This window comes from Halorarum halophilum (assembly GCF_013401515.1).
In the GTDB taxonomy this organism is placed as follows: Archaea; Halobacteriota; Halobacteria; order Halobacteriales; family Haloferacaceae; genus Halorarum; species Halorarum halophilum.
The window spans coordinates 114,308-171,978 of the sequence record NZ_CP058531.1; the positions used below are offsets into that span (position 1 = coordinate 114,308).

51 protein-coding genes and 4 pseudogenes (1 of these 55 cut by a window edge) are annotated in these 57,671 nt (G+C 57.1%); 38 read left to right on the forward strand and 17 right to left on the reverse strand.

All coding sequences use genetic code 11. The features are described 5' to 3' along the window. Positions 1-228: the 5' portion of a carbohydrate ABC transporter permease gene (locus HUG10_RS20085; RefSeq protein ID WP_179171484.1), read on the reverse strand. It extends 756 nt beyond the left edge of the window; only the first 228 of its 984 coding nucleotides appear in the window; it begins with the start codon at positions 226-228; its stop codon lies beyond the left edge, outside the window. Positions 229-562: 334 nt separating this feature from the next. Here HUG10_RS20085 and HUG10_RS20090 point away from each other — a divergent pair, with 334 nt between their 5' ends. Then, complete coding sequence (locus HUG10_RS20090) at positions 563-1,741, forward strand: enolase C-terminal domain-like protein (RefSeq protein ID WP_179171485.1); 1,179 nt, start codon at positions 563-565, stop codon at positions 1,739-1,741. A 383-nt stretch (positions 1,742-2,124) separates the two neighbouring features. Then, the gene (locus HUG10_RS20095; RefSeq protein WP_179171486.1) at positions 2,125-3,507 is read left to right on the forward strand and encodes an ABC transporter substrate-binding protein; all 1,383 of its coding nucleotides are present in this window, start codon (positions 2,125-2,127) and stop codon (positions 3,505-3,507) included. Between the two features lie 21 nt (positions 3,508-3,528). Here the strand turns inward: HUG10_RS20095 and HUG10_RS20100 are convergent, their stop codons facing one another. The 5 genes from HUG10_RS20100 to HUG10_RS22240 all read right to left on the reverse strand — a co-directional run bounded on the left by HUG10_RS20100 (position 3,529) and on the right by HUG10_RS22240 (position 8,188). After that, on the reverse strand, positions 3,529-4,668 hold the full coding sequence (locus HUG10_RS20100) for an MFS transporter (RefSeq protein WP_179171487.1): 1,140 nt from the start codon (positions 4,666-4,668) through the stop codon (positions 3,529-3,531). A 339-nt stretch (positions 4,669-5,007) separates the two neighbouring features. Beyond that, a complete protein-coding gene (locus tag HUG10_RS20105) occupies positions 5,008-5,541 on the reverse strand; it encodes a Rieske (2Fe-2S) protein (RefSeq protein WP_179171488.1) in 534 nt (177 codons plus the stop codon). 4 nt (positions 5,542-5,545) lie between these two features. Further along, entirely contained in the window at positions 5,546-6,640 is a 1,095-nt protein-coding gene (locus tag HUG10_RS20110) for an amidohydrolase family protein (protein ID WP_179171489.1), read from the reverse strand. 132 nt (positions 6,641-6,772) lie between these two features. Continuing rightward, the gene (locus tag HUG10_RS20115) at positions 6,773-7,579 is read right to left on the reverse strand and encodes an IclR family transcriptional regulator (RefSeq protein WP_179171490.1); all 807 of its coding nucleotides are present in this window, start codon (positions 7,577-7,579) and stop codon (positions 6,773-6,775) included. Between the two features lie 357 nt (positions 7,580-7,936). Continuing rightward, the gene (locus tag HUG10_RS22240) at positions 7,937-8,188 is read right to left on the reverse strand and encodes a hypothetical protein (protein ID WP_394355009.1); all 252 of its coding nucleotides are present in this window, start codon (positions 8,186-8,188) and stop codon (positions 7,937-7,939) included. A gap of 166 nt (positions 8,189-8,354) precedes the next feature. Between HUG10_RS22240 and HUG10_RS21920 the strand changes: the two are divergent. Then, positions 8,355-8,501: pseudogene (locus tag HUG10_RS21920) on the forward strand (IS6 family transposase); the annotation flags it as partial. An 84-nt stretch (positions 8,502-8,585) separates the two neighbouring features. Here HUG10_RS21920 and HUG10_RS20125 read toward each other — a convergent pair. Beyond that, positions 8,586-8,897, reverse strand: a complete 312-nt coding sequence (locus tag HUG10_RS20125) for an IclR family transcriptional regulator domain-containing protein (RefSeq protein WP_246310443.1) — start codon at positions 8,895-8,897, stop codon at positions 8,586-8,588. A gap of 3 nt (positions 8,898-8,900) precedes the next feature. On the opposite strand from HUG10_RS20125, the gene HUG10_RS20130 reads away from it, so the two are divergent. Next, complete coding sequence (locus HUG10_RS20130) at positions 8,901-9,341, forward strand: amidohydrolase family protein (protein ID WP_246310445.1); 441 nt, start codon at positions 8,901-8,903, stop codon at positions 9,339-9,341. A gap of 9 nt (positions 9,342-9,350) precedes the next feature. Beyond that, positions 9,351-9,728 (forward strand): Rieske (2Fe-2S) protein, encoded by a 378-nt coding sequence (locus HUG10_RS20135; protein WP_179171494.1) that lies wholly within the window; start codon positions 9,351-9,353, stop codon positions 9,726-9,728. Between the two features lie 285 nt (positions 9,729-10,013). Here HUG10_RS20135 and HUG10_RS20140 read toward each other — a convergent pair. The 4 genes and pseudogenes from HUG10_RS20140 to HUG10_RS22125 all read right to left on the reverse strand — a co-directional run bounded on the left by HUG10_RS20140 (position 10,014) and on the right by HUG10_RS22125 (position 14,088). After that, positions 10,014-10,990, reverse strand: a pseudogene (locus HUG10_RS20140) (Gfo/Idh/MocA family protein). A gap of 217 nt (positions 10,991-11,207) precedes the next feature. Continuing rightward, a complete protein-coding gene (locus HUG10_RS20145) occupies positions 11,208-12,128 on the reverse strand; it encodes a transcription initiation factor IIB (protein WP_179171495.1) in 921 nt (306 codons plus the stop codon). Positions 12,129-13,212: 1,084 nt separating this feature from the next. Next, the gene (locus HUG10_RS20150) at positions 13,213-13,428 is read right to left on the reverse strand and encodes a HalOD1 output domain-containing protein (protein ID WP_246310449.1); all 216 of its coding nucleotides are present in this window, start codon (positions 13,426-13,428) and stop codon (positions 13,213-13,215) included. Positions 13,429-13,815: 387 nt separating this feature from the next. After that, positions 13,816-14,088 carry an SWIM zinc finger family protein gene (locus HUG10_RS22125; RefSeq protein ID WP_321169547.1) on the reverse strand — a complete coding sequence of 91 codons (273 nt, stop codon included), beginning with the start codon at positions 14,086-14,088 and terminating at the stop codon, positions 13,816-13,818. A gap of 585 nt (positions 14,089-14,673) precedes the next feature. On the opposite strand from HUG10_RS22125, the gene HUG10_RS20160 reads away from it, so the two are divergent. Together HUG10_RS20160 and HUG10_RS20165 are read left to right on the forward strand one after the other, a co-directional pair. Continuing rightward, positions 14,674-14,943 (forward strand): hypothetical protein, encoded by a 270-nt coding sequence (locus tag HUG10_RS20160; RefSeq protein ID WP_179171496.1) that lies wholly within the window; start codon positions 14,674-14,676, stop codon positions 14,941-14,943. Between the two features lie 254 nt (positions 14,944-15,197). Continuing rightward, on the forward strand, positions 15,198-15,737 hold the full coding sequence (locus tag HUG10_RS20165; RefSeq protein ID WP_179171497.1) for a DoxX family protein: 540 nt from the start codon (positions 15,198-15,200) through the stop codon (positions 15,735-15,737). 320 nt (positions 15,738-16,057) lie between these two features. Here HUG10_RS20165 and HUG10_RS20170 read toward each other — a convergent pair whose 3' ends face one another. Next, entirely contained in the window at positions 16,058-17,035 is a 978-nt protein-coding gene (locus HUG10_RS20170; RefSeq protein ID WP_179171498.1) for a sensor histidine kinase, read from the reverse strand. 742 nt (positions 17,036-17,777) lie between these two features. On the opposite strand from HUG10_RS20170, the gene HUG10_RS20175 reads away from it, so the two are divergent. Continuing rightward, on the forward strand, positions 17,778-18,077 hold the full coding sequence (locus HUG10_RS20175; protein WP_179171499.1) for a HalOD1 output domain-containing protein: 300 nt from the start codon (positions 17,778-17,780) through the stop codon (positions 18,075-18,077). A 119-nt stretch (positions 18,078-18,196) separates the two neighbouring features. Here the strand turns inward: HUG10_RS20175 and HUG10_RS20180 are convergent, their stop codons facing one another. Then, positions 18,197-18,535, reverse strand: a complete 339-nt coding sequence (locus tag HUG10_RS20180; protein WP_179171500.1) for a DUF7344 domain-containing protein — start codon at positions 18,533-18,535, stop codon at positions 18,197-18,199. A 406-nt stretch (positions 18,536-18,941) separates the two neighbouring features. Between HUG10_RS20180 and HUG10_RS20185 the strand changes: the two genes are divergently transcribed. From HUG10_RS20185 to HUG10_RS20215, 7 genes are all read left to right on the forward strand, one after another. Continuing rightward, positions 18,942-21,668, forward strand: a complete 2,727-nt coding sequence (locus HUG10_RS20185; protein ID WP_179171501.1) for a GAF domain-containing protein — start codon at positions 18,942-18,944, stop codon at positions 21,666-21,668. A gap of 89 nt (positions 21,669-21,757) precedes the next feature. Beyond that, complete coding sequence (locus tag HUG10_RS20190) at positions 21,758-22,381, forward strand: response regulator transcription factor (RefSeq protein WP_179171502.1); 624 nt, start codon at positions 21,758-21,760, stop codon at positions 22,379-22,381. Between the two features lie 6 nt (positions 22,382-22,387). Next, complete coding sequence (locus HUG10_RS20195) at positions 22,388-23,041, forward strand: RAD55 family ATPase (protein ID WP_179171503.1); 654 nt, start codon at positions 22,388-22,390, stop codon at positions 23,039-23,041. A gap of 814 nt (positions 23,042-23,855) precedes the next feature. Continuing rightward, positions 23,856-24,209 (forward strand): hypothetical protein, encoded by a 354-nt coding sequence (locus HUG10_RS20200; protein WP_321169548.1) that lies wholly within the window; start codon positions 23,856-23,858, stop codon positions 24,207-24,209. Positions 24,210-24,305: 96 nt separating this feature from the next. Continuing rightward, complete coding sequence (locus HUG10_RS20205; RefSeq protein ID WP_246310451.1) at positions 24,306-24,479, forward strand: hypothetical protein; 174 nt, start codon at positions 24,306-24,308, stop codon at positions 24,477-24,479. Positions 24,480-25,002: 523 nt separating this feature from the next. Next, the gene (locus tag HUG10_RS20210) at positions 25,003-25,317 is read left to right on the forward strand and encodes a DUF7344 domain-containing protein (RefSeq protein ID WP_179171504.1); all 315 of its coding nucleotides are present in this window, start codon (positions 25,003-25,005) and stop codon (positions 25,315-25,317) included. A gap of 229 nt (positions 25,318-25,546) precedes the next feature. Then, a complete protein-coding gene (locus HUG10_RS20215; RefSeq protein ID WP_179171505.1) occupies positions 25,547-25,750 on the forward strand; it encodes a hypothetical protein in 204 nt (67 codons plus the stop codon). A 593-nt stretch (positions 25,751-26,343) separates the two neighbouring features. Here HUG10_RS20215 and HUG10_RS22320 read toward each other — a convergent pair. Further along, positions 26,344-26,820 carry a helix-turn-helix transcriptional regulator gene (locus tag HUG10_RS22320; RefSeq protein ID WP_449272365.1) on the reverse strand — a complete coding sequence of 159 codons (477 nt, stop codon included), beginning with the start codon at positions 26,818-26,820 and terminating at the stop codon, positions 26,344-26,346. A 521-nt stretch (positions 26,821-27,341) separates the two neighbouring features. On the opposite strand from HUG10_RS22320, the gene HUG10_RS20220 reads away from it, so the two are divergent. After that, positions 27,342-28,163 carry an IS5 family transposase gene (locus HUG10_RS20220; RefSeq protein WP_179171506.1) on the forward strand — a complete coding sequence of 274 codons (822 nt, stop codon included), beginning with the start codon at positions 27,342-27,344 and terminating at the stop codon, positions 28,161-28,163. A 1,147-nt stretch (positions 28,164-29,310) separates the two neighbouring features. On the opposite strand, the pseudogene HUG10_RS20225 reads toward HUG10_RS20220, so the two are convergent. Then, positions 29,311-29,863 (reverse strand): annotated as a pseudogene (locus HUG10_RS20225) (IS6 family transposase); the annotation flags it as partial. 333 nt (positions 29,864-30,196) lie between these two features. Between HUG10_RS20225 and HUG10_RS20230 the strand changes: the two are divergent. The 4 genes from HUG10_RS20230 to HUG10_RS20245 all read left to right on the forward strand — a co-directional run bounded on the left by HUG10_RS20230 (position 30,197) and on the right by HUG10_RS20245 (position 33,528). Further along, on the forward strand, positions 30,197-30,442 hold the full coding sequence (locus tag HUG10_RS20230; protein ID WP_179171507.1) for a hypothetical protein: 246 nt from the start codon (positions 30,197-30,199) through the stop codon (positions 30,440-30,442). Between the two features lie 161 nt (positions 30,443-30,603). Further along, positions 30,604-31,236: a rod-determining factor RdfA gene (rdfA, locus tag HUG10_RS20235; RefSeq protein WP_179171508.1), complete on the forward strand. Its 633-nt coding sequence runs from the start codon at positions 30,604-30,606 to the stop codon at positions 31,234-31,236. 142 nt (positions 31,237-31,378) lie between these two features. Then, entirely contained in the window at positions 31,379-33,319 is a 1,941-nt protein-coding gene (locus tag HUG10_RS20240; protein ID WP_179171509.1) for an archaea-specific SMC-related protein, read from the forward strand. Between the two features lie 80 nt (positions 33,320-33,399). Beyond that, a complete protein-coding gene (locus HUG10_RS20245; RefSeq protein WP_246310524.1) occupies positions 33,400-33,528 on the forward strand; it encodes a hypothetical protein in 129 nt (42 codons plus the stop codon). Positions 33,529-33,716: 188 nt separating this feature from the next. Here the strand turns inward: HUG10_RS20245 and HUG10_RS20250 are convergent, their stop codons facing one another. Next, positions 33,717-33,890, reverse strand: coding sequence for a hypothetical protein (locus tag HUG10_RS20250; RefSeq protein WP_179171510.1), 174 nt, complete (start codon positions 33,888-33,890; stop codon positions 33,717-33,719). An 811-nt stretch (positions 33,891-34,701) separates the two neighbouring features. On the opposite strand from HUG10_RS20250, the pseudogene HUG10_RS21930 reads away from it, so the two are divergent. The 8 genes and pseudogenes from HUG10_RS21930 to HUG10_RS20285 all read left to right on the forward strand — a co-directional run. Next, positions 34,702-34,916 (forward strand): annotated as a pseudogene (locus tag HUG10_RS21930) (IS6 family transposase); the annotation flags it as partial. Positions 34,917-35,481: 565 nt separating this feature from the next. Next, positions 35,482-36,243: an IclR family transcriptional regulator gene (locus HUG10_RS20255; protein WP_179171511.1), complete on the forward strand. Its 762-nt coding sequence runs from the start codon at positions 35,482-35,484 to the stop codon at positions 36,241-36,243. A 144-nt stretch (positions 36,244-36,387) separates the two neighbouring features. Continuing rightward, on the forward strand, positions 36,388-37,209 hold the full coding sequence (locus HUG10_RS20260) for a sugar phosphate isomerase/epimerase family protein (RefSeq protein ID WP_246310458.1): 822 nt from the start codon (positions 36,388-36,390) through the stop codon (positions 37,207-37,209). Between the two features lie 307 nt (positions 37,210-37,516). After that, a complete protein-coding gene (locus HUG10_RS20265) occupies positions 37,517-38,440 on the forward strand; it encodes a dihydrodipicolinate synthase family protein (RefSeq protein ID WP_179171512.1) in 924 nt (307 codons plus the stop codon). A gap of 440 nt (positions 38,441-38,880) precedes the next feature. Next, entirely contained in the window at positions 38,881-39,906 is a 1,026-nt protein-coding gene (locus HUG10_RS20270; protein ID WP_179171513.1) for a hydroxyacid dehydrogenase, read from the forward strand. Between the two features lie 83 nt (positions 39,907-39,989). Further along, positions 39,990-41,804 (forward strand): BNR-4 repeat-containing protein, encoded by a 1,815-nt coding sequence (locus HUG10_RS20275; protein WP_179171514.1) that lies wholly within the window; start codon positions 39,990-39,992, stop codon positions 41,802-41,804. 304 nt (positions 41,805-42,108) lie between these two features. Further along, positions 42,109-43,041, forward strand: a complete 933-nt coding sequence (locus HUG10_RS20280) for a hypothetical protein (RefSeq protein WP_179171515.1) — start codon at positions 42,109-42,111, stop codon at positions 43,039-43,041. 154 nt (positions 43,042-43,195) lie between these two features. Further along, positions 43,196-44,065 (forward strand): NAD-dependent epimerase/dehydratase family protein, encoded by an 870-nt coding sequence (locus HUG10_RS20285; protein ID WP_179171547.1) that lies wholly within the window; start codon positions 43,196-43,198, stop codon positions 44,063-44,065. A 348-nt stretch (positions 44,066-44,413) separates the two neighbouring features. Here the strand turns inward: HUG10_RS20285 and HUG10_RS20290 are convergent, their stop codons facing one another. Next, positions 44,414-44,749, reverse strand: coding sequence for a cupin domain-containing protein (locus tag HUG10_RS20290; protein ID WP_179171516.1), 336 nt, complete (start codon positions 44,747-44,749; stop codon positions 44,414-44,416). 188 nt (positions 44,750-44,937) lie between these two features. On the opposite strand from HUG10_RS20290, the gene HUG10_RS20295 reads away from it, so the two are divergent. The 10 genes from HUG10_RS20295 (at position 44,938) to HUG10_RS20340 (ending at position 57,480) form a co-directional block, all read left to right on the forward strand. After that, positions 44,938-45,777 carry an aldo/keto reductase gene (locus HUG10_RS20295; protein WP_179171517.1) on the forward strand — a complete coding sequence of 280 codons (840 nt, stop codon included), beginning with the start codon at positions 44,938-44,940 and terminating at the stop codon, positions 45,775-45,777. 417 nt (positions 45,778-46,194) lie between these two features. Next, complete coding sequence (locus tag HUG10_RS20300) at positions 46,195-48,123, forward strand: ABC transporter substrate-binding protein (RefSeq protein WP_179171518.1); 1,929 nt, start codon at positions 46,195-46,197, stop codon at positions 48,121-48,123. A 627-nt stretch (positions 48,124-48,750) separates the two neighbouring features. Next, entirely contained in the window at positions 48,751-49,596 is an 846-nt protein-coding gene (locus HUG10_RS20305) for an ABC transporter permease (protein ID WP_321169549.1), read from the forward strand. Further along, a complete protein-coding gene (locus tag HUG10_RS20310) occupies positions 49,583-50,602 on the forward strand; it encodes an ABC transporter permease (RefSeq protein WP_179171520.1) in 1,020 nt (339 codons plus the stop codon). The genes HUG10_RS20305 and HUG10_RS20310 overlap by 14 nt, the downstream gene beginning before the upstream one ends. 924 nt (positions 50,603-51,526) lie before the next feature. Further along, on the forward strand, positions 51,527-53,716 hold the full coding sequence (locus HUG10_RS20315; protein ID WP_179171548.1) for an ABC transporter ATP-binding protein: 2,190 nt from the start codon (positions 51,527-51,529) through the stop codon (positions 53,714-53,716). Between the two features lie 185 nt (positions 53,717-53,901). Then, positions 53,902-54,252: a hypothetical protein gene (locus tag HUG10_RS20320; protein ID WP_179171521.1), complete on the forward strand. Its 351-nt coding sequence runs from the start codon at positions 53,902-53,904 to the stop codon at positions 54,250-54,252. A 312-nt stretch (positions 54,253-54,564) separates the two neighbouring features. Beyond that, on the forward strand, positions 54,565-55,029 hold the full coding sequence (locus HUG10_RS20325; RefSeq protein WP_179171522.1) for a universal stress protein: 465 nt from the start codon (positions 54,565-54,567) through the stop codon (positions 55,027-55,029). Between the two features lie 484 nt (positions 55,030-55,513). Then, positions 55,514-56,734 carry an enolase C-terminal domain-like protein gene (locus tag HUG10_RS20330; protein WP_179171523.1) on the forward strand — a complete coding sequence of 407 codons (1,221 nt, stop codon included), beginning with the start codon at positions 55,514-55,516 and terminating at the stop codon, positions 56,732-56,734. 202 nt (positions 56,735-56,936) lie between these two features. After that, complete coding sequence (locus HUG10_RS20335) at positions 56,937-57,224, forward strand: NAD(P)-dependent oxidoreductase (RefSeq protein ID WP_179171524.1); 288 nt, start codon at positions 56,937-56,939, stop codon at positions 57,222-57,224. After that, entirely contained in the window at positions 57,184-57,480 is a 297-nt protein-coding gene (locus tag HUG10_RS20340) for an aldehyde dehydrogenase family protein (protein WP_246310477.1), read from the forward strand. The genes HUG10_RS20335 and HUG10_RS20340 overlap by 41 nt, the downstream gene beginning before the upstream one ends. The last annotated feature ends 191 nt before the right edge of the window (positions 57,481-57,671 follow it).

Below are 57,671 nucleotides of genomic sequence, written 5' to 3' on the forward strand. Positions count from 1 at the left end.
CGAGAACGCCGAAATGGCGAAGAATGACCCCGAGACGGCCCAGAGGATCGGGAGGACGTTGATGAGCGTGAACAGGATCAATGCCGGGAGGATCGTCAGGAGGGCCAGGTTCCGCTCCTTCGAGAGTATCTCGAAGAGCCAGTCTCGGTACCGTCGGATGGCCGTCTGCTTGCGGTCTTGTCCGAAGGGGAACTCGTCGTCCCCAGAGATGGGGTTATCTGTCGCCATGCAACCCTTTCATCCGCTCTGTCTCGGGAGCGATGTCCGACGCTTGTGGACTCATCCTGGGCGAGGGACGGTAACCTGTTCCGGCCACGCCATGTGTCTTCGACATATGATAACGAACCTCAGTACTGGTATCAGAATATGGGGTGTTAAAGGTTTCTCAAGCAACCGTAGCCTCGGCGGCGGCAGGCGGCCATGAGTCGAGGCACCATCGTCGGGATGACCGTCGACGACGACGTGCCGGCTCGTGTGCGGACCTCTCTGACCAGTTCGCGCACTGTCGTCCCCGTCCGGTTCGCGAGAGGGTTTATGACCTCCGAGAGGAATCACTCCAGCGATGACACCGTCGATTACGGCCATCGAGTGCGTCAAGTTCAGCTACCCGATCGAGAACATGCGGTCGATTGGGAGCAGCGGCGGAGCGGTTTACGACCCTGGACACGTCACAGAGCGACCGGTGTTCGCCATCCGGATCGAATCCGACCTCGGTGTGACCGGCGAGTACATCGCCTCGAACACGCCGCCGGACCACCTCCTCGCCCAGGTCGGGATGGTGGCGGGCGACCTCCTTGGAGAGAACCCGCTACGGATCGAGCGAATATGGGGAACGTTGAACCAATCGCTCAGGAAGTACGACAAGATGGGCCACGGGCCAATTGACATCGCGCTGTGGGACCTCGCCGGCAAGTACCGCGACGCGCCCGTCCACGAGCTGCTCGGGTCCTACCGGACCAGACTTCCCACATACGCCTCGACGCACCACGGTGACACCAACGGTGGCCTCGATTCTCCGGAGGCGTATGCCGACTTCGCCGAGGAGTGTCTGGACATGGGCTATCCGGCGTTCAAGATCCACGGCTGGTCGGGCGACGACGTGGACATCGATCGCGAGATCGAGACCGTCCTCACGGTGGACAAGCGCGTGGGCGATGAGATGGACTTGATGCTCGACCCCGGATGTTCCTACCGGACGTTCGCAGACGCGATCAAGGTCGGACGTGCGTGCGATAAGGCGGAGTTCTTCTGGTATGAAGACCCCTACAGCGACGGTGGACTCTCCCAGCACTCCCACCACAAGCTCCGCGAATTGATCGACACGCCGCTGTTGCAGTGTGAGCACGTGCGCGGATTGCAGATACACACGGACTTCATCGCGAACGGGGCGACCGACTTCGTTCGCGCGGACCCCGAGTACGACGGCGGCATCACGGGCGCAATGAAAATCGCGCGGATCGCCGAGGGATTCGGGCTTGACGTTGAGTACCACGCGCCCTGTCCGGCGCGGCGCCACTGCATGGCCGCCACCAGGAACACGAATTACTATGAGATGGCACTGGTGCACCCGGACACGCCGTGCACCCGTCACGTCCCGGCGTACAAGGGAGATTACGCCGACCTCCTCGACTCCATCGACAACGACGGGACGGTCCCCGTTCCCGACGGTCCCGGCCTCGGCGTCGAGATCGACTGGTCGTACGTCGAATCGAACGAGGTCGACCGGTGGGTTTACCGGTGATATACCCGCGCCCGCTTCTCGTCTCGTAGGGGGACAACGCGTCGAAATCGACATCCGGGAGGGTTGACGGATCCGGACTGTCAGGGTGGCGGCCTCGAGCCAACTGCGTGTAGCGCCCCGACGAGACGGCCTCGGAGCGACCGTTTTAAGTCCGGATGTGCGCGCGAACATCCCAACCCATGCGTTGGGAGTCCTCAGCAGTTTGCCGTTTGCCGGCGACCCGACTGGGGCGGCGTCACGTTGCAGGGTGCCCCAGGCCGGTTCTCCTCCGGGGGGAACAGTCAGGTTGGAATCAGGTAACCAAAAATACAAAACTATAAATATGTACATTGAGAGCATTTGGCATGGTTCGAGAGAGTCGTAACCATTCCACTAGGAGAGGTATGATTAAGGTCGTCGGAGCGGGTTCATTTGTTGGACTCGCCGGGTGTACGAGTAGCAGAGCCGGAGACGGCGGCTCCGGCGGAACGGTGGGCGGCGGCGGCGACAGCAAGTGGGGCGACTTCAGCGGGGAGACGCTCCACTTCGTCACCGGCGAGTCCGACGACGCCTCCCAGGAGTTCTGGGACAGGGTGACCCAGGACTTCGCGGCGGAAACGGGCGCCGACATCAAGGTGGAGTACACGGGATTTGGCTCCGCCCAGATCCAGCGCATCGCGCAGCTGGTCCAAGCCGGTGAGGCGCCTACCGTCAACCAAACCGCCTTCCATCAGGTGGCGACGTTCGTCGAAAACGACATCCTCGTTCCGCTGACGGACGTGATGGACGACCAGGTCGCCCCGGCGATCGGCAATCCGAACGACGCGAGCCGGTTCGAGTTTGAGGGGGACCTGTACCAGATTCCGTTCTGGAACAACGTCGGGGATTTCTTCTACCGGGAAGACCTGGCCGATGAGGTCGGGATGGGCGCGCCCGACACGTGGGACAAGGTGCTCGAGTACGCAGAGAAGGTCGACGGGATTCGGCCGGGGCTCAACGGCTCGTACGTCGCCGCCGGGCAAGGTGCCCACGCCGTGGCCCAGCTCGCGAGTTGGCTGTACAACAACGATGGTCGGATCGTCGAGCGCGATTCGAGCGGAGACCTCAGGATCGCCATCCAGGACGGGAAAATGCGCGACCGCTTCGTAGAGACCCTCGAGTTCCAGCGCGACCTGCATGAGTTCTCGCCGGAGGCGAGCGACTCCACTTGGGACACGCTCGCCAGTTCCATGGCGCAGAATACCGCGGCATGCCAGTGGTACGTCGGGTTCCGCCCGCCGGTCCGGTCGTTCCGGGCCGAACAGGACTTCGCGGAGCACGTGCGGTGCCTACAGCATCCGACGTCGCCGGCGGGCTCGAGAACTGGGCGCGGCGGCGCCGACGGGCTCTCCGTGTTCAGAAACTCCAACGAGGAGATGGGCAAGCAGTTCATAGCGTTCATGATGCGGCCGAAGTACTTGCTCGACCTGTACATGTCCATCGCACCGGTGCACAACATCCCGGCGTACCCCGACTTCCAGCAAAGCGACGACTATCAGGAGGCGCTCAAGGATCTGCCATACAACCAGGAGGACATCGCCGAGTACCAAGAGCGGGTCGCGAACGATTGGATATCGTACCCCGCGGAGACGGAACCGCCGAACCCCTACATCGGGGCGGTCTTCGAACGCTCTCCCCTGTGGGACATGCAGACCGAGGTGCTCGTCAACGACACCGACATCGACGTGGCCATCGACCAGTACGCCCCGAAGATGCAGGCAAACCTGGACGAGACCGCCGGCCAGTAATTCGGCGAGCGCTTCCCCCTTTTACGACGGTCGCCGGGTTCCCTGCGAGTCGGCAGGGAGTAACACGTAACAGCCAGTTGCGACGACGATGACGACCGCCAGGAAGACGAAGGCAGCGTCGAAGTAGTCCGCATCGGCGAACGCGCCGACGACGACGGACCCCGTCGCGCTTACCGCCATAATGATGCTCCGCAATAGCCCGTAGCCGGCCCCCTGGATGTCGTCCGGAAGGCTACCCACGAGGAACGCATTGTTAACGGGGCCGGCACCGGCCCGGGTGCCCAGGACAATCACGAGAACCGCGAGCCACTCGACCGTGTTAACGAACGGGAGCGCGGTGAGGGCCAGCACGTGGACGGTTGTGAGCGCGACGAGGAGCCCGCGCTCGCCGAACGAGTCGGAGAGGTACCCGGCGAACGGTTGCACGACCGCTCCCGTCGCGAAAAACGCCCCGAACAACAACGCTGCGGTCGGCGGATCGAGACCTTTTATCGATACTAGATAAAGCGGAAAGAACGCCGTGAACCCTTGGTAGGTGAACGCCATCAACGCGCTCGCGAGACTGAGCAGCGCGATCGTCCGGTCGCGCAGTATTCGGGCGAGTCGCGAGGCGGTTTGACGCGGCGATAGACCGATCGCGGCTGTCGACGCCGCGGAGGCATGCGGGACCGTTCGCCAGATCGCATAGCACACGAGGAGGAACATGGGCAGGACGAACGAGACGCCGGAGCGCCAGCCGAACCGGACGGCGAGGATCCCGGCAACGAACGGGAGGACAGCGGCCCCGACGTTCCCCGCGGCGAAGGTGATCCCCATCACCGTACCGTCTTTGGTCGGGAAGGTCCTGGAGATGATCGTCACGCGTGGCGGAGCGAACAGCCCGGTGCCAAGGCCGAACGCGGCGCATGCGACGAAGAAGGCCGTTAGCGTCGGCGCGACCGCGAAGAGAGCGACGCCGACCGCGGCGATTCCCATACTCGCGAGGAGGATTCGTCGCTCGCCCGCCCGGTCGACCAGCACACCGGCCGGAAACTGCATGCCTGCGTACGTGAGCCACATTATCGTGACGGCGGCGCCGGCCGTGGTGTTCGAAATATCAAATTCGGCGGTGATCTGTGGCAGGAGGGTCGGGATCACGAGCCGCGTGCCGAGCGCGACCATCCACCCGGCGGCGACCGTGACGGCGATCCATGCGCGACCGTCCGCCGAGACGAAGGGCACAGCGACGGCGTCCCGCCAGGCGAGGGGTCGTGGTCGTGACATCAATGGGAGGATGGTACGCGTCGGTGGTGAATGCTCGATAGTGCGTCGGGGCGGAGGACATCGTACCCGTCCCGGCCGGTGGGAACGACGACCGCGAGTCGAACTTCCGGCCGGCGGTCGGCAGTCCCATGGTCCCCGGATCGGTCGGCCGAGGTCGACGGTGGCGGGGCGCGACGGTCAGCGGAGCGCTGTCGGTCGCCGACGGGCGTGCGCACCCAGGTCTGCCCGCTCGTACGCCTACACGTAGAGAACGACGACCTCCGCTTCGACTTCGACCTCGTACGTGTCGATGGGCGGTTGGTCGCCCATGAGTTCCGTCCCGTACTCGGCCTGCTGATCCGAGCCCTCCACGTCGGTCCCATCTTCATTGGCGGTCTCGTCCTCGCCGTCGTCGTCCGTCGGGGGCGTCTCGACTGCCACGTCGAACGTCGGCGTGGAGAGTTTATGTGGGTTGAAGACGGAATTTCCGGTCGCGATGTCGAACTTCCAGCCGTGCCACGGGCACTGGATGATCTCGCCTTCGCGGATGAGCTCGTACTCGCCGACCTCCGGCGCAATCGTTTCACAGGTGACTCGACCCTCGCACAGCGGCGCGAGTTGGTGCGGACACACGTTCGCGAGCGCGTAGAACTCGCCCTTGACGTTGAAGACGCCGATGGTGAGGTTCCCGACCTGGACGATCTTCTTCTTCCCCGGCGGGAGCTCCGACACCGGACACACCTCGTGTCGCGTCTTCCCCCCCGATCCAGCCGAATTGGTGTTCGTCGTCATGTGATTACAGCCCGTACAATTCCTGGGCGTTCTCGTGGTAGATGGCGTTCGAGAGACCCTCCGGAAGGGGCGGGAGACCGTGCGCGGGCGAGTCCCCGTCCCAGTGGGGGTAGTCGCTCGCGAACATCACCGTCTCCTCCGCGTGCATCATTTCGAAGATCTGGAGCAGGTGTTCGGACTTCTCCGGTTCCTCGATGGGCTGGGTCGTGAACCGGACGTTCCGCCGGACGTACTCACTCGGCGGGCGCTCGAGCCAGGGAGCTTGCTCCTTCAGCCCCTTCCAGTTCTTGTCCATGCGCCACAGGACGTGCGGCACCCAGCCGAACCCGCCCTCAATCATCACGAAGTTGAGATCTGGGAACTCGACGAAGACGCCCTCCAGAACCATGCTCACAAGCTGGCCCATGAAGTTGGCCGGGAGGACGGTGTGGCGCTCGAAGTATGAGTTCGGATACCCGGCACCAGACGGCGGGTTCGTGAACGCGCGCCCCTCCGGGCCGACGTGGATGGCGAAGGGGAGCCCCTCCTCCTCGGCGGCCTCGTAGATGGGCCAGTAGTTTCGCTGACCGAGCGGGATCCGGGTGGCACTGCCGGCGATGACCTGGGCCATCTGCGGGTGGTCGGCGAGGCGGTGGATCTCCTTGGCGGAGTGCTCGGGGTTCTGGGTGGCCACGGATATGGACCCGAGGAATCGGTCGTCGGCCGACAGCCAGTCGTCGATGAGCCAGTCGTTGTAGGCGCTCGTCAGTGCGCCGGCGTAGTACGTGTTCGGCAGGGTGGATGCGGCGAGGCTTGGGCCGCCGCCGGTGAGGATGGCGTAATCAATGTCGAACGGATCGAGCAACTGGTCCGCAACCTTCGCCGGATCTGAGCCCGGAGGGCCGCCGTCGTCCGGGTGGGCATCCTCCCGTGGGACGCCGATCGGACTCGACCAGTATCCCTTCGGGTAGAAGACGCCCTGGGACTGGAAGTTCTTCGGCAGGTACGGAATCAGGTCGTCTTCGTCGCGCAGGTATGGGTGAACGTCACAGTCGACGAGAGAAAGATTTCCATCGTCAGGATCCCTGGCTCGAGACCCAGATCGTGGTTGCTGGGACATCAACGAGAAGTCGGACGGTAGCGGTTATAAGTGTTTCCTGTGTCGCGATAGTTCACGTTCGTCGATATGATCGCCGAGCGTACCGGTGTGTTCGAGAGGGCGTCCAACGGTCCGAACCGCACCGCACGCCCGCTAGAGAACGCTCGAGTTCCCCATGTCTGTTCTCGAATCCCCCATGTCGGTTATCGACATCTCGATCTCGTTGACGGTGCGGAGCAATTGCTCCGAGAGCGTCGATTCGATCCGTTCGTCGGACATGGCGTGCTTCGAACCGGTCAGGGTCGCGGCCGCCACGACTCGGTCATTGACGATGATCGAGCGCCCGATCGACCGGACGCCGCTGACCGACTCGCCGTCGTTCAGCGAGTAGCCGTTCTCTCGAACCCGCTTCAACTCCGCGAAGAACTCCTCCCGATCGGTGATCGTGTTCTCAGTCAGCTTCGGAAGCCCGTGTCGGTCGAGAATCGCCGCAACCCGGTCGTCCGAGTACGACGCGACGATGGCCTTGCCGGCCGCCGAACAGTGCACCGGGAGTACCCGTCCGAGAACGTCGTTCCTCGACGGCGCACCTTCCCCCACGACGCGGCAGAGGACGATGGCGCGACCATTTTCCTCGGCCAGGAGCTGCACCATCGTCGAGGTCTCGCGAGCCAGGTGGGCGATGGCCTGCTCCCCCGGTCGGACGATAGCGTATCGGTTCCGCGCGGCCATCCCCAACTTGAGGAAAAGGAGGCCGACGTGGTACTCTGCGCCCTCCTGAACGACGTATCCGCGCCATCGGAGCGTCGCCAGGTGGTCGTGGACCGTACTCGGGGCGATGTCGAGTTGCGCCGCCACTTCGGCCACGGTCGCCCCGTCGAGACGGGTTAGCACCTCAAGGATGTTGAACGCCGTATCGGTAGTCTTTATCCGCCTTTTGGGGACGTCGTAGTTTGTCATGAAGAAACCTCTGAGGTGAACAATAATACGTGTTTCTATCTTATCAGTTGATACTTATTCAATGGTTTATTCTTTGGGATAAGCGAAGTCGAAATTTTCACCCGCATCTGAACAAATTTCTGCCAAGTCCTTCACGGGGTATCAGTTCAGCGGCGGCCACACCGCAGGTTCCGCCGACATCTCCAAATATTTCTCGGTAATGAATTCGGTATTAACGAATCCAAGGGCCGTTCAATCCGCCGCCCGGACGAGACGCGGACGCGTTCAGCCGCGGTTTACATTCCTACTCTTGTAATGAAAACGGGGATCATCTCCGGGTCGGTGGTCGTGTCCTCTGAGTCGCTTATCCGTCATCCTTCATGCATCGAAAATATGCCCGAACTCGTCGTGCTCCGCTTGCCGATCCGAGTGAAAGACGACCATGGAGATCGGCTTCTGGTTGATCGCCGGCCCCGTGATAGTCGTCCCCGGCAAGATGGCGCCCCGGTCGTACAGATCGAACTTGCGGCATTCGCCGGCTGCGAAATAGAACGCTTTGTAGGTTCCCACATGGGCCGCAGGGTTGCCGTCGCGCCGACTCTCGATCGCCGGTTTGTCCGTCTCGCCAATCGCGCGAACCTAGAGGAGGACGATTTCGGTTGGATCCTCCATCCGGTGCCCGTACCGTGATCGGTGGCCACGCGGCAACGTTAGGTCTATGACAGCATCGCCGACCGCTCGTGTGGTGGCCGTGACGTGTGCGCTGTTGTCGTTCATTCAATAAAATTCAGACGCTGAAATACGAGTTCATCGATTCCATAATTCGTGGGTGGGCGGTCGGCTGAACGTCCGCCACTGGCTTGCGCTGTTAGTCCATCAATCTAACGTCCAACGACCGTATCAAGCGCTCGATGGACGAACACCTGCTCAGGAGCATAAATAGATAGTACTCATATCAGACATGTCTTGAGCCGCTGTATATAGCGTTTACCATGACGTCCGTGTGGTTGTAATGCCCCCAGTGCCGTTACGAATAGAGCATCTCAAGCCGAATCTCACTCGTAACGCTCATCACCTGCTGCGGGAGCTCTTCATGAAAGAACTTCCAGCGCAGACGGTGAGCGGGACCGTCAACACTGATTGCACCGAATACTTCGCCATCGACGACATTCGCTGAACTTACTGATCGTGTGCCATTCAGTTGCTCTTCGTCGTTCTGCGCGTATCCTTGATTACGAATCTGCTCCGTAGCTCGCTCGCATACTGGCCACAGCACTCCCACATCGGCGATGAGATGATGACGTGGACCGAAGTCCTTGGCTTCGATTGGCCCATCCATGCCATGGTGAACGTAGGCAATATGATCATGCGAGGCGTGTTCGACAAGTGCCCTGACCTGAACGTCGTCCTTCAGGAGGCGGGCCACTGGTGGGTCCCGTTCATTCGGTATCGGATGGAGGAGTTCTACGAGATGCATCCTGATGATATCAAAATCACACCTCGAAAACACGGGACCAATGAGGACTACCTACAGCGGTCGCCCAGCGAGTCCCTTCGGGACAACGTCTACTTGTGTATACAACCCCTGTCGCTGCCACGTAACTCGGGTGAAGCGAGGAACATGCTCGAGATGAGCCTTGCCGACGAGATGTTCATCTACTCCAGCGACTGGCCGCATCAGACGCTAGACCCGCCCACGTGGTTCTACACGTCACGTGCATTCGACGACGAACTGCGTCAGTCGATCCTGTCGAAAAATGCCGAAGAAATCCTGCGTCTCTAAGGACCACAGATGAGCACAGAACACGAAATAGGAGACGACTACACGAAGGTCGCATCTTTCACAGATATCCCGCGTGGAAGCGGTATCGGCGTGAACGTGAACGGCATCGAGATTGCGGTCTTCAACGCGGACGGGGAGCTCCTTGCCATCTCGAACCGCTGTCCCCATCAGAATGCTCCGCTGTACAAGGCTGGGGACGAGAAAATCAACGCCGAACACACCTGGACGGACACTCGCGGAGGGGTGAACGAGGAGGAAGCCACCGTAAGTTGCCCGTGGCATCTCTGGGAAATGGACCTCGAAACAGGGAAACATGAAGTATCCGGGAAGTGCATTGGAACGTTCGATGTTGAAATCTCGGATGGCGATGTGTACGTCCAAGTCTGACCCTCTGAACGACCCCCGTCGTTCAACTCCCTGTTCGCGATGGGTACCCGGCGACTGATCTCAGCCTCCGGTTTACCATCAACGTGACCGTCGAGCCTGAGCTCGGGGACGTGTCCATGGGAAACGGAGTACTGGCGCATCTCGTAAAGACATAGCTGAAAAGTACAACCGGTGAACAATTATATATGACTAATCTATGGCTTTTATGCTCCACCATCGAGTATTTGATATTTAGAATCTCGGAAACACAGTCGTGTTTCTCCAGGCGGACTAGGGCGAATACGGCTACTTCATTGCGACTGGTGCCCCGCGGTCAGCACTCTCAGAGAGGGCGTCGATCACGCGCATGTTCGCGATCGCCTCGGCAATGTCCGTCCGTGGGGGATCACCTGTTTCGATACAACGGGTGAAGTGGTCTAGCTCCAGGCGGTAGTGGTCGACCAGATCGAATGTCTCCACCTTGTGTCGGCCGTTTAGCTGATACTCGAGCTCTGTCAGTTCGTCGACTGGCGTATCGAACGCGTCGGCGACCTCAAGCCACCCGTTCGAGCCTTCGACGCGATAGCGCTGGACCAGTGGCGTGTCGAATCTCGATTCGATCGTCGCCGTCGCTCCGTCGTCGTACTCGAGGATACCGGTGAATGCCGTGTCGACGCTAGTATCCAGTGGATCAGACATATGTGTCTAGACGCGATCCGGCTCGCCGAGGAACTGCCGTGCAGCCGAGACGGAGTAACACCCCACGTCCATCAGGCTTCCCCGGCGAGATCCGGATTAAGGCGGACGTTCTCCGGGTCGTCGTAGAGCGGGAACTTGAACGATGCAGTGACCGACCGAACGTCGTCGAGCGCCTCCTGTGCGAGTTCGATCGCGCGCTCGGTTCGAGGGTGGTACCGATACATGAACGCCTCCATGAGGGTGACGTCCCACTCCTCACAGTACGCGGCAACCTCGCGGGCATCGTCGGTATCGACCGCGAGCGGCTTCTCGCAGAGGACATCCAGTCCGGCGTCGGCCGCCTTCTTCGTCCATTCGGCGTGGAGTGCGTTTGGAACGGGGATGTGCACCACGTCGATCCCAGAGTCCGCTAGGAGAGCCTCGTAGTCCCCGTAGCTCCGGGGAACGGAGAACTCCTCGGCCAGCGCCGATGCCCGGTCCGCGTCACGCGAGGCGATCGCACCGAGTCGGTGCTCGCTCGCGCGACTCGCGGGCATCACCGACTTCCGGGCGATTCCTGCCGTCCCGAGAATGCCGAACTTCAGACTGGCGAGAGATGCGCACGCCCATAGAAGGGCCAGCGATTCCGCCTGGTGGGACACTCGACTCGCCGCTGCCGTCCTCTCGTTCTCGACCCTCTTTACCTTCTCATTTTCCTCCGTCGTGACTCCGTCCGCCTCCGATTTCGCTTCGGCCGGATGCGCGACGGTCGTCACTGGGTCTGGAGACTACGTAGGCGTCGACACCGAGAACACGGAATGGTCAGTCCACGAGTTCTCGATAGCGCTTTCGAATCGTGAGCGGCGTCACGTCAGCCACGTCAGCGAGTTCGGTCTGCGTAATCTGTTCACCGACTTCCTGCCCGGCCAAGTACACACAGGCCGCTGCGACCCCCTTCGGATTCCGCCCGTTCATAAGCCCCTCAGCGTCCGCACACTGGAGTAGGTCTCGGGCCCGACGTTCGATGTCGTCGGAGGCATCGACGGCGGACGTGAGTCGTGGAACGAACTCACGAGGACGACGTGGCCCTGCTTCAAGGCCAAGTTCCTGGTTCAGCACTCGATAGCCGAGCTTCACCTTCGACTCGTCGCACCGTGCCACCTCGGCAACCTCGCCGAGTGTTCGCGTGTAGCCATCACATCGACACGCCGCGTACAAGCATCCAGCAGCGATCGTTTCGATCGCCCGGCCACGGATCAGGTTCTCCTTCATCGCCTCCCGGTAGATTGCCGCGCTGCGTTCCGCCACTGATTTGGGAAGCTCAAGCGAGCTCGCCATTCGCCGGAGTTCCGAACAGGCGAGGGCGAGGTTCTGCTCTGCTGTCGACCGAAATCGGCCCCGATCGTGCTCGCGACGTAGCCGGCCGAGCTGTGCTCGCTTGCGCCCTGGTAGGATCGACCCCGTCCCGTCTCGTATTCGGCCAATTTCGGTTGAAAGACCGCGATCATGTCTTGCTGCGGTGAGCGGTGCGCCAACCCGGCTGGAATTGTCGTCATCATCGTCGAACGAACGCCACTCCGGCCCCCTGTCGAGCCGCTGCTCGGTGACGACGAGCCCACACTCGGTACACCGCCGCTCACCCGCGTCTGCAATGACGGTGCTACTGCACTCCGGACAGGTCGCGGAGAGCTGCTTATCGGACTGTTCGTCGAACCCGGTTTCGTAGACGTCTCTCAAAGCCATCGTTGATCATGCAGGGCCAGTCACGGCTGCCCCGCACCCTTCAGGGGCCAACAAAACCCATGGCGGGTGCTACATGCCCGTTCAGCCGTGGTCACGCATGTGGGAACGATCGACTAGCGAAGGCCACGTCGAACTCGCAATTCGCCTATCTACACCCTCACCCTCGAATCTACATGGTCATGGACGCTGTGTACACATTCCAGAGGACTAGGATAACTACGGCTGTAAACGATTCACTGATGGCGAATGACGGTGGCGGCGACGTGAGGGTGGTCAAAAGATGAGCTTCAGCCTGCGGGCAAACCCAACCAGTTGGCGTTTAGGTACGGAAGGGCTGAACGACCGCTCTGAGCGTCCAACTAAGTGAACCGTTGAGGGAATAGCATCGAGCACTTCTCAGATGAATCATCACAAGCATGCAGCAGGAGTGTTCACTGGTCAGCACATGGTGTCAATTCCACCGTACCGCTGTGTAGCTGTGCTCTGTTTCCTGTCACAGCGACCACCGTGAATATCGTACATCATTGTTAATAGCGTTTTCGTAATAACACCTTAGATGATTGCCCATCAATATCTGAGCATGGCGTCTGTCCGATTCAACGATGAACCCAGTGTTAGTGACAACTGGGATCGTGTTTTTCGAGCCCTTGCAGCGGAACCCCGCCGCCAAGTGATCGGCTCACTGGTAGACGCGCCAGCTGACCAGGCAATAATCCTCCCGGAGAGTGCGGAATCTGTCCACATCCAGAGCTCACCAGAGGACCTCCGGGTCGACCTGTATCATTCCCATCTGCCACTGTTAGCAGAGTTGGAGTTCGTCGACTGGGATACCGATCCGCTCGTTGCAGTCCGTGGCCCAAAATTCGGTGAAGTTGCCGCAGTGTTCCATGCAGTACACTCGTCCGTGAGCGACCTTCCCGATTCGTTAGTCGACGGGTGTCACCGGCTCGAGCAAGAACGATCAGCTGGGGCTGGCGGGTAACTCGCCCGACGAGTAGCGATCGGAGGGAATTTACGGAATTGGAGGTCTGTCAGTACATCGAATAGTTAGTCGACCGTACGACGAACCCTACCGGAGACGGGACTATACGGTGTCAAGTGACTCCGACCGTGCTTCGACTAAAATGGAGTCATGATCGTCGACGGTGACGAGAGAGTTGCTGTACTCGAACGAGACCTGACCAGACTGACGTGCCGTGTTCTTCTCCCAGGATTCAATAAGGTTGTCCAGTGCATCTGGGTCAAGCGTCTCGTACAGTGGCGGCAGTGACTCAGGGGAACAGTGTTCGGTTGCACTCACTACCTCGATGATGGCGATGCTGACAGATTCATCTGGACTGAGTTCGTATTCTTCGCCGAGAGAAGGTGAGGAAGTCGGATAAACAACCGGATTTCTGTGTTCGATTGATGATCACTGTGTAGGATGGAGTCGCAGGTCGACGGAACGACTGAGCGGAGACCGCCGTCAGGTTCTAGCGGTTGCTCGAACTGGTCCGTCATCTGTGTACCAGCCGGTGTTGAACCCAGCCCCATCGAGGAACTCCACTGCTCGTCCTATGAGGAATGTGAATTGGCGAAGCAACGCTGTGGCGGGTACGGTACTCCAGCCACCGTACTTGGCTTACGAGTTTGGGACGCGACAACGGCCAGAGAGAACGCAGTTCCAGCACGGGAAATCGTCGGTCAGTTAGTCGCACTCGCACGGGTACTCTTCGTCGGCTTCATCGCCGTCTTCGCGCTCACCTCGTGCACCAGCTGTCTGGGTGATGGCCTTCGCTGAGAGGTCCTCCTCCTCGGGGAGCGGTGGGTTCGACGTCCCTGAGCCGTCCGCGGCGAGCTGCGCGTGGATGGCCGTCTCGAGGACTGGCGGTCTGATCGCGACCGCGACGCGGTGTTTGCAGGCCCCCTCGGAGGCTGCGTCAGCGGGACAGTCGCAGTGGGCCGGAAGGCCGTCGCTCACGGTGACCCAATACTCGTGGTTCTCTGGGTCGGGGTGGCTTCCGTTCCGGACAAGGAGTGCGCTGCCGTGGAGCTCGAACTCGAATGCCTCATACTGCGCCCGTTTCAGGACGCGCGACGGTACCTCTAGTCGAGTAAGTGGATGTGTTGGCATGAACATCAGCAAGGGAGAGTGGCTCACCCCGCACCCCTCAGGGGTTGACAAACACGCTGTTCTGACGCTCCAGCAACTTTGTTGAGTTACGCGGACTCTACTCAGGACGGGTCAGAAACGCCCCTCAACCGGCAAATTGAAGATCGACAAGTATCGGGACAACGGGAAAAGCACGCAGGAACTCCTCTCCCTCATTACGGCGGAGGGGGATTTTAGATATACAATGTACAGCGAGCAGCTGACATATGTACGCTGCATTCCGCCTGGTACTCCCATATGCGACCGATAGACTCCCCACGTGAACCCTCGGTGTCACGACCCCGAGTTCGTTGGGAACGTACCCACGGAGAACTGCGCTCCCCTAGGTCCCCCGTCTCGCGACGAAAATACTTTCGACAACCTCATTTTCCCTTCATCTTATAGACCTACTAGATGAGCAATTACCAAACGGTACGGTTACGGAATGGCGCTGAAGTGAGCGTTGGAGATCACTTATTGGTTATGAAGGATATCCCATTGAGTGATTTCACTGAAGAACTGGATACGGGGACGACAATGAAGGTGGACCAGCTCACATTTGATGACGAGCGGTTTGAGACTGGCCTTGTCATCATTTGGACTGAAAATCACGGGTGGATTCACTGTGATCAGCTGGCGAACCTGATGGCTGAAGACCGCATTCTGGTCAGTGTGAATAGGTAAGACAGATCCTTCTCCTGGCCATTTTCCCTCAATTCATGCTCTTGGGAGCGTAGTGCACTCACCGATGGGACGAATCGAGACTTCCTGGTTTTTGATTTGAGTGAGGCGAGTGCCTCTCCACGTATTCGCAAGTGCCTCCTCAAGCAGTTGTTCCCTAAGGAAACCTGTATTCCGACTACTTTCTGATGAGCGGAGTGAAGTACATTTATACAAACTATCTGATTTTGGTTATCTATATAATTGCGTCCCAATAGGTGGAACTCCGGAGTACGGTCGGGGGATTCACGGCGAGCGGGCGGCTCCACACGCTGAGCGTCTGGTTCATCCTCGCGCTCAAGCTGATGATGGGGCTGGCGTTCTTCCAGAGCGGGCTCGACAAGGTGCTCTCTGGGAGCTTCAGCGCTGGTGCCTATCTGACGGGGGCCGCCCCGGCGAACGGGAGTCCGGCCGCGGACCTGTTCGTGGCGATGGGGAACACGCCGTGGGTCGTCGAGTTCGTGAACGTCGCCGTCCCGTGGGGCGAGATACTCATCGGGCTCGGGTTGATCTTCGGCGTCATGACGCGCTTCGCCGCGTTCTGTGGCGCCTTCATGATGCTCCTGTTCTATCTCGGGAACTGGGACATCTCGCATGGCTACATCAACGGGGACTTCGCGTACATGCTCGTCTTCCTCTCGGTCGCCGCGTTCGGCGCCGGGCGGATTCTCGGGTTCGATGCGTACATCGAGCAGTACGAGGTCGATGGGCGACCCCTCGTCGAGCGCTACCCCTGGCTGCGATACGTCCTCGAGTAATCCGGGTTCGTACTACTGGCAGACGAAACCTCGATTGGGCCGAGGCGAAGGCGACTTGTTCGATTTGCTCAGCCCGGACCGGGTCGTTGGAAAGCCATCTCGAGGTGATTCTACGCAGTCGGGAGTCGTACCTTCTTACCCAGAAGTTCTTGATCATCCGCACGAGTGACACGGACTCGTATGCCCCACCGCCATATTCCACCGGCGTGACTGAAGATGAGATCCTGAATTCGTGGGCACCGTGTACGCTGCAACAGGTACGGAAGCCAGCGTGTTCCGGTCGGAGTTGTAGGCACGTCCGAGCATAGAAAGTCTAAGTGTCATGTGACAATTTCAAATCGCGCCCCGCCAGCCGACCCCTTGGTGGCACGAATTGACCAGCCGTGAGCATCGACGATCGCTTTGACGATGGCCAGTCCATAGCCGGTCCCCTGCTGGTCGGTCGAAACGCCCATCTCGAACAAGTCACTAACGTCAGTATCTGGAAAGCCAGTCCCCGAGTCTTCGACGTAGAATCCAGACGAGCCGATTGCGCCGACGCGAACTACGACGTCGGATCCACCGTGTTCGACCGCGTTTCGAAACAGGTTTTCGAACACCTGTTTGAGGCGCGTGGCGTCCGCTTCGATCGTCAAATCCCCCTCAACCAGCAACTCGGCGTTCGGTGCCTGGATGTATCCCCAGGCAGTCCGTGCCGCCGTCTCAAGCCGTACTGGTGAGGTCGTTTCGATGATTTGTCCGTGTCTGGCAAGGGTCAACATGCCCGAGATCAACTCGTCCATGCGGTTCAGTGCTGCAGCCGACTGTTCGATATGGTCGGTGGGGTCACGAGCCTCCGCTGCGAGTTCGAGGTGTCCCTGAGCGACGGTGAGTGGATTCCGAAGGTCGTGACTGACGAGACTCGCGAACTCGTCGAGCCGCTCTGTCTGAGCGGAGAGCTGTGTGCGCTGGTCGTGGAGACGATCTGTCTGCGCGCGCCGTTGCGCATAGAGATATCCGACGATCGCGGACATTGCCATGCCGAACAGAACGGCGTTGAGGTAGCTGATGGCCCGGCTTGAAAAGTCCATTCCGTCCCCTTGCTGGACAGTGACGAGCCAGAACACGATGAACGCGAACAACCCGGCCCCGATGAGTATCGCCTTGGTGGTCATCCAGATGACAGATGTCGACACGTCTTCGCTGACGAGCCATCCACCGAACACACAGATTCCAATGGAGAGGACGAGTGGAAGGAGAATTTGTAGGAACCGAACACTGAGCGATGCGTCGCCACTGAGCAGGACGAGGAGCGTCACGATGACGCTGAGCCCACCAGCGAGACTGACTGCGGCACGTTGGAGACGTTCAGGGACCATATTGAGTAGAGGGGAGCTGGCGATATTGCACTCGGTGGCTTACAGTGGTCTGCAGGCACGGACGCCGGCTATTGCGATGCGACCCTCGCCCCATGGGTAACCGTTCGCCTTCGCGTATCAGCGGTGAGTCTCATGGCGACGCGCCATCGCATCCTCATTCGACCTCGTAAACAGATCAGCGTCTGTCCAAAGCGAAACGGGCGCGGTTTAGGGATGCAGGGGCGGGATTGAGAGCGAGACCTGACCTCTCGTTCGACTGTGGGTGGTACCATTCACTTCCGGAATACCCCATTCGATTTGTCAGGGTCATTCTTGCCTCGCTACATAGCGCGCTCTTATAGTTCTCTTGGCTAAGCCAGTTGACGCACACTCCCTCGTCGACCGTCGCTCACCCTGCAGTGAGGTGAGCTATGTTCAATTACCGATGAGTGACCATCGTTCAACATCTCGATTCCTAGGAAACTGACCTCTGCAGGCGCTCAAAGCTGGACTCGCCCGGCACCAGCCCGTATAGCGACGATGTCGAGAACTGTCCTCCGTGTCGACTGTGGTTCAATGGCTTGACCTATCATTGGACTACGAACAGTCTCAAAGACCCGTTACGTTCTTCTCAGAGGGCGGTCCCTGAAACCCATGCAAACCTCTATCTCAATGTGTGTCAGAGATACCCGCAGGGTTTCTCATGCCCAACGAAAACAATAGGGTTGAGGACTCGTACACTCCGGAGCAAACTCGGACGCTCTGTGGGGCTGTTATCGAAGCCATTGCAGACTACAGAGGCACAGACCCCCACACAGATGACTTTGTACTATACGAGTACACTGATCCCGACGCAATCACCAAACTATTCCAGCACGACGCCAACCAGAACCACCTCCTCCAGTTCACGGCTGACGATGCTCAGATAACCCTCGAAGGCAATGATACGGTCGAGATTAGCGTCAATAGACTACCCGACGGACAACACTCGCTACAGAAGTGACTGGACGGTCCGCAGTGTTGGACTGCGTAATTGGTCACCACCGTATCATCAATTCTCGGTCGGCAGTCTACTCACGATAGTGGTTCACGTCGGTCACATTCCTGTAGTGGATTCGGACGCTACGGTTCCCGGTTTGGGCGTTCGATAACTTTCGCAACCGAGATGACCGCGTTGAACTTGGGAGCAGGTCCAGTGAGTTCGACCGTTCGCTCTTCCTGGTTGTACTGCACGAATGGTGCGTCAGCTGCTTTCGGCAGATCCACGTGAAGGAGGTCGATTTCGATGCGGTCGAACGTATCGTCTGGAATGGAGACTGATCCAGGATCTGACTGCCACTCGGCGACGTGAACTGCCAGTTCATCGACGGAGACTGGGCCACCGTGTCGGTCGAGGTAGTACAGTGCGTACCGTCGCTGTTCTTCGCTTAGAAGGTCGAATATTCTGTCCAACGATGCCATTCTCCAATCTATGTCCTCAAACAACGATAACGATTGTGCCAACAATTGGGATATCGTCCGACAGCTTTGGGTGGAATGTAAGGTGTTGCTTCGGGATTTACTGACTTTCGACGAACTCATATTTCAGGCCTTCTTGCAGCTACGACAGCACCATTCGAAAGGACGGGATTTCGCAGGAAATAGCGTCTCTGAGTAACTCGTGGAGTTGCCACGGAAGGGCTGCCAAGACCAAGCCAGACTCAGAAATGTGTATCAACGGTCTACGAAGGCGCGATGGAAACGGACCGTATCATCAATCGCCAGCGGTGTTTCCTGAAGCGATTCGGTTGGTGCGACTAGTACCTTGTGTGCTCACTCCGACGTCGGACCCCTACTTTTGTTACACCACCCTGGGAATGCATTGAAAATGAAGGTGTTCACACGTACCGACCGCTTGCATCAGTGGTCGGTCGTGGGGGTTGGGCTGCTTCTCTGTGTAGTCATCGTCGGAACTGTGGCTCTCAGTGATCTCGAGTTCACAACACAGCACCTTCAGGTGGGCATTCCGATTCTGCTCACGCTCGGTCTCGCAACATTCGGTGGATGGCTCGCTCGGTCCAACATGCCGCACACCTACGTCCGTCGAATTGCACTCTGGAGTCTCGCTGGCGCGGCCATTCTTGGCTCGTTCGCCGCATGGGAGATGTACACTCACCTCCTCGAAGGCGACTCACTGGTCGAGACATTACACGAACTCCTGCTCGGCCTAGCAGAAGGCGCGACCGTAGGTAGCGTGGTCGGCTACTACGATGCCCGCCGCAAGGACCACTATCTGGCATCCGAGCAAGCCAAGCAGGCCATTTCTGCATCGATGGATGGGATCGCCATCCTTGATGATGACGGAGAATACGAGTCCGTAAATCAAGCACATGCAGATGTCTATGGGTACGACGATCCAGACGCATTCCTTGGAGAGAATTGGCAGCTATGCTATACCGAAGAGGAAGCCGCGCACATCCAAGACACAATTCTCCCGGAGGTGAATGCAGACGGAAGCTGGCGAGGGGAGCTCACTGGACAGCGTCGTGACGAAAGTACCTTCCCCCAGGAGATCACGCTCTCCGCGCGGCCAGCCGGTGGCCTTGTCTGTATCGTCCGCGATATTACAGAGCGGAAAGCCCAAGAGGACAGACTCAGGGCGCTCCATACTGTCACCCGGGAATTCCTAGCTGCGGAAACCGCTCACGAGATTACAACCGAGATCGTGACGATTGCCGACGAAATGCTCGGCCATTCGCTGATTGCTGTCTGGGAATACGACACTGACTCCGAAGCTCTCCTTCCCCTGGGAATGACCGACTCCGCGACTCAGGTCGCTGCACAAGCTGGACTGGATGGCCTTCCTTCGTTCGAAGTGGGGTCAGCCGAAATGGAGATTTTCAAGGACAACGAGCCTGTTCTTATCGAGGACTACACCACGCTTGAGAACCGTCAAGTGACAGATGTTCCTCTTGGCTCGGCGCTGTATATCCCGCTTGGTGATTACGGGTTGGTCAGTATCGGCTCTACCGAACAGGGAACAATCGACGATATTGATCGATTCTTAGCGGAGATACTTGTGTCGAATGCTACGGCTGCAATCGAGCGAGTTGAGCGCGAACAGGAACTTGGAAATCGGGAGCAGCGCCTCCGAACAATCGTCGAGAATATGCCGGTTATCCTCTTTGCCATCGATCAAGACAGGGAGATTACGCTTCAAGTTGGGAAGGGTCTCGAGCAGGTCGGTGTCGAGCAGAACCAGATGGTCGGGTCGACAGTGGAGGAAATGTTCGATAATTCAGCGGTGATCACTGATGCGATCGATCGCAGTCTCGAGGGTGAACTAGTCGATGTCACGGTTGATGTCTGGGGGCGGACCTACCAGGTTTGGTACCAGCCGATCGAGAGCAAGGACGAAGTAACGAATGTACTCGGCGTCGCGATGGATGTCACAGAGCGCCAAAAACGCGAACGTGGTATTAGAGCGTTACATGACGCTACCCGGGAGATGATGCAGGAGACCGATCCAGAAACCATCTGCCAGATTGCTGTCGATACTGCCGAGGACGCACTCGAGCTGCCACTGTCTGCCATCTGGTTGCGTACAGACGACAACCCCCGCTTGGAACCGGTCGCCTTGTCAGACCAAGCGAGCGCGTTCATCGATAACCCGCCGGTGTTCGAGCCGGGCGACAGTATCTCCTGGCAGGTTTATGAAAAGGGGATGCCCCGTATATTCGACGATGTGAGTCAGGAGCCCAATCGCCACAATCTGATGACTGAGGTACGGAGCGAACTGATCGTTCCGATTGGCGAGTATGGCGTGTTGGGAAGTGGATCGACGGACATCGGTCGGTTCGAGGAGACGGACCTCGGGCTGGCAAAGCTGTTGGCAGCGAACACCCGCGCTGCGCTCGATCGAGCAGAGCGCGAGGCAGCCCTTCAACTCAAAACAGACCAGATGGAGTTCTTCAACTCGATCCTCCGCCACGACGTGCTCAACGGGATGACAGTGATTCGAGGCCGGGCCAAATTCCTTACTGATGAACTCGATGGCCAGCAGTTACAGGATGCCGAGACGATCATCAACTGGTCCGACGACATCGTCACAATCATCAAGCGCGTCCGCTTGGTCTTGGAAACGTTGACGGGGATAGGGGACCCACAGCTTGAGCCTGTCGATCTCGCAGAAACACTTCGCGCGGAAGTCGACCGTGTCCAAGCGACCTATCCCGATGTCACGTTCGAGATAGCTATTCCGACGGCGGTTACTGTCCGAGCAAACGAATTGCTGGGTGAAGTCCTTGGGAATGTCATTACGAACGCGATCGACCATAATGATACAGATGGGTTACGTGTCTCGGTGACTGTCGACGATCCTGACGAAACTGACGAGTGCATTCTCGTCCGAATCGCCGACAACGGTCGCGGTGTCCCGAGAGACATCAAGGAGGCAATTTTCCGGCGGGAAGAGACCGGTCATGCGAAATCCACGGGGTCAGGATTCGGCCTCTTTTTCGTCGATTCGATGGTAGCCGAGTACGGTGGTGACGTCTGGGTCGAAGATAACGAGCCACAGGGAGCAGTATTCGTTATCGAACTGCCGACTCCATAGACGGTCCTTTCACTGGTTGAATACCTTCCAGAATCAGGACTAGAAAAACATCAAGAGGGTGGTATCCGAAGCAAAAAGAAGATGCTGTCATGAGTAACTCAGACCTCCCAGTTATCCTCGTTGTCGAGGATGAGCCGGACGTCGCGGATACATACGATCGATGGCTACAGGAATACGAGGTTCACCGGGCTGAAACAGGTGAGGAGGCACTTGCCCAACTCGATGAGACGGTCGATGTCGTACTCTTAGACCGAATGCTACCGGGCATGTCTGGCGCAGAGGTGCTCACGGAAATTCGCTCACGGTCAATAGATTGCCGGGTGGCGATGGTGACAGCAGTCGATCCAGGCTTCGATATCATCGAGATGGGCTTCGACGAGTACATCACAAAGCCACCGGATCGCGAGGAACTCCGTGAGACTGTTGCACGACTCCTGCATCGCGCAACGCTCAACGGCGATCTTCAGGAGTATTACTCGCTTGTGGCGCGGCGAGCTACCCTTGATGCAACGTTCCCCGAGAGACAACTCGAAGCGAACAAAGAGTACCGGGTATTGGTCGAACAAATCGAAGTACACCGAGCTGCAGTCGACGATGCGATGGGAGATTTGGCCTCGGACGCCGACTTCATCGGAGCTGTCCGCGAGATTATGGACACAACCAACGAGACCGAGGCTCCGCACGACGAGGAATTCACAGAGTCAACGAAGTGAATACCCATGTATGAAATCACAGACATTCTTCCGGCTGGAACACTATCCGAACTCGAACCAGGAACGAGCCTGTTGATCGCTGCCCCGGCCATGAGCGGAAAGCAGGAGCTTGCGCTGGATCTCCTTGCTACTGGCCTTGATGAAAGAGATGGGCTGTTGATGGTGACGACAAGCGAAACAGCAGTGGAGTGTATTGACGAACTTGAACGGCGTGTTCCCTCGTTTAATCACGACCAGGTAGGGATTGTCGATTGCTCCGGGAGTAGCCAGCAGGAAACGATTCGAGAGATCGCCACGCAACGCGTCTCGTCACCTGGCGACCTCACGGGCATCAGCATCGGCACTACCAAACTCATGCAACAGTTCACTAGCCACAACATCTCAAGTGTTCGGCACGGTCTGGTCTCAGTATCAACGCTCCTCCAATTCCTGAACCTCGACACTGTCTTCAAGTTCCTCCATATCTACACAACTCGAATTACTGATACCGGGGGACTCGGCATTTTTACAGTCGATAACGTCTCGCACGACCAACAGACGATTAACACCATCATGACCGAGTTTAACGGCATGATTGAGCTCCGCGAAACCGAGACCGGCGAGAGAGAGGTTCGTATCCGAGGGATCCCTGACGTCCCACATGACTGGAACTCGGTGTGAGCCTGATGCTCCGCAGCATGCTGAAGAACCGCTCCGCGGAATTGTAGAAATCCGTCGTCTCCGATCTCTTCGGCGGAAGACGCGCCAGGCGGGGGGTCGACTCAGCGAACTCGTTTTTAACGCACTCGTTCGTCCGAGAGGTTCCTCACCAGCATCACACCAAAACTCGGGATCTCTCGCCAGGCGTTTTCCGCCCGACTTCGTCGGGGCTTCACGTCACTCATCGGACAGACAGTGGCGCTTGAGCAGTGATTGCCTTCTGCAGAACGATGTGCTAATCCCGTGTGAGGGTGCCGCCGTGAATCCACTCGTGTCCGGGCCGACGTACTGAATGGTGTCACTACGATCGTCTATATCGGCGAGCCGACCGAGTAACTAACCGAACGATAAGTGCAGGTGCAGCAGTTGCCTGAGCAACAATCGAGCCGACTGGGGTTTAGCGAAAACAGCCTGCTGGTTATAGTGTAAATTCTCAGCCGGGCTGGATCTACAGATGATGTAGCTTACAGTAGATACGTATTCCAACGGTGATAGAACAGCCGTGCTGAACTCAGGGTGCATTACTTGTACATCATACCGTTCAAACTCCGGCAGTACTTTTCCCGCCACTCATCGTACGTCCCCCGATTCCTTGCGAAACTACCCCTGCTGACCATCTACCGCTCACATAGCAATGAGTGTGTGCAGGTGGAACTATTAGCTAGCTCGCCGAAATCTAATCGATAGTTACACATGACAGGCACCGATCCATGGATCGAAACTCGCCGGTGGTGCTGGAATCACTGATCTCATCCTCTATGTTGATCGATCCTCGGTGCATGACGGGAAACTGGATGAGCTCAAGCCGGCCATGGCGGAGCTGGCCGACTTCGTCGAAGACAACGAGCCAGACATCTTGTCGTACGACGTCTACTTCAGCAGCGACGAGGAACAAATGACAGTTGTCCACATGCATGACGATCCAGCGACTCTGAAATATCACATGGACGTTACTGGTCCCAAATTTCCCCCGATTGATGAGTTCATTGAGCTTGAATCGATTGACCTTTATGGTGACCCTGGTGAGGATATTGCCCAGCAGTTACGTGAGAAGGCGACGGCCCTGGGAACCGGACGTGTTTCGATACACGACTTCCACGAGGGATTTGACCACGTCACGACAAACTGAGTTCGTTGAGGAAGTATTCACCAGCCGACTGGTGGACGAGCGGTCCGCGACAATGGAGTCGGCATTGACCCTGACTTCACCGATCGTATCTTCGAGATGTTTCAGGGTTTTCACGACCCCGACGAACATTCGGGGACTGGTAATGGGCTTGCGCTCTGTGAACGAATCTTCAAACGCCATGATGACCCTCCCTTGGCGAGTCCATCCCTGGTGAGGGCTCGGCGTTCTCGTTCACGCTTTCCGAAGCAGGTGCTGACGAGACATAACTAGCCTGTTCTGTACAACCTAGTCCCGGAACAAACATCGGAGTGAGAATCGATCTCGAGTCAAGATCCAGCAATCAACATGACTTCACGTGACCTAATAGAGTACTCAAGTTTAAGAGGTATATGTTCTGAGACATCTTGATGAAATCCCTCTGGAGTGAAAGGTTCAGCGGGGAGGTTATCGGAGCTTAACCAACAAGGGTGGCTGTCACCGACCAATGTTGGTTAATAGTAACCGAGAAGATAGCGACAGCTGAATTGCCTTTCGCACATAGACAGAACAGCGATAGCACATGAGGTCAGCATTTATGTTCCCCTCTGAGACTCGACAAACGGGGAGCCGAAGCGACATTCCTGTCGAGTCTCCGAGCCAAAATCAAAGAAATAGGTATAATGCGTAACTGTCTGGCGTGCGTCGGTCGGAAGCGGTACACGACATCCCAGACACTGATCGAGGACGTGGCGACAAACTCCTCATCGATCGTTCCGGAATGTCCACTTGCGTATTGACCGAGTTACTCAACAATATGGATCAACACATTCGGACTCAGGAAGCTGAGTTAGACGAACTTCTGACCGTACTCGCTGACCAGTACCGCCGTGTCGTACTCTCCTACTTCCAGAATACGTCGGCAGATGCTGCGACCGTTGATGCCCTTGCCAGCGATCTCTACACCGGGGGCGAAGAGAACGTAGACTGGTTAACCGTGCAGTTACACCATTCAACACTTCCACTCCTGGAATCCGTCGGCGCAGTAGAATACGACCAGCAGAGCGGGTCAGTCCGGTACCACGGTCACGCCGAACTGGAAACGCTCTTAGCCGCAGTTACAGGCCGTTAATCGACAGCGCACTTCCTACTCCAATCTGGAGAGGTACATTCCCATCGTGACGGAGTGGAACACGCCGGCTTATCTCCAGTGGCAGTAGAAACTGACGGGTTGCTCACAGTCTACCGCCATTTCGAACAAGAGGGACGAGACGGTGAGAATCCTTCCTTCAACGAAACCGCATCTTCCGCCGTGCACGCAGGGCTAACGTTCATGTCGTAGCCCGCTGAATACATCGGTTATGAGCCAGGAACATATTGACGACCTTGAGTCCGCCGGCGCTGAAATCGTCGAGGCCGCGGACGATGCGACCGGGACGCGCATCGCCCTGAAGTTCGCTGGGAGTGCGTCGGCGCTCACGGAGTCGGCCGAGCTTGACTACCTGGTGGTTGACTCCATCAAGTCTGCACCCGAGTTGACGATGTTCATGGTGGCGCCACTCTGAGGAACTGCGGGACTCGGTTTACTGATGCGAAAAGGGGTGCGGATTTGCAGTATTTGAAATTGGCCAGATGGATGTTCCCAATACGGCAATATAACGTTCCTCGATTGAATGGTGAATGCGCTTCCTTCCAAAAATCACGAACCGAGTTCGGCCTGGATGCTGCTTGGAATTTCCAAGGCGATATATACCCCCTCTAGATTAGGATCAATAAGGCTGCCATTATCTTTAATATTACCACGTTTCTACGAATTTTCGGGCGCACGTGGTGTCCCGTGTGCTCAGGCGGCCCAAACGTCGACAGTACGTCTCGTCGGCCTTTCCGAGCCGCTCACAATCGCGTGGGGCACCTGTGGAACAGGGGGAAACATGATGGGCGTCGGCAACTCGACACGTCGAGGTCATCTGACTCGGTGGCCGTCTCTCATCCGCGACCGCCCCCGACGTCCTCATGGCACGGGTTGAAACGACGCGGAGACATCCATCACTAGTTGTTTTCTCGATTGTTGGTGTGAGAGCGTTACGGGGAACCTGTCACCATACGAAACGAGAACACTTGAGCTACGTTTTGCCCCCACTGCTGGACGGGAAACTCCTCACACGCGGAGCGTCTCGTCGCTGTCGTCGGTCGCGAAGAACTGAGTCTCTGGCGCGTATTCGGGGAGGCAAACCACCTTCTCCCGGCCGACTCGCACGCGCACGACTCGGCCGTCGTCCTCCATCTCCTGGAGAAGCCGACTGATTGTCGAACTCGACAGATTCGCGTAGGTAGCGAACTCTTTCTGGGGAAGCGTACCCCCATTCTCCGAGATGAGCTGACAGAATAAGTCGTCGTGAGGGATACCGAGTTTCAAGAGGAAGTCCTTCTGACTCCGAATCTTACTGGGATCGTACTCGAGCGATCCAACATCGTACGCAGGACCGGGTTGGTTTCTCGTCGATTCCTCCGGCTTTGCCCTGTTCTCGGCACGTGCTACTGACGTCGCCTTGAACGGAGTGGCTTTGGTCAATAATTCCCGAACCTTCTCGAATTCGAATACCAACGTATGTTCCCATGTTCGGGCTTCCCACATGAACACTTTCCCTATTTCTTTAGATTCATGACGCTAGAATGTCGAATGATCGTGTCATGGCTATTCATATCGAGGGATAAACGCCGGATCGGAGAAGGGGCAGACAAGGTGTTGTATTTCCTTCAATTGGGGGGTTCGAGAAGGAGTGGACAGAGTACATCCCTCGCACCGGCAAGACTCAGTAGGGCCCAGCATACTATAATCGGGCACTGTTCAGCCGATATCAAGGGTGCCTCCGTGAAGAGGGGGTGGAGCATTAGTGAAGCGAACCGGTCTTAACCAACATATTTCAGTGGATGCCTCGGCATGTTGGTTAAAAGTAAGGTGATCGGGAGCGAAGACAGAGCTGTCTTTCGCGTGTTGATCGGACAGTGAGGGTACGAGATCGGTCCTCGGGTCTCCATTGAGAATCGAGGATCGCTGAGCGCATGCGATTCGCAACAGATGCAAGACGTAATCCTAAATAATTGGCTCTGTTGAAATCCTCAGAGAGTTACAGGTTCGCTCGGTAGTTTGACCGGATGCAAGCCCTCCCAAAGTCGCGGTTACTTCGGTTTGTTGAGCAGGCATTTCACTTGGCTCGTCGAGCTGTCGCTCGCTACTCTTCGAAGTTTTCGAAACAACGGTCCACACTTCATCAGCACATCGTTCTCCTGTGTCTCAAAGTGCGGAAGGACACGACCTATCGGACTCTCCTCGACGAACTCATCGAGATGCCCCGCATTCGGAAAGCGATTAACCTCACCGAACTCCCTGCGCCGTCAACGCTGTGCAAAGTGTTCGACAGGCTTGATATGGCGATTTGGCGCGTCCTGCTCAACCTCTCAGTCACACTCCTCCCGACTAACGGTGTCGTCGGTATCGATGCCTCGGGATTTGACCGGAGTCACGCCTCGAAACACTACACGAAGCGAACGAAGCTGACGATTCAGCAGTTGAAAGTCACACTTCTCGTGGATACGAGAGCGAATGCCCTCCTCGACCTCCATGTGACGACGATACGAAAACACGACTCACAGATCGCACCGTCGCTCATCAAGCGGAATACCGGGAAAGTAGCGATTCTCCTCGGCGACAAGGGATACGACGACCAGAAGATTCGCGCGTTAGCCCGTGAAGATGGCATTCGTCCCCTGATCAAGCACAGAGAATTTTCGTCGCTCCACAAAGCGTGGAATGCTCGGCTAGACGCCGACCTCTACGGGCAACGTAGTCAGAACGAGACGGTGAACTCTCGCCTGAAACGGAAATATGGCGCATTCATCCGCTCACGACGCTGGTGGAAGCAGTTCCATGAAGTCGTTGTCGGTTGTCACACTCACAACATCGAAAAGGCACTCTGAACGTTCAATAGAGAGGTGGTACTTTTCGGGTTACGGGGTGCCAGTACTTTGTCGGCGAGCAATCGCCAACTGTACAAAATAGAAAAGAACAGCCCCCATCGCGGCAAGTGTTCCTCCACCGAGAATTGTAGCAAGTGCGTGGAGTGGTCTAACGAGAAGGCCAGGGCCGGATGGGATGAACAGCGAGTAGTAAATCGGGATGAGGAACGGCGTGAGGATGATCGGGGCAAGGAAGAAGGTGACACCCACGAATCCACCCCACAGAAGCGGAGACTGTACCTGATGGCCGATGGAATGTCTATACACCAAGACTCCTGCAAGCACTCCAATACCCAGCGCTATCGGCGGGACAAGGGCATCCGCGCCGGGGACGGGAGGATAGGGTGGAGACATACCCAATTTTCTATGTACCCGTATTGTAGGCTTTCTGGAGAACGGCCCCGTGGTAGACATACAGTCCTACCTAACGGCTGTTTCAGCGGAAAGGTATCGGACTAATAGGATTTCAACAGAGCCGTCCTGGGTAAATGGCCTCGACGGCGTCTTCTGCTTGGCCGGCATCGCCGATCTTAGGGGCCTGTCCGTTGGTGGCGGCCAGAGGACTCCCACTCGAATATCCACAAAGCCACGGCATCTCCTGGTGGACCCGCCAGGATCAACCTCTCCCGACCTTCCGGAGACACGGCCCTGCGCCCATGAGCACGATGTCTGCCCCATCGGCGGATGAATAGTGCCGCTACAAGTCGTCCAGCTCGGGTGGCCGGTCAGCGTGACCCGTCCACATCTGTTCGGCCTCACAAAGATTCGTGATGAGCGCGAGACTAGCGATGATGATGCCGCTGTAGCGGAGGTCCTTGGTAGAGCGCCATCGACCCCGAACGAATCAGTTGAGCCCCAAGCTCTGTCTCGAGCTCTTCCGAGGGACGGACAGAAAGCCGTACAGCGACACCCTGATCAATGTCATCGCAAACCCATACTTGATCGCCGTCAGTCGCTCATCGAACGTGAGAGGGTTCCAGATGCAACCACTCCAATCTCTCCAATAACGGTGAACGCACGCAGATTTCCTTTAGGATAGACACTGGCGCTACGATCCACACGGTAGTGTTCAGATTAGTTGATTCCATGCGAAGGCGAATGACCGAAGTCAGTCGTCAGCTGTCGCTGCTTCGGCGTTGCTGAAACAGTTTGAGAACGAAGATATGATTCATTTTACCTTACGAAAGACATGTTCGACGCTGTTACGATTTCCATGTTTTGCGAATCTGAAATTTGAGGCCTTGCCGTGAACAGGCATCTTTCAGCGAGGGCGATCGATCGATGAGAAACACGGCGTCGTCGACGTCGTGTTTCTCGCGGAGTTCCGCGAAGAACGCGTGATCGATGACCTTGTTTGTCGTTGACTCAAGCTTCGTGTAGAGTAATTCGTTTGTCTCTGTATCGACCGCAGCGTACAGCTAGTATTGCTCGTCGTTGAGTCGGATCACGGTCTCATCGACCGCGACGTAATCCGGATTGCGTCCATCTTTGGGCTGTCGGTTGGCTTAATGACTCCAACTATACACGGTGGACCGAGCGCATTCGACACCGAAAATCTCAAAAATAGATATAGTATCCAAAAGATATAATTCAGCGAAATGCAACTGAACACTGAGCTTCATCAGAAATCGGGGTGTCGCTTCGCGTTCAACAAATCTAAGTCGATCTGGTTGATATAACTGGTGCGACTAGCAATTTTCGACATGGACACTCAAAATCGCTACGCCTCACCTTTCAATCCTTATCTGAACACCACCCTGTTCCGGCGTCGTCGATACCGTTAGAACAGAGTACTGACATAGGAACGCTGCTGCATCAGTTCTCGAAAGTCGGTCTCGTTGCCGAGGCCCAAACCATTCACTCCCCCACACACCGAGTCCAAAAACTTCAGTCGTGAGCTATCGGTTCGACACACACGACGTCGGTCAGTGATTCGTTCGACTGCGGGTAGAACCGACCTTTTTGCTCCCCACTCTCGTCTCCCGAGTCGAGGTATGGACACGCAGTTCAGAATGGCGAGAGCGGGAATCGGCGTGGTGGCGGAGGTCCACGCGATGTCGGTCGGCGACATCGACGGCGCGAAGGTCGAACGGGTGAAGATGACGCTCGACGAGCGCGGTTTCGGCGTCTCCTCGCTCGGCTCCCCCATCGGGAAGATATCGTCACTGACCCGTTCGAACCGCACCTGGAGACGTTCGAGCGAACACTCGATCGCGCCGAGACGTTCGAGACCTCGCTGATGATACACCTGTACCCCGAATTCGTCGGCGAGGAGGGGGAGGCGACCGCGCCGACGAACGGCGGCGACTCTAGTCGTCCGACGAACCGTTCACACCAACGTACGGATGGGTGGGAGGGAGAACCGGGAGCTACTTGGGTGTCAACGTCGTGTGTTCCTGCAATGACCGGGACTGAATCCGCGGGCGCCTCGGATACCTCAAGCCACACGAAAGTGGGCCGCCTCATCAACGAGTACGGGCTGAACGGTATCGGCGAGGAGCTCGAACGCCGCTGGACTGGGGAGGACAGCGAGCGCGACAGTCTGCGGACGCTCGCGGACGTGTTCAACCGCCGCGTGCTCGAACGGGCGATGCTGGACACCGGGATGGACCCCCTGGACGGTGAGGTGTCGAACGTGTATCGGCTCCTCACCGACGAGGACGTCAGCCGCGGCGTCGAGACCGAGGTGACCGCCAGGCTCGAACAGGAGGGCCTCGACGTCGACTTGCTCCGCAAGGACTTCGTGACCTATCAAGCCATCCGGACGTTCCTGAAGGACGTCCGTGGTGCCTCCTATGAGTCCGACTCCCGAAGTAGCGTCGAACGGGCGCAGTCGAGCTTCGCACGCCTCGTCGGCCGGACCACCGCCGTCGTCGAGCAGAAGTTGGAACAGCTCCAGTCCGCCGGGAGGCTGACGCTGGGGAGTTTCCGCGTCCGAACCGCCGTCACGGTCTACTGCGAGGACTGTGAGACCCAGTATGACGTGACGACGCTCCTCGAATCAGGGGGGTGCGAGTGCCTGTCGGAGGACTGAGATAACACCAATATGTCTGTTAAGTACTCACTCGGGACCTCTGGAATCGCGCGAAGGCGCACCCGTGTAGCGGCACAGCCGACGAGTTCGTTCCCTCGTAGGGAACAGTAGTCTTAATACACCGTCGCACACAACTGTGACTATGAGAACCGAAGAGATCACGAAAGGAGAAGTGACCATTTGTGCTCGCAACATCGGCGGGATTTCGGAGACAGAGGTCGTTTTCGAACCCGGAGTGACGATTCTCGCCGGGCGGAATGCCACCAACCGAACGTCGTTGTTGCAGGCCATCATGCTGGGCCTCGGGAGCGACAGGGCGTCGTTGAAAGGCGACGCCGACGAGGGCGAGGTCGAACTTCGCGTCGACGGTGAGCAGTACACCCGAACGCTCACCAGGCGCAACGGAGGCGTCGCCCTCGGCGGCGACCCGTATCTCGACGACCCGGAGGTCGCAGATCTGTTCGCCTTCCTGCTGGAGGGGAACGAGGCGCGTCGGGCCGTCGCCTGGGGTGAGGATCTCCGCGAACTCATCATGCGGCCCATCGACACAGGCGCCATCCGGGCCGAAATCGACCATCTCGAAACGGAGCGCCGGGATCTCGACGAGCGACTCGACTCGCTCGAAGAAGTCGAGCGTCGACTGCCAGAACTCGAATCCCGTCGGACGAACCTCGAGGCGGATATCGAGGAGAAGCGCCAGGAGTTGGAGTCGGCCGAGTCGGAGGTCGAGTCGCTCGATGAGAGCGTCAAGGAATCGCGCGAGGAGCGCGACGAACTGGAGGCGAAGCTCGACGAACTCAGGGAGACTCGCTCCGAACTCGACCGACTCCGTCGGCGCATTGAGACCGAGGAGGGGAGCATCGAATCTCTGACCGAGGAGCAGAGCGAGGTGGAGTCGGAACTCGACTCGATGCCCGAGGAGACCGACGCGGACACCGGCGAAATCGAGCGCGAAATCGACCGGCTCAGGGAGCGGAAACGGACGCTCGACGGCGTCGTGGGGGAGCTCCAGAACGTTGTCCAGTTCAACGAGGAGATACTCGAGGGCGACCGCAGCGACGTCCGTTCGGCCCTGAATGTCGCCGACGACGGCGCGGTGACCGACCGCCTCGTCGAGGACCAGACCGTCTGCTGGACCTGCGGGAGCGAGGTACAGAAAGAGCAAATAGAGTCGACCCAAGACCGACTCCGCGAGTTCCGGAAGTCGAAACTGGAATCGATTCGCACCACTGAGGACCGCCTCTCGGAACTGCGTGGCGATCTCCAGTCGGCGAAGAGCCAGCGCGAGCGACGTGCAGACCTGGACTCCCGACTCGACCGCATCGACGACGAGCTCGACTCCCGGCGCTCGCGCCGAGATGAACTTCGCTCGGAGCGAAAGTCCGTCTCGGAGGAGTTGGAGACGCTCGAAGCGGAGGTCGACGAACTGGAGAACGAGGAGTTCAGCGACACCCTCGACAAGCACAAGGAGGCCAACGAGATCGAGTTCGAAATCGGCCGCCTGGAGAACGACCTTAACGAGGTCGTCGACGAAATCGAGGAACTCGAATCCAAACTCGATGAGCGCGAGGAACTCGAAGCCGAGCGGGAGGAGGTCAAGGAGGCGCTGGTCGACTCCCGAACGCGCATCGAGCAGATCGAGACGCAGGCCGTTGAGGAGTTCAACACCCACATCGAAACCGTCCTCGACATCCTGGAGTACGGCAACTTGGACCGCGTCTGGATCGAACGCGTCGAGCGGCAGGTGCGGGAGGGTCGCCGGAAGGTCGACCGGAGCGTTTTCGAACTCCACATCGTCCGGACGAACGAGTCAGGGACGACCTACGAGGACACCATCGACCATCTGAGTGAGTCCGAGCGCGAGGTCACTGGGCTCGTGTTCGCGCTGGCGGGCTATCTCGTTCACGAGGTGTACCAGACGCTACCCTTCATCGTCCTTGACTCACTCGAAGCCATCGACTCCGAACGGATCGCAAAGCTCGTGGAGTACTTCAGCGACTACGCTGCCTACTCCGTGGTGGCGCTGCTCCCCGAGGACGAGCAAGCGCTCGACGACGCCTACCGCCGAGTCAGCGACATCTGAGCGCCTAGAACCGAGCTGGCAGATACACGAACACGGGCGCCACCCCCGGCCCCGCCTGCTACGACCGCGACGGGACGAAGCTGACGACCACGGACGCATTGGTCGTATTCGGCTGCCTCAACGGGGAGGAACTGCTCGGCGGACGGATGCCCATCGACGTTGTCGACTCCCGCCTCGACGACTCCCGTGTATACAAACTGATACAGTGAGCGGGTGATTGGGTCGGGAATCACCAACCAGTCGGTGTACCTCGAATCGATGAGCGTCGACGAGGCGCTCTCGGCCCGCGCCGAGTGCCGGAACTCGCTGAGCGAAATCGGAGCATCGCTCACGGGGGACGCGGCCTGAAGGCGCTTGGGGCCTGAAACCGCGGCGTACCCCCGCCGACCGCGGCGGGTCAATCGACCATGTCGTAGTGGAAGTAGAGGAACCAGACGAACGCGAGGCCGAGCAATACGACGATCATCGCCTTTGGCCCGTCGATACCGAAGGTGAGGACCACGTTCGCGCCGGTGAGGACGACCGCGAGGTTGTATAGGTACATCATGACGTCGGCACGTGAGAGGTGCATACCTCCCCGGCGAAGGGTCAATGACGTTACGCGCCGCTCTCCTCGCGTCAACCGCCCAGCTTACTCCGTCCACGAGGATACAGAGGAGTCCTCTGGCGACGTGGTACCCCGCTGCAGATTCACGCTGTGGACGAGGTAGGTCAGAGAGCTGAGTGCGTTCTCACTGATAGAACGCCGGTCGAAACCCAAGGAGACTGACTGAGTCGATAGTTCGAGGGGGAGGCGACTGGAGCCAGCGAGCGATGAGCCCTGACCGATTCGCGAAAGGACGAACCTCTCACCCTCCGTGTCAGACGCTATGCCCGACGCAGCGGGTCGGAGACGTTCGACGCGCGCCGAGGCGATGACCGGGTAGGTAGCGGGTTCGGTTCGTCAGGAGCGAACGCGTCGGTGCGCCCGACGAGTCGACCGTAGTTCGCCCCGAAACGCGGACTAACAGGAACCGTGCGGGCCAAGTATTCACTTATCGTCGGATTCGCATTCGATGGAATGACACCACCATATTTTAGTTCGAGTCCGGAGACGGGTACCCGATTTCCCGCCCCTCACGAACCGTCGCCTATCGAGAATGAAGGGCCGGTAAGTCGTTGGCGTGTCCAGGACATCAACGGGTAGAAACGCGACTATTGGGACCGCCATCGTCGTTTCAGGTCAATCACATGGGTTCACGCGGGGGTATCGGCAACATCGATGGCGCGTCGGTCATCACTGGTTTCCCTCAGAATTAGAGTCAGACCTGGATCTGGCTTCGGTGGGTTGGACGCAGCGATAGACGAAGTTATGCGATCCAATACCGATCCAGCGCCGTGGAATCGACTACACAGAGCGAAACCTGATCGAAAAGTGGTTTCACACCCTCAAGATGCGAGTCGACCGATTCCATGACTCCGGTGGCGACAGTCGGCTGAGCGTCCACCGATTGATTGCGCTGTTCTTCCATTACTATAATGTCCGACTACTGCATCAAGCGTTCGACGGACGAAGCTAGCACAGGAGCTTAACAAGACAGTGCCGTTCATCGAATAGTTCGTTCCACCTTCATGCCATCACCAGCTTCTGTTCGCTCTCGGGTAGAACTCCCACCTGTATACCTAATAGAATAACAGGACTATGTTTGTTATATCTGCCAGGAAATTACAGGACTAGGTTTGTAATCTCTGTCGTGGAATAACAGGACTAGGTTTGTTATCCCTAGCGAGCTTAGAGGAGGCACCGTTTCTGAAAACCCAAACCAATCCTTATGGAGGGAAGGATTCGAAGCACTTGAGAGATCCCAAGTCATCGCCCGGTACGGCGTCGGCATCGATAGTGATCATGAATAGCGGTGTAGCTTTTTAGCCGTTTGCTGATCAGCTGTACAACAATAGACTCGTTCCTCTATACGGAACTCCGATACCATGACAATCAGATGGTGCATCCAACGTTATAGGAGATTGAGAGGCATTTGATGTGAGAACCCGCGAATAATTCTAATTAATGGCGCTTAGAGAGATATTTTGGCGATGTTTACCTAGTGGCTCGTATATTGAATCTTCATTCCTTCCCACATAGCGGAACAAGAGTTAATACGATGGAGGATAGAAGAGTGACCATGACAAAGGAATCAACGGAACAGCTCAATTCTGTGAGTTTTGCCTGTGACGTCCTCAACGCACTTGACAACCTCGGCGGTGCCGGAGTAACCGAACTAGCAAAGAAACTAGATTGCTCAAAGAGTACGGCACACAGGCAGCTGACGACGCTTTATAACAAGGAATACCTCGTCAAGGATGGCGATCAGTACCGTATCGGATTCAAATGCCTCGACATGGCCGCGCACGTGCGCGATCAAATCGATAATTACGACGTTATCCGCGAAGAGATCGACAATCTTGCTGTGGAAACTGGCGAAACAGCTCAATTTGCCACAGAGGAGCACGGACGGGTAGTATATCTCTATAAAGCACGCGGAGAGAACGGAGTTCAGACATCCTCAAATGTCGGTACTCGAGAGTTCTTCCATTGTACGTCTCTCGGAAAAGTGATGATGGCTAACATGTCAGAAGACCAAATTGACGAGATTATCGAGCGTCACGGACTACCAGCAAAGACCGTGAATACAGTCACAGATCGCGAGTCACTCCGAGAGGCTTTCGAACAAATCAGAGAGCGTGGCTACGCGATCGATGATGAGGAGAACGTTCAAGGGCTTCGTTGTGTTGCAGCCCCTGTCTTCCAAGGCAAGGACATCTTGGGTGCTGTTAGTGTATCGGGTCCCTCACGGAGAATGGAGGGCGAACGGTTCGACGAGGAAATACCCAAAAACGTGACACGCTCGGCGAACGTAATTGAACTCAACTCCAAGTTCGCCTGAGTACTCTGACGATTCTTCGTTCCTCTATATGGAACGGCCCGTTGTTGTAGAACTCTTATGTACCGACCCCGACGAAATCTCGGTGTCTGATGGGGTTATTTTACCTTGTACGTCGTCACATCTCACACGTATATGAGACTCGCAATGACCACCCTCGGTTGCCCGAAGTGGGATATCGAGACCGTCTTTACTAGGGCATCAGACTACGGGTTCGACGGTGTCGACTTCCGAGGGTTGCAGGAAAACCTAGATATCACTCGCCAACCGGAGTTTACGAGTGAGATGGATCAGACACGGAGGCTCCTCGATGAGGCAGGGCTTTCCGTGAGCGCATTGAGCTCAAGCATCGAGATTTGCAACTCCGATTCTAGCGAGGAGAACGTCAGCCGGGCTCGACGATTGCTCCCCATCGCACACGGACTCGATGTAGAGTACATTCGTGTGTTCGGGAAAGGAGACTCGGATACGCAGTCGGACTCTGAGATGGCTAGAACGGGACGAACGACGATGGAACAGATCTTGTCGCTTGAAGGTGCAACAGACGTCCAGTGGATCGTTGAGACCCACGATAACTGGACTCAGTCCGAAGACTGTCGTGTACTTGTTGACCGGGTCGATTCCCCGAATGTGAGCGTCCTCTGGGATGTCGGTCACACTGCTCGCACCGGCAGCGAAAGCCCTGCCGAGACCCTAGAGACGCTTGGATCCTCCATTGAGTACGTTCACATCAAAGACGCAGTCTACGAACCCGATCACGAATACGCGATGGACGACGGGTGGCGGTACGTCGCCCCTGGAACCGGTGAACTTCCACTGGCTGAGACCATTCAATTACTCCGAAGGGTGTGCTTCGACGGATGGGTATTGTTCGAACACGAGAAGCGCTGGCACCCCGAACTCCAGGACCCGGAACACGCTTACCCTGCGTTCGTTGATTGGTTTAAGAATCTCTCCAGAGGCCGGTGAATCGTCTCCAGAGTTCGTTCAGACCCTCAGCCACCTGATCGTCGCCCTGGATTTCGTTGACGACGACTGTCCCGTCTTCGATTGTTTTCGGACAGTCGTCCGAGCGACAGGCTCCGAATGACGTTTTCACGAATCCGTAGCGGTGGTCTCACATGTATAAAGCATGACTTGCATATTGGCAATCAGCATGAGCTCGGTGTATATTGCGGTGCCGAATATTATCTCAACAACGGTAACCAGAAAGGAGGCTCGGTGCAGATTTGTAATAGCCGAAGGTTTTTAAGGGAGTATGTGGAAGAGCAATCAGATGAGCTATAATAGCCTCAAGCGACAACTTCAGGGAGTGGCGTTTACGACTGCTACCCCTTTTACTGAAGACGGGACGGAAGTGAATCACGACGCGCTTACCGAGAACCTCCAAACGATCGAAAGCGCGGGCGGGAACATCTTCATACCCTGCGGAAACACTGGAGAGTACTACTCCCTCTCGAACAGCGAGCGAGTAGAAGTCGCGGCAACGCACTTCGAAGCAACCAGTGATGATGCAACTATTGTCGCGGGTGCTGGCGGGAGCACGAAAACAGCCAAGTCCCTCATCTCGCAGTACGAGAAATTGGGTGTGGATGCGGTCCTGATCATGTACCCCCGTCATACCTATATCCACGAACGGGGGTTGATCGAATACTTCCAGGAACTGGCGGATAGTACTGATCTCGGTCTCGTCATTTACAAGCGTGGGGAGACGATTTCTCGCCAAGTGATCACGAAACTCTCGACCATCGAGAACGTTGTCGGCGTGAAGTATGCAGTGAACGACATCAATGACTTCTCGCAGACGGTCTCGGACACGCCGGGAGATCTCGTCTGGCTGAACGGTATCGCCGAGCGGTATGCACCGTCGTTCGCCCTTGAAGGAGCTGAGGGAAACACCACCGGAATCGGGAACTTCGTCCCCGAAGCGATCCTCTCGCTTCAGCAGGCAGTTGAGGACGAGGACTGGGAGCGGACGCAGCAAATCCGTGACCTCCTCAGACCGTTCGAGGATCTTCGCGAGGAGACCGGTCGCGACAATTCCCTCTCGAATGCGAACAACGTCCCCGCGGTGAAGTACGGGTTGGAACTGGCAGGGCTCTACGGTGGCCCGGTCAGGAAGCCACTGGTTGAACTTTGTGAGAAAGACAAACAGCGAATCGAGGAGTACTACCAGCAAGTCCAAGATGCGGCGCTCTAACGGCAGATCCGGATGCTACCAACAGGTCCAAGATGCAACGAGGATACTGGTTCCAAGTTGTGCCTCCATGGACATGCCTGGCCTGATCCGGTAGAACTGTAGACGTGGTTTTTAGCCGAGAATACCGCCAAACGGGAAGAGAGAGCTGTCAGAGAGTATCTCATATTGGCTATCGCCGCTGGTTGGTTGTCTCACTACCTACCGAGTCTCGAGAGACATCCGAGAACGCCTACGTTGAAACTGAATCCGCCGGACCAGCGCACTCCTCATGATGCCGATACCGAATCCGTGACGTTGTCGTGATCTTTCGAGCGGCGAAGTTGACGGCCCATCGCTGTACCCTGATCTACGTTCGTAGCATCGCTATACCGATACTTGACCAATCACGATGAGGGACGCAGGATTTAAGCGGGTACTCGCGAACTCGATAGCTTGAAACGATGGATATCCTAGTTACACTTCCTGACCGGCAAAGAGGAACCCAGACGTTCTTTTCCGACGAACTAGCGGGTCGACTGGAAGGGCTCGGAACGGTAGAATGGAATAACAGCGAGTCGAATCTTACGCCTGACGAGCTCATAGATCATCTCGAAGGGGTCGACGTCTGTATGACTGGGTGGGGTTCGCCTTGTATCGACCGAGAAATCCTCCAATCAGTCGAGGACTGCCAGTTGGAACTAGTGACACACATCGGCGGAAGTGTCGCAGCTGTTGTGACTGACTATGCCTACGACACCGACGTCGCCGTCTGCAGCGCGAACGACGTGATGGCGAAGTTCGTCGGTGAGTACCTCATCGCTGGCGCCTTGACGGCCCTTCGCAGTTTCCCAAGCTTCCACGCCGACATGATGGCTGGGAAGTGGGATCGGGATAACGAACGGGTGGACACGTTGTTCGACAAGACGGTCGGATTCGTGGGGCTGGGGACCATCGGGAAAAATTTCTTGGACCACCTGCAAAGCTTCGACGTGAACGTCATCATCTACGATCCGTATATCGCTGAAGAGGATTTGGCCGAGTGGGAGGCTGCCGAACTGGCCGGCCTCGAGGACGTGTTGACCCGGTCGGATCTGGTTTCAATCCACGTGTCGAAAACCGAGGAAACCGTTCACCTGATGGACGAACAGCGACTCGGGCTGCTCCCGGATGGGTGCCTGCTTATCAACGCAGCCCGAGGAGCAATCGTCGACACGGAGGCGCTGCTCGATGAACTTCGGACTGGCCGCATCTCGGCAGTTCTGGACGTCTACGAGCATAAGAAGCTCGAACCAGACAGCGAACTGCGCGAGATAGATAACGTGGTTCTCACGCCACACATGGCCGGGTCGGCAATCAGGCACCCACTCACTGCGGCGATGATTAACGAGGTGGAACGGTTCGCGCGGGACGATCCCCTCCAGCATAGGATCCCCTATGAGCAGTTTGAGCTGATGACGAGGCCGTGGATCCACGCCGACAAGGTGTGATCACCCCCTGATGGACCGGACAACTGTTCGATAATAAGGCTCCCTTCCAAAGTTATAATAGAGGTCCCCAATCAGAGGAAGCCATGCCATCAAACAGAGATAAGCACATCGACACCAGTCGTACAGCGGGCACTGCGGTCGGCGATCCCGTATTGTTCACCAACCGTGGCGCGAGACACGCGGTGACTGGGAACCACGGTAAGCAAGCGGAGTACGTCGAGAGCGAGGATACGACCTTCGTCGTCATTCGCGGAGACCTTGGTCAGCAGTACGCGCTGACCTACGATCACAAGGCTCGCGAGCGGTCTCCCCACTATCGGATCGATGCAGACCACATGGCAGACGACCGCCACGCCAGTCCAGCATTAGCCATCGACGACGACGGGATCATCCACGTCTTCTACAGCTCGCACAACAGCTACCATTACTACGCCCGCAGCGAGAACCCCTACGATGTCACCTCTTGGGAGCGAAGGGGGCAGATGACTGACGTTCCGGAAGGTACGTATCCGATTCCATTGGTATACGACAACGATGTCTACGTACTCTACCGGACCGGTGGCGGCTACGCCGACGGAAGCAGTTCCCACGGTGATACCTATCCCGTCCACGAATTCGCGACCATCGTCCGCTCGACAGATGGCGGGGATACCTGGCAAGACATTGGTCCGGTACTGGACGTGACTGAGCACTCCGAGCAGGATTCGGACGCGTACATTACGGACTTCGATGAGCGTGACGGTAAGTTCCATATCTCCTGGTTCGTCGCCAACGGCGACAACCATGACGACTATCACTCCGACGCGTACCACGCGTACTACGATCCGGAGATGGGTGAGATGTACGACCTTGCTGGCAACAGCTACGGCGACACCGTCGCATGGAGCCAACACGATGAGGGCAACGTCAAGGTGTACGATGGCGAGTACGTCACTCCGGTCAAGCACGCTCTCGGCGAGGACCAGACACACGTCGTCTTCGGAGCCGAACATCCAGACCGAGGCGACGGGCAGTACTTCCTCGCCACGTGGAACGACGGCTGGGATCTTGAGGAGATCCCCGGCGCGACGCACAATTACAAATGGAAGAAATGTGACGCTCGGATCTCTGACGACGGGTATGTCGAAGCTCACCTGATCACCGACGACGACGGCGTCTTGCACCTGGAGAACGGGCGACGCCACAGCGTCGGTAATTACGACGTCTTCGTCAAGGACGACGACGGGGAGTGGACTTCGCGGCGCCTGGTCGAGCGCTATTACCACGAAGGCGTCTCCATCGTCCGCGAGGGTGCGGAAAACATCGCCGTCGTGCGTAACGGGCTCGACGAGTTCGCGGCACTCGGCGCCGAGTACACTCCGATGGACGACTCACGGCAGCGCCCGATGGCTCGCGTGTGGGCCGTCGGTGATATCGACATCAGCCCGGCCTTACAGTACATGAACGACCAGCCAAAGACGGTCGCCCAGCGCCACCGCTTCTCGGAGAATCCTGCCCAGTTCAACCACGGCACCGGTGACGATGGCTGGCTTCAGCTCTTGGAATTCGCCGGTGCGGGCTACAGCAGCATGTTCGGCCTCGGGATCAATGCCCCCGAGCGGACGCTGCACCTGCTCGGGCACGAGGAGTGGACTGATAGGGTTTCGCTGTCGGTCCGCAACGCTGCCGAGAATGTCTTGGAGGCCCGCAGCGACGGCACCGCCCACCTGGGTAACAACGGTCTAGTCTATCCGCAAAAAGACATCGCAGAGGGCGGCTACGTCGGCGTCCACGACGGCGAGATAGTCCAGAACGACGACAATCAGAACGACAATCCCGAGGGTCTCTGGCGCTGGGACGCGGCCGGCGCACAGTGGAAGCTTGAGCGCGACCCGACAACGACTGTCTCGCCAGAGTGAACGGCTGACGAGTATTCATATATTCTCATAATCTAATTATCAATTAGATATATATGATGTTAGATTATAGGCCGATACGGGATATCTAATGTTCCCAAGACAATCACGACGAAACGTGCTCCGCAGAGCGGCCGCCGTTGGTGTCCTAGGTGGTCTCACAGGCATTGGTACGACCGGCTCGGTCAGCGCCGCGTCCGGCGACGATGACAGACTCATCGTCGACAAGCAATCGAACGGTGAAGGGGACAGGTACTCAACGATTCAGGACGCGATTGACGATGCCTACGCCGGGGACACGATCCACGTGACTCCGGGGCGATACCTAGAGAACTTAGAGACCGTTCGCGGCGGCGGCCCCGGGGCCCCGATCACGATCACCGGCCCGCGGTCGGCGGTGTACTCCGGCGGCGGCGACGCCCGGAGCTTTGAAATCAAGCACAGCCACGTTCACCTGACCGGGCTCACCCTCAACGGGCTCCACGATCCGGACAATCCGGACGTAGAGTCGTCATACCGGGACAAGCTCGTCTACTGCGTCCCCGAGACGCCCGAGTACCTCACCGACGTCAAGATCACGCCCCACGCCGTCGGCAACACGACCGGCGAAGCGATCCGCCTGAAGATGATCTACGGCGCCGAAGTCGGCGACTTCGAAGTCATCGGCCCGACCGGGGTCTCGCACTACCTGTTCGACGAGAGCGGGTCGAACGGCGAAGTTGTCTACGTGGGGACCTCGCCGTCGCAACTTGAGAAGAACCCTGGCGGCGAGGTGGACCGCTCGCACGACGTCCACGTCCACCACGTCGACAACAGCGCCGGGCACGTGAACTCGGAGCTGGTCAACACGAAGGAGGGGACCTATGACGTTCTCGTCGAGTACTGTACCGGGTACGGCTCCGCGTACATCCACGGCGGGGAGGTCAACATCCAAGGCGAGCGGTCGACAGTCCGCTACTGCGACCTCTCGCACAACGCCGGCGCTGGCATCAGACTCGGCGTCAGTACGTCCCACGAAGACGTGCCATACGCCGGCGAGAAGAACTCGGTGTACTACAACCGGCTGCTGGACAACGACGGGGCGGCGCTCAAGCTCCCGACCAGCGACGCCGAGGACCAAGAGGTCCTCTGTGGCAACGAGTACGATGGCGGCACGAACGATGACCCCGGTAAGGCCTGTCCCACGTACCTCCCGGAACCGAAGGGGCACGTCGGCCACAAGGGCGGCCAGGGTAACTGAGCACCCCTCCGCCAGACGGGAACAGCGCACTTTTTCGCTACGCAGGGACGCGAACGGGTTCGGTGAGCGCCCGCCAAGTAATCGGTGCGTACGAACCGCCGGAACGACGGATTTCGTCAAGTATATAGACCAACAACGGAGAAATCTTTCAATCATGGACGTACTAGCAACTGGAGTATACGGTCGGTGTGGCACTGCGATCATCGAGCATCTACACGACCGTGACGAGTACGACTTCACGTACCTCAACAGGTCGGACAGATCAGACGATCACCCGTGGGGTGGGTACGATACGTACCTGGCAGATGTCACGGATTACGAGGCGATGAGACCGGCGTTCGACGGACAGGACGCCGTCATTCACCTCGCGGCCTTCCCCTACACGTACGGGTCGTGGGAAGACGTGAAAGGACCCAACACCGACGGGATATACAACGCCCTCGAGGCGGCCCGGGCGGCCGAGGTCGAGACCTTCGTCTACGGATCGACGAATCACGTGATGGGCATGTACGAGATAGACAACGCGCCGGAGATCTATTACGGGGATGCGGACGTCATGATCGACCACACGGACCCGAAGCGTCCGGACTCGATTTACGGCGCGACGAAGTCGTTCGGCGAAGATTTGGGCCGCTACTACGTCGAGAACCACGAGCATCCCAAGCGCTTCTACGCGATCCGCATCTGTAGCGTCCGGATGCCCGAGTGGGACCACCCGTACGGCGACGCCGAGCGCATGGTCCAGGAGGGCGAGTTCGAGGCCGGAAGCGGCGAGAACCAACAGATCGAACGGGGCAGCGAAGAGTACGAGGAGCAGGTTGCACGCATGAAGTGTATGTGGCAGTCTCGCCGGGATTTCGCCCATCAGGTCGACTGCTGCCTCCAGGATGATTCGGTCGAGTTCGACATCTTCAACGGCGTCAGCGACAACGACCGCCGCTGGTACGATATCGAGCACGCCCGAGAGGTCCTCGGCTATAATCCCCAAGATAACGGTGAAGACTGGGACGCCCCGCCCGAGTAACTGTTCTTTGTCGGGAGTGGGTGGCACCGAAATAGCCCTTCGATTCGATCCAGTTTCGACAGCGAATCTGTGAAAAACGAGCGGAGAGTCTGGACCGGCATTGCGCAGGGGGACCACTCGGTTACCGATCCTGTGATAGAGCACCGATGCAGGGTCTTCCCGTGGATGTCATTCGGCACAATCTCCGCGAGAGCTGCCACGCTTCAGTCCACGAAAAAGTTCGCGAACGCAGAGTCGATGATGCATGCTATCGGATGATAACTAACGGATCTCAGCCCCGGATCCTCTCCTGAGAGCTACGATCTGGCCAACTGGATGAAAATGAGGAACGCGACCGCTTCGGTAGCCTTAGTCCCAGGGCGTGCCGTCTCGGGCGGGACTGAAGACGTCGATACCAGATACCGGCTCGTCCGTGTTGTTCTCAGAGGCGTGTGGCACGTCGCCCGGGATGACATACGAGTCGCCTGCCTCGAACTCGAAGGGTTCTCCGTCTAGAATAACCGTGAACGTGCCTTCAAGGATGTAGACGATCTGTTCGTGGGGATGGCTGTGCTCCATCGCCGTCGCACCCGGATCGAAACGGAAGTGCTGGGCGTTCATATTCTCACCGGCGACGAGTTGGGTCACCCGGACCCCTTCCTCAGGCTCTATCGTCTCCTGTTCGGAGATGGAAGTTCTCTCCATATCCATAGATTAGATCCCTCACACCTAAACGTACTGATTACCCACCGGACAGCGATATCGGTGGTCTCTCTACTGGATGTACAGTGTTTGGCAGGTGTCGTGAGTTGTCTCACCAAGGCTGACAGCAGCAGTGTAAACGGGATTCCCGAATAGTTAAGACAGTGTGTGATGTTTCGTTTAACGAACTCATGACAATCCCAGAGGTAACACTCCCAAGTGGTGACAAGATCCCGACCGTCGGAAAGGGTACCTGGAACCTCGACAACGAAACGGTCCAGAGCTCTGTGCAGGCCGCACTCAACGCCGGATACACGCACGTCGATACAGCCGAAGGGTACGGAAACGAAGCCGCAATCGGCGAGGCGCTTGCCGAGTACGAGCGTGACGAGATATTTCTCACCTCTAAGGTGCTCCCGAAGCACCTCAGCTACAACTCGCTCGTCGAAGCCTGTGAACAATCTCTGGAGCGACTGGGTACCGACTATCTCGATCTGTACCTAATCCACTGGCCAAACCCAGCAGTCTCACTTCGAGAGTCCCTCGACGCGATGGCGACGCTGCACGACCGAGGGCTGATTCGAAACGTCGGCGTTTCAAACTTCAGCGCGTACCAGTTGAGCTGTGCGCAGCACATCAGCGACGTGCCAATTGCAGTCAACCAGATCGAATTCCACCCGTGGTTCCAGCGACCGGACCTCGTCGACTACTGCTCTAAGACCGACACCGTCATCGAGGCTGCCGCCCCGCTCGCACGGACGGAAATTCTCGGTGACAGCACTGTCCAAGAACTGGCTGACAAGTACGAAAAGAATCCAGCCCAGATTGCCCTCCGGTGGGCTATCGAGAACGAGGTTGTAGTCTTACCCAAGTCGACCTCACCCGAACACATCGAACAGAATATCGAGCTGTTTGACTTCAGGATTGACGACGCTGACCGCGATCTCTTGGATGACCTCGATCGCGACCAACCGGTTTACGACACCCCTGCGAAGGACTGGACCGGCCACACCTACGGAATCCCCAAATAGACCGTCGTTGATGGAATGGTCTCGGCGTTAAAGCGGCTCTCCAACTCCGAACCTGGATGCAGGCGCCAAACGAGAACAGACAGGACGCGCTTGTGTGAGACGGCCATCGCGGTGGCAGTCGAGGCGATGTGGCGACGTCCGCTATCGGGTCGAGTTGTTCAATGTGATCTCCTAAACAGACACACTCTCGAACAACCAGAAAACTGAACTCAGTGAGAGTGTTGGTGCAGGTGATCGTAGTGTTCCGTTTTTTCACAGAGATGTAACTGAGGGGTTGAACGTATCCAAAACTGCCGGTTGGTCGAGATCTGTGCTGTCCCAACGGTGGAGAGAAGCGTTCTGGAAGAACATGGACGACAAGCTGACTAGAATGAGAGGTGGGAAAGATTTATTATGCCATACAAATACGAGTACTTCATGGTAAAGAGAAGCAGGCGTAATGATAGCCATAAGCATGAAGCTAAGCGTCGACAGATTCTGAAATCCGTCGGTGCGTTAGGAACCGCTGGAGTTGCTGGATTAGCTGGCTGTTCCAGCGATGGCAGTAACACTGGCGGAAATGGTAGCAACGGTGGTGGTGGGGGCAACGGCGACTCCGCTTCTCTCCGAATGTACATGGACGAGGCGAAGCCAGACGAGATTAACTTCAATCCGTGGAACGGTGGCACCGACGATATGCACCGTACTCTCGTCTTCGATTACGCGGCAGGATACCACCAGCAGGAAGATGAGTGGTACAACGTCCTCGTAGAAGACTGGGAGTGGCCTTCGACGATCAAAGAGGGAGAGACGCTCCAGATCCACATCTTCGACGACTTCACTTGGCACGATGGCACTTCGTACAAAGCGAAGGATTTCGTCGGCAACCTGCAGCTGCTAGAGTTCTTCGATGATCCGCTCTGGGATTTCATCTCCAAAGCGGAGGCTACTGGAGAAAAGACAGTAGAGCTATCTTTAGCCAAGAAAGCCAATCAACTGCTCGTTGAGGAGGCACTCTTCGGGGGGAGGCGGTGGATGTACCGTGACGATATATTCAGAGAGAACCTCGAGGCTCTGAAAAACGCCGGTGGAGACGATGAACGTCAAGGTGCGATGAATGACCTCACGCAGAAGAGGTTCACCGGTAGACAGATGGTAGAACAAGGGCTGGGTTGTGGTCCACTGAAATATAAAGGGTCAGACGCCACCCGGTTAATCCTCGAGGTGTACGAAGACTACTCGAACCCGCACATAACGGCGGACGACCTCGAATTCGATCAGGTCGTCATGCTTCCCATTGACACACCGGAACAACGGTGGCAGAAACTCATGAACAAGGAGGCAGACGTTGCACAGAATGCTTCCATCACGAGTAAACAGATTGAGCAACTGGACAACAATGACAACGACTGGGTTGACTGGATCGTTCAACAGCGCCACACCGGCAGAGCCATCACATGGAACACTCGCCGAAAGCCCTTAGACAACCGGAAGGTCCGGTGGGCATTAGCAAACGCGATTGACCGCGAATTGATGGTCAAAGGGGAAGCATACGGCGAATTCATGCTCGAGGCTGCCGACGTCCCCTGCGGAATGTCAAATTTCCTGACTGACAAGTGGCTCGGTGATCGGAAGGAAGATTATCTCACGTTCGGCAAGACCGGTAACAGAGACGAGGCGACTAAACTTCTGGAAGGTGAGGGATTCACCAAGGGCGAGGAGTGGTGGAAACGTCCGAACGGAAAGACGTTCGAGATCAGCGTCAAGTCGCCACCGTACTTTGCCGGCCGTAGTCAGGCACTGAAACAAACTTTGGAAAGTTTCGGAGTTAAAGTAAAGATCTACAACGAAGAATCGACCACGTACGAGGGACAATCGGTTCCAAACCATGAGTACGACGCACTGCACTGGTGGCAGGGGCAGGTGACTCCGATTCCGTATAACGGCTATAGCCTCAATATGGTGGAAGAAGCCCACCTCACTGCTTGGCCGATGAATTGGGACGACGAGAGTTCAGAGAACGAGTACAAGTTGGAAGTGCCACCGATTGGAGAACCCAATGGAAAGAAATCGGTTGTTGATGTCAATCAAGTCCTCTCAGATCTTTCCGAAGCGACGTCTGAAGAAGAACAGCGACCGCTTCTGCAAAAGCTAGCGTGGGTGTACAACTGGAACCAAGACAAAACGTACGACGTGGTCCGGAATCAAGCTTCGCCATATACGACGGATGAGTGGGAATGGCCTCAACCCTCTGGCGACCGGGGGCTTTCCAAAGACGAATATGGGGTGGACCAGAACCCGTGGATGCGAGTTGGTAACATTCAGATCTGGCCGATTCGAGCGGGGTACCCGAAAATCAAAGGGTAAGGCCAGAGCACTGCCGTCTACTACACGACGTAAGATTTCGTGTACGTCAACGATTCGGCAAACCAGTCGTTCTTGCTCGGTGTCCGCAGTTTTTGGCTGCGATATCGAGTTCAGAGTGAGTCTCGGAAAGCGTCGTTCTAACGCTGGAAGTAAAGCGGAAATAATAGAGTGAGCATCCTACTCCGTCGACCGAGCGGTACAATGCAACCTTACGCAAGGTAACGATTCCAGTAATGCGGTCTCTACCGGGAAAGTCAGACGAATCAGACAGTAGACGGCTCTTGGCCCACCTATAGCGACGTAGAACTCGATCTGTCCGGATTGTTCCAGTAGGTTTATTTGGGTGCCGTCCATCGATATTTGTGAGCTATATGCATAGACGATGTCCCGCGAAGATGAATTGCCCATCGGAAAGGATCGAGATAGCTACCTGTACGATCGAAAAATAGCGAGTAAAAACCAATGAACTACTATTTGAAACGGTTTGTTCGATCAGGATTGACAGCTTACATCGTCATTACCTTGACTTTCGTATTGACTCGGCTTATGCCAGGGGGACCTGCCGACTTCGTGCGAGCCAAAGTACGGAGGAGCAATCCTGCTGCTGGACCAGAGGAAATCAATCGCATGGTGGAACAGTACATAAGCATACGGCCGGACGAACCGATCTGGGTGCAGTATATCGATTATTTCATTTCGCTCTTAAGCTTTGATCTGGGGACCTCGTTCTTTTATAACAGATCTGTCTCTGCGATATATGCCGAAGCACTCCCGTGGACCTTGTTCATCATGGGAGTCGCCCTGATAATTAGCTTGGCAATCTCAATCGCGTTAGGTGCCTTCCTGGCGTATCATGAGGGTACTAAGATAGACTACTTCCTGAGTACGTTCTCGGTGACAATGAATTCCATTCCGTATTACATTATGGGGGTCTTCCTGCTTGTTATATTTGCATACACGTATGGACTATTCCCGTCCGGCAATCGGACGAGTATGGGTATTGAGGCCGGTTTCACGCTGGAATACTTTATTGACGTTCTCTGGCACGCGGCACTACCCATTCTGTCAGTTGTACTCACGGCTTTCGGGGGGCGAGCACTTCGAATGAGGGGTAACGCAATTCGTGTCCTTGGAGAAGATTACTTACAAGTCGCGCGGCTCCGGGGTTTGAAATCTGGTAGAATACGGACCCAGTATGTAGCTCGTAACGCAGTACTGCCAATCTACACTAGTATAATGATCCAAATTGGGTTTATGCTAGGTGGTTCTATTATTCTCGAACAGATTTTCCGATATCCGGGAGTCGGATATTTCTTCTTCAGATCGATCAGCTCTCGCGACTACCCACTAATGATGGGTGGTTTCCTAATCATCACCTTCGCCGTCATCATCGCAGTCACGATCGCAGACATGACCTACGGGTTAATCGACCCGCGCGCCAGTACTGGAGGCGATTCTCATGAAGCCTACTGAGGAATCCACACACGAACAGAAGCCCACAAGCACAGACGGAGGAACGAAGGAATTCCCACTCGCGTCGTTCCAAGAAAATCAGTCGAACGAGAGCGAACTCGGAAGCAGTCGACTACAGGAAATACTCTTAGAATTCCACGCAATTTGGAAAGTTGCGTGGTCGGATTGGAGAACGAAGGTAAGTCTCATCGTCTTGGGACTGTACGCACTAATGGGTACTGTCGGGGTCCTAATCGTACCGGAACCGACGCTGTACCCAGAAGCCTGGATTCAGCCCTTTACGACGTGGCAGTACCCGCTGGGCACGAACGGTAACGGACAAAGCGTGTTCGGCGCTATCGTGCATGCTGCACCTTCGATGTACATAATGATCCTAGCAGGAGGGGTCTTCGCTACGTCCATTGGAGCGACTATCGGAATTGTGTCCGGCTACAAACGTGGGCGAGTCGACGAACTGCTCATGACGTTCACTGACGTGGCGATGACCATTCCTGGTCTCCCATTAATCATCGTTCTGTCAGCGGTTTTTGAGCCGACTCATCCGGTTCTCGTCGGTATCCTTATTTCGATCAATTCTTGGGCTGGCCACGCTCGTGGAATACGGTCTCAGGTACTAACGGTCCGTGAAGAGTCATTTGTCGAAGCCTCTCGGTTTATGGGCGTCAACACCCGACAAATCCTCACGAGAGACATCACACCCCAGATGATGCCGCTAATCCTGATCGGGTTCGTGGATACCTCGAAACAGGTCATCTTCAGCTCTGTCGCCCTATACTTCCTTGGCGTACTTCCGTTCGAGGGACTAAACTGGGGCGTTCTGATGAACTTAGCGTACAAGTCGGGGTCGGCACAGACACCATCCCAGTTCCATGCGTTGCTCTACCCGATCCTCGCCGTCATCTTCCTCTCGTGGGCGATGATAATGTTGGTTCAGGGACTTGATCGAGTCGTCAACCCACGGATTAGAGCGAAGCACAAATCGGAAAAGAAAGAATCCGGGCAGTAGCCTGTTCTTTCACTTTCTAATCTGAAGTCTACCCGTTTTCCATCGCATCGGCAGTATTCGAATAAGGTTGAATTGTGAGGTGGACGTGGTTCTTGGGTGTCGTTATCAGAACCCAACACCTCACCGATTATAGCGACTGTGCGGAAGAGAGAATCCGAAGAGTAAGAGGCGACTTGATCGGGGCACGGCTGAGGCTGCAGATAGTCTGCCTCCTCCTCGGAGCATGATCTCACCACGCCACACATGGGAACATCGATATCGTCAACTGCGTTTTCATAACGCCGAAATACCCTCCGAATGCACTCGCCGACCCCTCCGGCCACGCTCAGCTAAAGCCAGTCAATCACGGCTGTGAGCATTTGCTACCTGTCGGTACCAGTATTTTAGGACAATACTCCTTCCTTTGTCAGAAGATTTTTAATTGAGATGCAGGAATATACTGGTATGGGCGATGATTTCACATCGAAATTCTGGGACAACCTCTGTTCGTTACGCCGGACAGTGTTCTACACCTTCGTCCTCAATCTGCTCTTCCTGATTCTACTGGGATTTTCGTTTCTGTTTCTCAGTCGAACATCTCCTGGATTTGTGATTCTACAGTTCAATGTGGTAATATTCACAGTAGGTCTGCTCATCTCCGGGTTTATCCTTCTGCGGTGCCGGCAATCCGCTCTGGAGTAATGGGTACTCGTTAGCTCCAACTCACTACTTCCGGTGGTGTACGAGCAATTCGATGAGGGAAATAATTAAGTAGGAGAGTAACCACACCTTAGATTACGAGTGACAAGGCAGGACTTGACAGGGTCACCATCTAGGAGATAGCCGTTCTCAAGGCACTCAATACGGTGATGGCGAGATAGTCAAGTCCTTCTTACAAAGCACGAGGCACACATAATGACAGCCAACCAGACCGGAAGCAGTCACATGGCCGAGAAGTCAACTACGAACCAACAGCTGGATGAAGACGTTATCTTTAGCCTCCGAGACACCTCTGTAACTTTTGACATGGATCGGGGGACTTCTAAAGTCCTCGACAACGTTAGTATAGATATCCAGCGGGAGGAAATCCTAGGCGTAGTGGGAGAAAGTGGGAGTGGGAAGTCCATGTTCGCTTCGTCGTTACTCGACGCTGTTGACGATCCGGGAGTAACTACTGGTGAGATCACATATTATCCTGATAAGGGGGATCCCATCGATATACTGAATCTGAGTGACGAAGAGCTCCGACAACTGCGCTGGGAAGAAATATCAATGGTCTTCCAAGGCGCGATGAGCTCCTTCAATCCAACATTAAATGTCCGGACTCACTTCAAGGAGACCATCGACGCTCACGACGTAGAAGAACAAGAAGGAATGGCAAACGCGGAGGAGCTGCTTTCGGATTTGCATCTTGACCCAGAGAGGGTACTCAACTCGTACCCACACGAACTTAGTGGAGGAATGAAGCAACGTGCGCTGCTGGCGTTGAGCCTTATTCTTGAACCCGATGTTCTTGTTATGGACGAGCCGACCGCAGCGCTTGACCTGCTGATGCAGCGGTCGATTCTCGGTCTATTAGAGAAGCTGCAAGAAAAGTACGAGCTAACGATCGTGTTTATCACTCACGATCTCCCACTAGTTGCAGGTTTGTGCGATCGACTCGCGGTGTTGTACGCTTTCGATATCGTAGAGGTGGGTCCAACAGAGAAGATGCTAAATCATCCGACTCACCCGTACACACGAGCTCTATTAAAAGCGGTTCCCAATCTCAATGCATCGCTTTCAGAAATGAGACCCATCGAAGGTTCGAGCCCAGACCCGGTGAACGTGCCTGATGGTTGTTCCTATCATCCTCGCTGCTCCCTCGCAGACGAACAATGCCGGACTACAGATCCGCCGTATTTCGACGTCGATAGTGATCATCAGACGGCGTGTTACCATTGGGAGGATTCCGTAGATGAAATCTCATTGACTTCAGAGAGGGATGACTCGAGCGTTACTACGTTCGAGGGTCAACAGTCTTCTGAACCTCTTGTTTCAGCACAAGACCTCTCTGTGCACTTCAAACAGAAGGGAGATGGTTTCAGCCAGCTCCTGAAAGAGTCGAAGACTGTTCAGGCGGTGAATAACATCGATCTGGATATCTACGGAAACGACGTAGTAGTGCTCGTCGGGGAAAGTGGGTGCGGAAAAACTACGCTCGGTAAAGCTTTGATCGGGGGGCAGCGCCCTACCGGCGGTCGCGTCTCCTTCAGAGATCAAAATATCTGGGTGGCACATGATAACGAGGGCGAGATAGATATCCCCTTCGAGGAGATCCGTCGCTCCTTACAGATCATTCACCAAGATCCGGGGAGTGCACTAAATCCAAATCGGTCGGTGAAAAAGAGTCTAGAAGTCCCGCTAAATATTACACAACCGGACTTGAGCAAAGAAGAGCGAGTAAGTAGAATCCTCGCACTGATTGACTACGTCGGGATGTCGCCGCCTGAAGACTACGCTGAGAGGTACCCTCATCAACTAAGCGGCGGCGAACAGCAACGAATCGCTCTCGTTCGAGCGCTACTAATGAATCCGGAGCTGATCCTCGCAGACGAGGCAGTGAGTGCGCTCGACGTTTCACTCCGTGTAGAGATGATGGACCTTATGCTCAAACTTCAGGATCTCTTTGACACGTCTTACGTGTTTATCTCTCACAATCTCTCGAATGCACGATACATTGCTGGGAAAGCGGACGGCCGGATTGCCGTAATGTATCTTGGCGAGATAGTTGAAATCGGCCCTGCAGAAGAAGTCGTAAGTAACCCGAAACACCCGTACACGAAGGTTCTAAAGTGGTCTACAGCGGAACTTGACGTCGATCAGTCATCTGGGAGTCCTCCGATCCGAGGAATAGACATTCCAGACCCAGTCAATCCGCCAAGCGGATGTCGGTTCCATACACGATGTCCGGAGGCGCGTGAGGTCTGTAAGCAAGAGCAACCTCGCTTACAGAGTGAATCCGGCGATAAACACAACTCTGCGTGTTTCCGGAACTACAGCGAGGATCATCCCTACTGGAGTAGTGAACCTCTCGCGGAAGCTACAGTGGACAGTCAGAGTCCCTCCAAAAGTGAATCGTCAGAGCAGGCCTAGTCCGAGTACTGATCTCTGAGAGGGGCTACAGAATACTCACACGTCGACACTTGCATGGTTCTGAGTACGAACGCAGGAACAGCGGTAGGTCACCAGAATTTAAGATGTCGAAAACCACTGTGAATCGTTTTTCGAGGGACCGGTGCGACGACACAATTATGACCTGACAGCGGTAGCACGCAGACATGAAACGGTACGAACCGAAGTGCGCGGGCGAAACGCTCTACTTGGTAGCTGATAATGACCGCCTCAAGGTGGGATTCGTCGACGACGTGGTGAACGCCGTCGGCGGCGACACGCACGCTATCAAGTACGACGAGAAACAGCAGACGCAACCGTGGTTGGAGACGGACGACGGAATACTCGAAATCGACATCCGTGAAACGGTAACGACGCTGAACCACACCGAGGAGACAGTGGCCGAACTCCGCGAGTATGCCATGCAGACCGACCGGTACGGCCTCCCAACACGAACTGTCGAGTTCGCCAACGTCATTGTCGACATCCTCAATCAGCAGGGTCGGACCAACTCGTGAGAAGTTGGACGTACAGACCGGCATATCCACACCCGTCTAGTCGTTATGTCGATAACTGCTGGCGCCCACGTGTCCGGTAGTGCGTGCTCGCCGCCGTCGCAGAGCGGTCGGTCACGAAGTAGCTGGTTGGCGACATAGCCGGGTTCTTCGATTAGTTTTGAGACGGACTACCTGCACCCAGAATCCGTTGCCGACCGAAGTAGCCGAATGCGGCCGCAGTGTAAACCTGCTCCGAGACGAATGTATAATGGAACAGCGTCATACCGACGAGCAACGGAATAGCTTTAATAAACAGAAAGTTATCCAATCGATATGCAGCCGTTTCTAGTCGTCGTGGATAGTACCGAGCCACACGAACGTCTCGTACGCGAAGCGGGCCGCGTCGCCGCCGCGACAGGCACACCCCTCGTATTGCTGTCGTGGCTGACCGAGGACAGACTCGAGGAGGATACCGATACGCTCCAAGCGATGAAGGATGCTCTCCAGACATCGTTCGAGACCAACGATGCCCGAGAACTGGCAGCGCAGTTCGTTCGTGAAACAGCCAACGAGGAATTCACCAATATCGGCGACTCGGTAGAGTACGACGTCATCACCATCGTCGCGGACGAGAGCGACCTCGCGGACGAGGTGCTTCGAGTGGCAGAGGAGCGAGGGTGCGGACACATCTACGTCGCCGGGCGGCAGCGGTCACCAACCGGGAAAGCATTATTCGGCGACACCGCCCAGCGCGTCATCTTGAACTTCGATGGCCTTGTCACCGTCCTTACTGAATAAACAGTTCGCCCCACTCTCTCACCGATTGGACGCTCATGTATCGGTGTCCCCACAATCGATACTACTTCTTCTTTAGCAAGTACCCTCCATAGCCACTAGAACCCGGGGCCTGCGGTGGCGTACGTCATCGTATCCGAGGCTCGTCCTCTACCGCCGTGGTCCTCCGGGTTTGCCAGAGAATGAGAGGCGAACCGGACGGAGGACGGACGCAGAACGGACGCCAAGCGCTCCCCCGGCGGCTCAGCGCAGGTTCTGTTCCTCGAGCCAAGCCTCGAACGGCTCAGGCATGTCGAGGTAGCGCGGCGGCGCCCGCTCGCGGAGACTCCAGTAATACCGATGTCGGGAGAGACGGGCGGCGCGTTACCCGCCCCTCATCTTCCGACCAGCGCGGTTCGGTGTCGTTCGCCATGGCTCGGCCGGATCGGTCGTGGTATACGCAGGTCCCACCCATACATTGACGTGCCGTTGGGAGTAGAGAGTCGTCATGCGCATTACCGACATGGAAGTCATCCCGGTCGCTCACCGGGAGCCACCGCTCCGGAACTCGTGGGGCGCGCACAGCGAGCTAGCCGCACGCACAATCGTCCGACTCACCACCGCCGACGGGGAGGTGGGCGTCGGAGAGACCTACGGCGACGAGGCAGTCATTGACGCGCTCGAAGGCGCACACGACCTCGTCGAGGGGATGGACCCCTACGAGTCGAGTCGCCTCCGATACAAACTCGGCGACGACATGGCTTACGGCGCGATCGATACGGCGCTGTTCGACCTGATCGGCCGCGCGGTCGACGAGCCCGTCTACAACCTCCTCGGGGGGAAGGTGCGCGAGGCCGCCGAGTTCTCCGCGTACCTATTCTACAAGTACGCTGACTCCGACCCGGACACCGCAGCGATCACGCCGGATGAGGTGCTGTCGCCGGAGGCGATGGTCGAGGAGGCCCACGAGTTCGTCGACCGGGGCGGGTTCGAGACGATCAAGGTGAAAGGCGGCGTGCTGGAGCCCGACAAGGAGCTCGAGACGCTGCGGCTGCTCGGCGAGGAGTTCGGCCCAGACACCCCGCTGCGGCTCGACCCCAACGGTGCGTGGTCGGTCGGGACCGCGACGCGGCTCGCTCGGGAGATGCGCGAGGGGGACTTCCGCGTCGAGTTCCTCGAGGACCCCGTGGTGTCCATGAATGCCCACGCACGGCTCAAACGTAACGTGGACTACCCGGTCGCGACCAACATGTTCGTCACTGAGTTCGACCACGTTGCGCCCGCCGTCGAGACGGAAGCCGTCGACGTTATCCTCAGCGACCACCACTACTGGGGCGGCCTGTCGGGGAACATGCGCCTGGACCACGTGGCCCGGACGCTCGACCTCGGCGTCGGGATGCACTCGAACTCCCACCTCGGCGTGTCGATGGCGGCCATGGCCCACGTCGCCTGTGCGATGCCGACCATCCGGTACGCCTGTGACACACACTACCCCTGGATGGCCGACGACGTAATCCAGTCGCCGTTCGAGTTCGAGGGGGGGAGGATCGACCCAACGGACGCCCCCGGACTGGGTGTCCGAATCGACGAGAGTGAACTCGAACGGCTCCACGAGCAGTATCGGAAGGAGGACGTACTCGCGTACTCGAGCGTCGACTCTATGGCCGCGGAGTACGCGGACGCCATGGCCGACCACACTGACTGGCTCCCGAACAAACCTATCTGGTAGTCGGTCCGGAGGGCTGGTCTGTCGGCTCCCCTCGGGTCGTCACTCGCGTTCCACCTCGTCGAGGGGCGGACGCACCCCACGAGTGGGATTCACCTGACGGCCGAACGACGGTGGGCAGCGGAATTCGGGACGGGATCGATGCTTCGAAGAATCCTGACTGGGATCGACTCCGACGTGGCGCCGTCGTCACGCGACATCGACGGTGCGGGTCAAGGGGGGACCGCTGACGCTCCACGTCCGCCTATCGAACGACACCGAGGGGATGATGGGCCACAAGGAGTTCGAACGGATGAAATCCTCGGCGTACCTGATCAACACCTCCCGGGGCGGCCTCGTCAACGAGGAGACGCTGGTCAGGACGCTCGACAACGGCGAGCTCGGCGGCGCGGCCCTAGGTGTTCCGGGAGGGGCCACTCCCCCAGAACCACCTCTCGCTCGACCGCGACTAGGTGGTGCTGACGCCGCGCGTCGTCGGATCGACTTGGAGTGAAGTGCTCGGTGGGCCGCGGATTATCGCCGACGAGCGCGAGAGCACCCTCGACTATGTCCAGGTCGGCGAGTCGGAGGGGGCTACGCTCGAGACCGGGGGCGGGGTCCCGTCCGAGGCCTGTCACGAGACCGGCCACTACGTGGAGCCGACGGTATTCTCCGGTGTCGACTCGGATATGCGCATCGCGCAAGAAGAGATCTTCGGGCCGGTGGTCGGAGTCATCCCCGTCGAGAGCTTGAGGAGGCGGTCGACGTAGCCAACGGCACCGAGTACGGCCTCGCGGCCAGCGTCGTCACCGACAGTCTCAACGACGTCAGTTCGTTCGGTTATGATTTCGGCTGAATCGACGTGACGAGTTCGTGCACGCCGTCGCCCTTTGACGGCGTGAAAACCTTTTTTACAACGCACCTGGAACTTCACTCGATTAGTCCCGACTATGAGTAATTC

Excerpts from the sequence above, each read along its gene's own strand:
- HUG10_RS20240 (WP_179171509.1), top strand. The coding sequence starts at position 31,379 with ATGAGAACCGAAGAGATCACGAAAGGAGAAGTGACCATTTGTGCTCGC.
- HUG10_RS20265 (WP_179171512.1), top strand. The coding sequence starts at position 37,517 with ATGAGCTATAATAGCCTCAAGCGACAACTTCAGGGAGTGGCGTTTACG.
- HUG10_RS20255 (WP_179171511.1), top strand. The coding sequence starts at position 35,482 with ATGACAAAGGAATCAACGGAACAGCTCAATTCTGTGAGTTTTGCCTGT.
- HUG10_RS20205 (WP_246310451.1), top strand. The coding sequence starts at position 24,306 with ATGTTTCAGGGTTTTCACGACCCCGACGAACATTCGGGGACTGGTAAT.
- HUG10_RS22320 (WP_449272365.1), bottom strand. The coding sequence starts at position 26,820 with ATGTGGGAAGCCCGAACATGGGAACATACGTTGGTATTCGAATTCGAG.
- HUG10_RS20270 (WP_179171513.1), top strand. The coding sequence starts at position 38,881 with ATGGATATCCTAGTTACACTTCCTGACCGGCAAAGAGGAACCCAGACG.
- HUG10_RS20105 (WP_179171488.1), bottom strand. The coding sequence starts at position 5,541 with ATGACGACGAACACCAATTCGGCTGGATCGGGGGGGAAGACGCGACAC.
- HUG10_RS20310 (WP_179171520.1), top strand. The coding sequence starts at position 49,583 with ATGAAGCCTACTGAGGAATCCACACACGAACAGAAGCCCACAAGCACA.
- HUG10_RS20260 (WP_246310458.1), top strand. The coding sequence starts at position 36,388 with ATGACCACCCTCGGTTGCCCGAAGTGGGATATCGAGACCGTCTTTACT.
- HUG10_RS20295 (WP_179171517.1), top strand. The coding sequence starts at position 44,938 with ATGACAATCCCAGAGGTAACACTCCCAAGTGGTGACAAGATCCCGACC.
- HUG10_RS20160 (WP_179171496.1), top strand. The coding sequence starts at position 14,674 with ATGAGCAATTACCAAACGGTACGGTTACGGAATGGCGCTGAAGTGAGC.
- HUG10_RS20215 (WP_179171505.1), top strand. The coding sequence starts at position 25,547 with ATGAGCCAGGAACATATTGACGACCTTGAGTCCGCCGGCGCTGAAATC.
- rdfA (WP_179171508.1), top strand. The coding sequence starts at position 30,604 with ATGACCGGGACTGAATCCGCGGGCGCCTCGGATACCTCAAGCCACACG.
- HUG10_RS20125 (WP_246310443.1), bottom strand. The coding sequence starts at position 8,897 with ATGGATGGGCCAATCGAAGCCAAGGACTTCGGTCCACGTCATCATCTC.
- HUG10_RS20195 (WP_179171503.1), top strand. The coding sequence starts at position 22,388 with ATGTATGAAATCACAGACATTCTTCCGGCTGGAACACTATCCGAACTC.
- HUG10_RS20320 (WP_179171521.1), top strand. The coding sequence starts at position 53,902 with ATGAAACGGTACGAACCGAAGTGCGCGGGCGAAACGCTCTACTTGGTA.
- HUG10_RS20300 (WP_179171518.1), top strand. The coding sequence starts at position 46,195 with ATGGTAAAGAGAAGCAGGCGTAATGATAGCCATAAGCATGAAGCTAAG.
- HUG10_RS20175 (WP_179171499.1), top strand. The coding sequence starts at position 17,778 with ATGCCCAACGAAAACAATAGGGTTGAGGACTCGTACACTCCGGAGCAA.
- HUG10_RS20135 (WP_179171494.1), top strand. The coding sequence starts at position 9,351 with ATGAGCACAGAACACGAAATAGGAGACGACTACACGAAGGTCGCATCT.
- HUG10_RS20250 (WP_179171510.1), bottom strand. The coding sequence starts at position 33,890 with ATGCACCTCTCACGTGCCGACGTCATGATGTACCTATACAACCTCGCG.
- HUG10_RS20275 (WP_179171514.1), top strand. The coding sequence starts at position 39,990 with ATGCCATCAAACAGAGATAAGCACATCGACACCAGTCGTACAGCGGGC.
- HUG10_RS20115 (WP_179171490.1), bottom strand. The coding sequence starts at position 7,579 with ATGACAAACTACGACGTCCCCAAAAGGCGGATAAAGACTACCGATACG.
- HUG10_RS20330 (WP_179171523.1), top strand. The coding sequence starts at position 55,514 with ATGCGCATTACCGACATGGAAGTCATCCCGGTCGCTCACCGGGAGCCA.
- HUG10_RS20220 (WP_179171506.1), top strand. The coding sequence starts at position 27,342 with ATGCAAGCCCTCCCAAAGTCGCGGTTACTTCGGTTTGTTGAGCAGGCA.
- HUG10_RS20185 (WP_179171501.1), top strand. The coding sequence starts at position 18,942 with ATGAAGGTGTTCACACGTACCGACCGCTTGCATCAGTGGTCGGTCGTG.
- HUG10_RS20100 (WP_179171487.1), bottom strand. The coding sequence starts at position 4,668 with ATGGTCGCGCTCGGCACGCGGCTCGTGATCCCGACCCTCCTGCCACAG.
- HUG10_RS20210 (WP_179171504.1), top strand. The coding sequence starts at position 25,003 with ATGGATCAACACATTCGGACTCAGGAAGCTGAGTTAGACGAACTTCTG.
- HUG10_RS20315 (WP_179171548.1), top strand. The coding sequence starts at position 51,527 with ATGGCCGAGAAGTCAACTACGAACCAACAGCTGGATGAAGACGTTATC.
- HUG10_RS20180 (WP_179171500.1), bottom strand. The coding sequence starts at position 18,535 with ATGGCATCGTTGGACAGAATATTCGACCTTCTAAGCGAAGAACAGCGA.
- HUG10_RS20305 (WP_321169549.1), top strand. The coding sequence starts at position 48,751 with ATGGTGGAACAGTACATAAGCATACGGCCGGACGAACCGATCTGGGTG.
- HUG10_RS20325 (WP_179171522.1), top strand. The coding sequence starts at position 54,565 with ATGCAGCCGTTTCTAGTCGTCGTGGATAGTACCGAGCCACACGAACGT.
- HUG10_RS20285 (WP_179171547.1), top strand. The coding sequence starts at position 43,196 with ATGGACGTACTAGCAACTGGAGTATACGGTCGGTGTGGCACTGCGATC.
- HUG10_RS20130 (WP_246310445.1), top strand. The coding sequence starts at position 8,901 with ATGGTGAACGTAGGCAATATGATCATGCGAGGCGTGTTCGACAAGTGC.
- HUG10_RS20230 (WP_179171507.1), top strand. The coding sequence starts at position 30,197 with ATGGACACGCAGTTCAGAATGGCGAGAGCGGGAATCGGCGTGGTGGCG.
- HUG10_RS20145 (WP_179171495.1), bottom strand. The coding sequence starts at position 12,128 with ATGGCTTTGAGAGACGTCTACGAAACCGGGTTCGACGAACAGTCCGAT.
- HUG10_RS20290 (WP_179171516.1), bottom strand. The coding sequence starts at position 44,749 with ATGGAGAGAACTTCCATCTCCGAACAGGAGACGATAGAGCCTGAGGAA.
- HUG10_RS20090 (WP_179171485.1), top strand. The coding sequence starts at position 563 with ATGACACCGTCGATTACGGCCATCGAGTGCGTCAAGTTCAGCTACCCG.
- HUG10_RS20190 (WP_179171502.1), top strand. The coding sequence starts at position 21,758 with ATGAGTAACTCAGACCTCCCAGTTATCCTCGTTGTCGAGGATGAGCCG.
- HUG10_RS20110 (WP_179171489.1), bottom strand. The coding sequence starts at position 6,640 with ATGTCCCAGCAACCACGATCTGGGTCTCGAGCCAGGGATCCTGACGAT.
- HUG10_RS20095 (WP_179171486.1), top strand. The coding sequence starts at position 2,125 with ATGATTAAGGTCGTCGGAGCGGGTTCATTTGTTGGACTCGCCGGGTGT.